Source organism: Bradyrhizobium shewense (assembly GCF_900094605.1).
Classification (GTDB): Bacteria; Pseudomonadota; Alphaproteobacteria; order Rhizobiales; family Xanthobacteraceae; genus Bradyrhizobium; species Bradyrhizobium shewense.
Genome location: NZ_FMAI01000014.1, coordinates 57,672 through 114,025, shown reverse-complemented (window position 1 = coordinate 114,025; position 56,354 = coordinate 57,672). Strand labels below are relative to the sequence as shown.

Here is a 56,354-nt window from a genome sequence, read left to right as displayed (position 1 = left end):
CTTGGCAGGTCGTTCAGTCTGGTGCCACAGGCGCGCAACGTGGTGCAAACGGGTCCGTATCGATGGATCAAGCACCCGCTCTACCTTGCGGAAGAAATCGCCGTGTTGGGTGTGGTGCTGAGAAGCCCGACGCCGCTGACAGCGGCCTTGCTCGTCTTGCATATCGGCGTTCAGGTTTGCCGAATTTATTACGAAGAGGACCTGCTTCGTCGCAACTGCCCGGAATATTCCGATTACGAAGCATCGCGCTGGAGAGTGATCCCTTACGTTTGGTGAGTGCTGTTCCGGTCGACGACCGGAAGAGTGAGTATCGGTCGAGGTCAACTCATGAGCCACAAGAAGTCGTTCATCGTGGATCAACGCGGGGCCGTCGCGTTTGAGACATTGATCGTCTACCCGGTTTTGGTGGCGTTCCTGCTCATGCCGCTCGCCGACCTGGCTGCCGCGGGCTTCCAGTTTATCTCCGCATGGAGCGCATTGCGCTCCTTCGGGCAGTATGTGCAGTACGCTAATCCGCTCGCCCCTGACGGCACGGTGAGCTGGAAGACAGGGCTACAGACGACAGTCGCCGGTCATGCGATCAGCAACCTTCAGGTTTTGTGCGGAGACGCAGGGGCCACCTGTTCGCCAGGCAATCTAGCTTCTCCCAAGTACATTACATTCTCGACAACCATCACTTTGGCTCCAATTGTGTGGAGAGGGGTGCTGTGTCCCACCACTTGTACCTACACGCTGCCTTATTCAGAACGCTTCCAGTAAGGGGGCTTCCATGCGTAGTCTGCTCCGTTCCCAACGAGGCTCTGTCGCATTCGCAACGGTCATCGCTCTGGTGCCGCTCATCGGAGTAGTCGCACTCGGGGCCGAGGCGGGATCGTGGTACGTCACCCGCCAGCACGCGCAGAACGCCGCCGACTCGGCCGCCTATTCGGGCGCCTTGCGGCTCGCATGCGAGATTGCTGGTGCGACCTGCGATACCCAATCAGTGGATTATCGCGGCAAGGAATTCGCGGCACAGAATGGGTTTTGCAACTCGAGTCCCAACGATGCTACCGGCTATCCGGGCAGAAACTGTCCGACAAGCCTACCGACCAGAGTCTCGCGAGCCGTGCAGATCGATATCGGCACCTACAATGCGGGCACGTTCACAACGCCACCTGCGGGCACCGGCAATGCCGTTCGCGCCAGGGTCAGCCAGCAACAACCGGCGTACTTGGCGGCAGTGCTGGGTTTGACCACTGTCAACATCCCCGCCCAAGCCATTGCACTGGTGCAGCTGCCCAGCAAGGTGTGCGCCCTAGCGCTTGGACCTGATCCGAACGGTGGAGGCGCGCTTAAACTCGCTGGTGGTCTCAGCAATAACGGAACGGGTTGCCCACTGATGTCTGACTACAGTGTGCAACTCGGCAGCACTCCAACTTTTAACGGTTCGGGATGGGCCCTGTTCGGTGCAACTGGCTGTAAGCCGGCTGGCACCTGCGCAAGCACCAGCGTAACGCACAACTATTTTATGCCTCCTGCGCTGGATCCACTTCTGGGACTGCAGAGTGCTACGTTCAATACGAGGACTGGCACTACCTCGGCCAACAGTACAAAGGTGACATGCCCGGTCACCAATCCAATCACCGGATTACCATATCCCAATGGCAGCAAGTGTTATAACCTTCCGCCCAACGACAGCAGCGGCGCGTATACCGGGAATTTTAACTGGGGCAACCAAGACTACGTGACGTTTACTGGGTCAGGAACCTATTTTTTTTATAATGCATCCATAAATATGACGGGCGCGACCGTCACGGGAACAGCGGTGAACATTGTGTTGCTCGGAAATTCGAGCCTCACGATCAACGGCGGGACCATCAAACTCTCCGCTCTTGCCAGTAACCCGACATACCCTGCGCTGAGTGGGGTCCTGATTGACGATCAATCGACCGGTAGCGTCAACATCAGCGGCAACGGCGGGATTAAGCTTGCGGGCTCGATGTACTTTCCCAAGGCAGATGTCTCGTTCAGCGGAACGACTCAACCTGAGAATACTACCTGCTCGCAAGTGATCGCCAAGACCTTGAGCATGAGCGGTAGCCCCTACTTGAGCACGGATGGATGTGCTCCAACCACCATTATTTACACCCAAGTTGTCGCTTTGGTGCAATGATGAGAAAGCTCGACAATCGCGGTATGGCGCCGTTTGAATTCATCATGGTGTCCGTGGCGTTTTTCACATTGATGTTCGCCATCTTCGATCTTGGGCGCTATGCCATCACGATGCAATCCTTGCGGACGCTCGCGAGTGCTGGCGCCCGTGCGGTCATGATCAGCTGCTATACGCCTGCCTTGCTTCAAAGCCCGCCGCAGTCGCCGGCCGGCTGCATCGGGGATCCCCTGTCCACCGCTGCCAAGCAGAACGCGGCCCCCTTCCTGTTTTTCGGAGGTCTGACGCCAACGCTGACCGTGGGGGCCAACAGCAACAGCTTGAGCGTTACAGCTTCCCAGGCAAACTTTACGATGCTGATGCCCATATGGGGCGCAGCTCTCAATGCGCCGAGCGCCTCCAACCAGATTCCCTTCTAGCACCGATATGGCAGTACGCCTGACATTTTTCGCTCGACAGTTCGTCGTGGCCGCGACGTGCGGGCCAAACGCGCGGGTGCGGAATTACTCGGCCAGGCGAATCGCCAACCCTGCCACCGACTGTCGTTCGATCTCAAAGCCACGACCGGAGCGCGCGCCAAGAGCGGTTGTGCTGCGGGATAGTTCCCCACAACCAGTGAGAATGATGCGCGCTGGCAACATCGAAGGGTTTTCTTTCTGCTTGCGGCGGTGCGGTAAGTATCTCGTCTTGCAAGCTGCCTGCATGAGGGAGGATGATCTTGGAAACACGAAGTAACGAATTGTAGTGGGACAGATTGTAAGCTCTGCGACGTGGTGCGCAGAGGGGAAATGTTGAGGACGTCGGGCACGTAGATTTGCGGGGATCTCCGTGGATCGCAGTGGGGGAACTCGGATGAGTGGCGATCGCGTTTCGGGTAACAGGGTCGGGAGGCTTCTCGCCTTCGGCGTGATGGGTCTGGGCGCGGCGCTCGCCTCCTCTGGGGTCACCGACCGCGCGGCGGCTGCAGACCGGCGGGGCTCCTCCGGCGGCGTCATCGTCAGCGAGATGAATGACGTCCAGCGGGTCAAGCTCGTCGTCAACAAGTCACGCACCTTCAAGGTCGACACGGCCTTTGCGACGATCGTGGCGGGTTCGTCTGACATCGTCGACGTGAAGTCGCTGAGCGATCATCTCATCTACGTGCAGGGCAAGCAGACCGGCACCACCAACGTCATCCTGTTCGACAGCTCGATGAAGCAGATCGGGATCCTCGACGTCGAGGTCGTGATCGATACCGGCAATCTGCAGCAGAACATCCGGACCAGCACCGGCGGGCAGGGTATCCGCGTATCGGCTTCCGAGGGCCAGGTGGTGCTCAGCGGGGTCGCCGCCGACGCAGTTACGGCCGAGCGTGCCATGGCGATCGCCACCAGCACGGTCGCGAAAGGGGGCGTCGTCGTTAACGCGATGAGCGTCGCGGCGCCGCAACAGGTGATGCTCGAGGTGCGCTTTCTAGAGGTGAGTCGGGAGGCTGGACGCAACTTGGGCGTCAATCTGTATGCGGCGAATGCCAATGGTACCAACGTCGGCAATACCGGTCTTGGTTCAACCACGGCCGTCGGGCGGGCACCTATCGGTGGCATCAATAGTCTCACTAGGGTACCCACCACCGGCGGCACCAGCAACCTTAGTGCCAGCAGCACTCCTGTTGGCGCCAATCCTGCTGGCAGCCTTCCGATACTCGGAACTCTCGGGACTCTCGCCGGTACTGCAGGAGGCATTGCGCCAGCGCCGTTCGGAAGCTTGTTGACCAGCATTATCAGGACCAGCAGCGGGGGCTCGGTGGACCTGTTGATCTCGGCGCTGGAAACCAAAGGATTGGCACGCCGGCTGGCGGAACCAAATCTGACCACGCTGTCCGGCGATGCTGCCCGCTTTCTCGCCGGCGGCGAGTTTCCAGTGCCGATACCGACCCAGACGCAGAACGGCTTTCCCACCATCACAATTGACTACAAGAAGTTCGGTGTTGAACTCGCCTTCGTCCCCACTGTGCTCTCGCGCGGTGTGATCAATCTTCGCGTCGAGCCGTCGGTCAGCGAACTTGATTTCGCCAACGCGGTGACGATCCAGGGGACGACCGTTCCTGCGCTGACCCGCCGCGACGCGCGAACCACGGTTGAGTTGCGCGATGGCCAGAGCTTTGCCATCGCTGGCCTGTTGCAGACCCGCAATCGCCAGGACGTCTCGCAGTTGCCTTGGATCGGCTCGGTGCCGGTGATTGGAAGCCTGTTCAGCAGCAAATCGTATCAGCAGGAAGAAACCGATCTGGTGATCATCGTGACCCCGCGCCTGGTCGCACCGGCGGCACCCGGTCAGCAACTGGCATCGCCACTCGACTCCCGCCTGCCGGCCAACGATGTCGATTTCTTCCTCAATGGTCAGATGGAAGTCCGCAAGCGGTACAATGACTACGTCAATTCCGGAGGCGAGGTGAAGGGACCGTATGGCCACATCATCGCGCCTGAAGTCAGGACCCCCGTCGTCGTCCCGGCCGCGAGTGCCGATCAGACGGTCGTCAAAACTCTAAACTAGAGGACGCGCGAGATGACGATCAGGTATCTGGCCCTGTTTGCGCCCTTCCTCCTCGGGGGATGTTACGGCGTCGCCGGTCATGACGAGGTGGACCGCTACTTTCAGCGTTCCGAAAGCATCACGATGACCGCCGGCGATGCCAAGCAGGTCAACGCCGTGACCCATACAATCCATCCATGGCCGCGATACGTCGGTGATCGCCGGATTGCATACGATGCTCGACGTGTGGGCTCGGCCGTGACGCGTTACGGCAACCAGCAACAGCCGGTGGATCAGCTTCCCGACATGGGCGATCCGACGAAAATCATGGGCCAGCGACCTCCGGTCACGCAGAATGTCAACGTAACTGGATTGGGTGCGGGAGCATCGGCGGGAGTATCGGTGCCGGTCGGCGGGGCAGGGGGCAGGTAGCGGCTTCTGGTAATTGAGTTGAGTGACGGGACATTTGAGTGCGGTGCAGTGCGTCCGCTGGGCCGGGCGGGGGACAAAATTATGCGACGTGCCATTCTACTGCTGACCTGTTGCTGGCTGGCGCCAGGCCTTGCGGCATGTGACTATACCACGAGGGAGGCTGCCATCGTGGCTCCCGTCGAGCCACCGGGTGGGGACCCGGTGCAGGAGCCGACCGACGTCAAGTACTACCCGTCGGACGAGCCTGTGCGGCTGGGCCTGGAGCATTACAATCGCGGCAGTTACGGGATCTCACAGCGCTACTTCAAGGACGCCGTCGAGAAATCACCCAAGGACGTCACGGCCTGGATTGGTCTCGCAGCGAGCTACGACAAGCTGCGTCGTTTCGACCTAGCCGATCAGGCCTATGCCCAAGCGATCCGGCTGGGAGGCGAAACCGTTCAGATCCTGAATGACCAGGGGTATTCGTACATGCTGCGCGGCAATCTGAGTGCGGCGCGACGGAAGTTCGAGAAGGCCTATTCGCTCGATCCGGGTAATCCGGTCATCGCCAATAACCTCGAGCTTCTCAATGGCAGCCGGCGGTTCATTGAAAGACCACCAAACAACCAGCCATAAGCATCGACCGACTACTGCCGTCACGGCCAGTTCTCGTCAATTTGGCCCAATCACAGCATCAGCGTGACGGCTGCCGCTGCGGACGACGACAACAACGCCATTGCGAATGGTAAATCGCGCGCCGAGCAGTTTCCGCACCTTCTCCGTGATCGGAGAAGGAAAGGGAACGGTTTCTCCCGCGACGGGATCGCCGACCTTTATCGTCTCAGTCGCGGGGCCAGCAACTGGTGCAGGCTTGATATAGTCCCGGATAAGCTGAATCTCTTCACGTGACAGGATGAGCGGAGCTTGGTCAGGATGGGTCTCCGACGGCGGCTTGGGTGTTCCACTGCTTGCCTTTTCACGTATCTCATTGGTGCTTGCGATCTGATCGAGCCTGGCTACGCGTAGCTTGAGCGCGATGATGTCTCGTTGCAGTGTTGCGACCTCCAATTTGCGCGCGTTGAGCTGCATGAAGACAATGATCGCGCAAACGCAGCTCACGACGAAGCCGACGCTCAGCAGTGCGATCAACCACCGCTCGAAGTTTCCCATCGACCCTCCGGTCGTCCGGGGGAGTTGATCGCGCTGGAGATGGCGCCGCCAGATGCGACGTCCTCGGTCGATCCAATTGGTAGAGCCCGTTACGCCGGTCGCCGCCTGGCCCGAGCCAAAATGCGCGGGCGACGAGGCGGCTTCCTCGCGGGCCGGATCAACGAACGACGCCGTGTCCACTTGCTCAAGCTCTAGATTCTCGGGGACGCGATCCGCCGTCGTCAGATGAGCGGCAGGGTGGAAGGGATCCATCTGCTTATCGAGCCGGCCCATCTCCGCTCTCCATGCCGCCATCTATCAACTTCAGCAGTTCCGCCGACGCGCTAGAATAGGGTAGCCGAGGATTCGATCAATCGAAACGGAAAAGGCTCTAAGCCGCGGCGTGAGCCGCTCTAAGGGTAGCTTCAAGAGATAGGGGCCAACTAGATGCCAAGGTCAATGGCTTGGCCGGCAGAACCGTGTGAGCCGCGGACTTTTTCAAACGATCCTACTTACGAACAGCACCGCCGAAGCTGTCTAGACTGCATTGCGGTCGGGCGAACTCGGCTGACGGCTTGACTTGAAGGCTGCCTTTGCACGCTCACGCAGGCGCTGGAAAACGACGTAGAGCATCGGCACAATGAAAATTCCGATCGAGCTTGCGGCCAGCATGCCGGCGAAGACGGCCGTGCCGACGGCGCGCCGGCTGAGAGCGGCGGCGCCGGTCGCGATCACGAGCGGCAAGAGGCCCAGGATGAAGGCAGCCGAGGTCATCATGACGGCGCGAAAGCGCATATGTGCGCCTTGGATCGCGGCCTCGTCGAGCGGCACGCCGGCCTCGCGTTGCCCCTTGGCGAACTCGACGATCAGGATGCCGTTCTTGGCGGCAAGCGCGATCAGGACGACGAGGCCGATCTGACCGTAGAGGTCGAGATTGAGGCCAGCGATCTTGATGCCGAGATAGGATCCGAGCACGCCGACGACAACCGAGAGCAGCACGGGGATCGGGATCACGGTGCTTTCATAGAGCGCGACCAGGAACAGATAAGCGAAGAGGACGGCGAGCATAAGCACGATGCCGGTCTGGCCGGCCGCCTGCTGTTCCTGGTAGGCGGTGCCGGTCCACGCGAAACCGTAACCCGACGGCAGAACATCCTCCGAGATCTGCGTCATGGCGGCGATCGCGGCCCCGGAGGAGGTGCCCGATGCCGGGCTGCCGTTGACGGTCACCGAACGATAGTTGTTGTAGCGGGTGATGACCTGCGGACCGGTCACGATCTTGAGGCCGGCGAGGGACCGTAACGGCACCATCTCACCCGAGCTGTTACGCACATGGATGCGCCAGACATCGGACGTATCGGCGCGATCGAATGCTTCACCTTGCAGATTGACCTGCCAGGTGCGACCGAACAGGTTGAAGTTGTTGACGTAGATGCCGCCGAGCGTGGCCTGGAGCGCCGTAAAAATGTCGTTGACGGTGACGCCCAGCGCCTGGGCCTTGCGGCGGTCAATATCGAGATAGAGCGATGGATTGGTCGCCGTGAATGTCGAGAACACACGCGCGAGCCGAGGATCGGAATTGGCCGCGCCGATCAACGCGTTCGTGACGCTGGAGATCGCGGCCGGAGCCTGACCTTCCAGGGCCTGCAATTGGTATTCGAAGCCACCGCCGGTGGAGAGCCCGATGATCGGCGGCAGGTTGAACGGCAGCACGTTGGCTTGCCGGATCTGCGCGCCGGCGGCGAAGGTCTTGGCGATCAGCGCCTGGGCGGAATCCGTCGCCGTCTTGCGGTCCGCGAACGGCTTCAGTCGCACCACCACGAGCGCACTGTTCGGCTCGGAGGCTCCGTCGAGCAGGGAAAAGCCGATCACCGCGAGGACGTGGTCGACGGCCGGCATCTGTTTCAAGATGTCCTCGATCTGCCGGGTGGTCTCGCTGGTCCGCGCTACCGATGCGCCGTCCGGCAGCTGAACCGAGGTGAAGAAGGCGCCCTGATCCTCCTCGGGCAGGAAGCCCGTCGGGGTCACCAGCGACAGGCCGAAGATTCCTGCGGCAAAGGCCGCCACCAGCATGAGCGACAAGGCTGCCATGCGCACCAGCCGGCGGACCGCGCCGCTGTAGCGATCGCGCACCCAATCGATGCCGGTAAGCATGCGGCCGATGATGCCGCTGCGCTGTCCCGTGTGACGCAGCAGCAGCGCGCAGAGGGCCGGCGACAGCGTCAGGGCATTCAATGCCGAGATCATCATGGCGGCGCTGATCGTCACCGCGAATTGGCGGAACAGCGTGCCCGAGATGCCGGGAATGAAAGCGATCGGCACGAACACCGAGAGCAGCACCAGCGTGATCGCGACGATCGGCGCGGTGATCTGGCTCATGGCTTTCTTGCTGGCCTCGGCCGGAGACAGATCAGGCTCCTCCGCCATGACACGCTCGACATTCTCGACCACGACAATGGCGTCGTCGACCACGATGCCGATCGCGAGCACCATTGCGAGCAGGGATACGGTGTTGGCGGAATAGCCGAGCGCGAGCAGAACGGCGAAGGTGCCTATGAGGCTTACCGGGACTGCGACGGCCGGAATCGCGGTGGCCCGCATGTTTCCGAGAAACAGATAGACCACGATCACAACCAGCACGAAGGCCTCGCCCAATGTCCACAGCACCTCCGTGATCGTGTCCCGGACGAAGGTGGTGGAGTCGTACTGCACGAGATAACCGAGCCCTGCCGGAAACCGGCCGGACAGCCGCTGCATCGTGTCAGCGACCGCGCGCGCGGTGGTCACTGCGTTGGCGCCGGGGGCGAGGTAGATCGCAATCGGAACGGCAGCTCGCCCGTCGATCCGGGCTTCGCTGTCGAGATTTTGCGCGCCCAGCTCGACGCGGGCGACGTCCCTGACCAGCAGCGAGGATCCGTCCCGATCGGCGCGCAGCACGATGTTGGCGAATTGATCGACGGTCGCGAGGCGGCCCATCGTCTGCACGTTGAACTGGAACTGCTGATCGTCGCTGATCGGCCGCGCGCCAATGCGGCCGACGGGAGCCTGGACGCTCTGTGCGCGAATGGCGGCAACCACGTCCGAGGGGGTCAGGTTGAGGCTGGTGAGGCGCTGCGTATCGAACCAGATCCGCATCGAATAATTCATCCTGGCGAACAGATTGGCCTGGCCGACGCCCGGCGTGCTCGCAATCGCGTCCAGCACGTTGATGATGGCGTAATTGGTGATGAAGAGCGGGTCCTGCTGACCATCTGCGCTGTAGAGCACCAGGAACTGCAGGATCGAAGAGGATCGTTTCTGGACGGTCACGCCCTGCTGTTGCACTTCCGTGGGCAATTGCGACAATGCGCTCTGAACGCGATTATTGACGTTGACCGTGTTGATGTCGGGATTGGTGCCGAGCGCGAACGAAACCGTCAGCGTGTAGCTGCCGTCGTTGCCGCTGGTCGATTTCATATAGAGCGCGCGGTCGACGCCGACCACCTGCGCCTCCAACGGCTGTGCGACGCTGCTCTCCACGACCTCGGCGGAGGCGCCGGGAAAGTTCGCGGCTACGGTGACCTGCGGCGGCACGATATCGGGAAACTGCGCCACCGGGATCTGCGTGAGCGCCAGTGCGCCGGCGATGGTGATGACAAAGGCGATCACCATCGAAAGACGCGGTCGGTCGACGAAGACGCTCGATATCATTGGCTGCCGCCCTTGGGGGTTCGGGGCAGGGGAGCGCGCCCCCCTTGCGGAGCCGCCTCGCCGGTTGAATCCTTCATGCTCGACAAGATCAGCGGACTTGCCGGCTCTGGAGAGATGGTTTGTCCGGCGCGAACGCGCTGCAAACCTTCCGCGATCACCTTTTCACCGGCCGTCAATCCGCTGATGACGGCAGCGATCGTGGGAGTCGATTGCCCGAGCTGAATGCGCCGCTGCTCCGCCTTGTCGTTCGCGCCGACGACGAGAACGTAGTCGCCGCGCTGGTCGGACAGCACCGCCGAGCGCGGGATCGCCAGCACCTCGATAGGCTGGACTCCTTCGAGGACGACGGTGACGAATTCGCCGTTGGTGAGCTCGTGGACGGTAACGCCTGCCGCCGAGGGAGCGCGCAGGATCGGGTTGGCGATCTCTCCGCGCACCGTGATCGTGTCGGTGTTCTGGGCGATGGTGTTGTCGACGAAATTTAGCTTGCCGGATTGCCCATACATGCGCCCGTCGGGCAGCCGCAACCGGATCGTCACCGCTTCGAGGCCGCCTTGGGGGCCGTAGCGTTCGCGCAGCTCGAGCCCCTGGCGGAGCGGCACCGGGAACGTGACATACATTGGATCCTGGCTGACGATCGTGGTCAGCACGCCTGAACTCGGACCGACGATGTTGCCTTCCGTCACGGCCGTGCGTCCGATCTTGCCGTCGATCGGCGCGCTGATGATGGTGTAGTCGAGGTTGATCTGCGAGGCCTGGACCTGCGCCTGTGCAGCTTTGACTTGCGCCTCGAGGCTGCGCTGGCTCGCGAGCGCGGCATCGTAGGTCGATTGCTGCCCGGCCGGTCCGCCAAGCAGGGTGCGGGCGCGCTCGGCGGTCAATTTGGCATTCTCGAGCGTCGCTTCGAGCTGTGCTACCTGCGCCTGCTTGGCGGCGACATCGGCCTCGAACGGGCCGCGTTCGAGCCGGTAAAGCTGCTCGCCTTTCCTGATTTCCGCGCCCTCGGTGAACAGCCGCTGCTCCAGAAAAGCGGTGAGGCGGGCGGCAATGTTGACCTGGTTGATGGCCTCGATCCGGCCGAGAAACTCACTGCTCTCGGCGATCGGCCGCTGCGCCGCTTCGACGACGCCGACGGCAGGCGCGGGCGGGGCTGGCTGCGGCCGCGCGGGTTCGCCGGCCAACAATGTCACGAGGCTCGCCGCCAGCAGTCCGAGCCGGACGTTAGCAAGGTTCATCGTCCGCTCCTTGTCCAGGCTCGGAACTGCCGGCGTCGGACCTCCGCCGTTCGACGGGCTGTGCTAGTCCCGCGCGGTTCGGTTGCTGCGCGCCGGCTCGTCGTAGCCCTTGCGATGGCTGTAGAACATCAGCGCGATCAGGCCGCAGCCGAGCACCAGAACGAGGATCGCAGCCGCCGCCAGCACGATGTTCCCGTAGGGCGGCATCGAGGGCGTTGCCCTCCAGACTGACAGGCAGAACCAGCTCGCGCCGAGGAAAAGCACTGCCAGCACGGCGATGAGGAGCCATTGGTTCTTGTTGCGTACCATTTCCTCGCCCCCTTCGGACTACCAGCGCCAACCGCAATGACGGCGCCCACGATGCCACCAGCAAACCCAGCGGCGGCGCCGGCGCGGTCGCGGGCCCCAGCCAGGACGAGACGGGCCCCAGCCGGGTCGCGGCGGAGGTCCCCATTGCACCGGGATGGCGCGATCCTCCGGTGCCCGACCGGCCCGAGAGAGATCGGGATCGACCGGCATTGCGTTCGCAACACCGATGAGGTGCGCGCCGGACGCTCCGATCGCGGTGGCGGCAATAGCGTTCATCGCAAGGCTGAGGAAGACGCGGCGACTGGGAGCATCCATGGTTGTTCTCTCCTCTGTTATCCGGTCGTTCGCACCGATTGCAGCGCATAGAGCAGCCATGCCAGGCCATGGGCAATCAGGTCGACGCCCAACAGGAAGCCGAGAGCCCAAGCGCTGATGGTGGGGAAGCCGAACAGGACCAGCACGCCGGCGATCACCGCGAAGACGCCCGAGATCAGCATCATCCATCCGTTCTGCCGCCAATAGGCAAAGCTCAGCACGCATCGAATGACACCCGAAGCGAACAGCACCGCGCCGAGGAAATAGGTCAGGATCAGCGCGCCCGAGACCGGCTGGGTGAGCAGCACGACACCGAAGGCGAGGTAGAGCGCGCCGAGCACGACTTGCCAAAGGAACCCGCCCCATCCCTTGGTCCAGAAGGCGTGGGCAATCTCGAATGCGCCGGCGGCGATCGCGGTGAGCCCGATGAGCTTGACACTGACGACGGTGGCGAAGGCAAGGTCGCCCAGCGCGAAAAGGCCGGCGGCGATCAGGACGACGCCGAGGAGCGCACAAACCCACAGCGGCGGAGCAACCACGGCATCGAGACTCCCGCGACTGTCATACACTGTCATGCGATCCTCCTGGGCGGTTACGGCCCGATCGAGCATGCATCGGATCCTAACTTCGAACACCCGACGCCGACATCGGACGAAACCCTGAGCGGCAGGCCGGGAATGTTCTCATCCTCTCCCTGCGCGGACCGGCATCAAGAGCAGACCGAACCGCGGGAGCAAGACGGCGGGATCAGAGCCCGCCTCGCGGTCCCAATGTCAGATGAGTCACGCCAGCCGCGAGATTGAGCCCGATCGAGCGTTCGACCGAGATCGGCTGCAGCATCACGCTCCTCCGCGAGCCGCCGACCAGGACGTTGGCGCCGAGGCCGGGACCGAATGCAAAATTTCCGCTCGCGCCGACGTAACTGCCGCGCAACGTGCCGGGGCCTATCCGCGAGTTCCTGGCGAAGACGGCCCAGGATAGCGCGCCGGCGCTGGTCACGCCGATATCAACGCCGACGCGCCGTATCCGTCCTTCGTAGACGTACTGCCGGGGCGGGCGCAGCGCGTTGAACACGCAACGCAGCGCCTGCGTCGATCCAAGCACCAGTCCGACGCGTGGCTCCGAGAAGCACAGGAGCCTGCCGACCCTGAATCTCTCGGCTTGCGCGGGCGAGGTGACGGCGCAAAGAACGACGGATGCGCCGATGGCGGCAAGATATCGCAACGCTTGCATTCAATCCTCCCGTTGGCTCGTGATGTCCCTGGCGGCGCTCTGCGCGGGGCTGCCGTCCTGGCGCCACCAGAACGAGATGGCGAGGCCAATCAGCAGCACCGCCCCGAGCAGGAAGAAGAAGATGGATTGCTTCAGCCATGATATCGCCGGAACGGCGGCGCCCATTGCAAGGCCAAGGAAGGCGATCTGCAACGACAGCAGGCTCAAGCCCGCAAGGAACGTGCCGAGCGCGAGCAACGTCAGCAGGACGAGCCCCGTTGCAGGGGTCGGAAGCAACTGCTGCACGCCGGAGACCAGCATGATGTTCATCGTGATCAGGACTGCGATCCAGTGCAGGGCCTGCGTCCAGATCAACCGGATCTGGCCCTCCTTGCCCTCGATCTCCGGCCACTTGGTGACAACGCAGACCACGCCGATGGCGAGCGCCAGAAACTCCCAATAGCCGGTCAACGGCTGGTGCGAGACGTTGGTGTAGGCAACGCCGACGATGGCGAGCAGCAGCGCGACGATGTAGGGGAGTTGCTGCCACAGGAAACGCGCCGTCGTCGAACGCGCCGGGGCATCACTCGGCTGCGCTTCAAACTCGCTCATGGCTGCTCGCTCGCAATTGATGGCGGCTTGGGATCGCCGCCCAAATAGTCCTCGACATAGAACCTGACGATCGCAACCCGACCGATCGCAACCAGCGGCATCGCGACTGCGACGCCCATGACGCCGAACTGAGCGCCGAGAAGGACGATCGCAACCAGTGTCCACGCCGGCGGGGTCTCGACTGCCTGGCGCTGGATCAGTGGGCCGATCACGTAGCCTTCGATCGACTGGATGATAGTGTACACGGCGACCGCCCAGATCAGGAGCGATGCGCCGAGCGGCATCGCGACGAGCGCGATCGGGATCGCGGCAACGATCGGCCCGAGATAGGGAATGAAGTTCGACAGACCTGCCTGAAGTCCAAGCACGAAGGGACCGGGCAGCCCGATGAGATAGAGCGCGAGCCACACGCACAACGTCATCAGCATGATGCGGATCAATTGTCCGACGAACCACAGCCGCATGACGTTGCCCATCTCGTCCATCACGGCGCGCGCACGGGCGCGATGGGAATGCCTGACCAGCGCGATCACGCTTTCGCGGTGGCCGGTGGGATCGAAAGCGAACAGAATGCCGAGGAACAGGATCACCAGCACGGCGGTCAGAAGGCTCGATGCTCCGCCGAGCAGAAACTGAGCGTGGCTGAAGAACCGGCCCTGATCGGCGAACAGCCATTGTGCAAAGTCGCGGCCCCATTCCGGGCCGAGCAGGTCCACGCCATACGACAGCAGGTGCCCCTGGAGCAGATCAACCTGCGCATCCATCACTTTCAGAAGCAGGCGCGTCTGTTCCGGCAGCTTGCGCGCGCCCCAGGCGAGGCCGAAACAAGAGAGCGCGGACAGAAGCAAGACAACGAGCGTCAACCGCCAGGCTCGTTTGAGTGGAAGGACCGGCGCCAAAGCTCGCGCCAATGCGTCCAGAAAGGCGGCGAACAACACCCCGGCAAAGACAATCAGAAGGCTGGAGACCATTTGCCAGATCAGGAATAAAGCGACGCCGGCGGCGAGCAGGGTGAGACCGACGGCCAGCAGACTTGGCCTTCCGGCCTCTCCGGGCTCGTCGACAGCGATCTCGTGCCGAGGGAGCTCTCGGTGCTTTTCGGAGCGCATGCCGGAATCGCCGTCAGGTTGATCCATTGAAGGGGCCCCTACGATGTCTCAGGTGCGGAGGCGGCGGCTGCCATAATGCGGGTGTCTGCCGCCGCGATGACGCCAGTACCGGTGCTTTGTCGGATTGGTGTTGGTGTTCGGCGGCGCCTCCTTTTTGGATGTGGCGGTGCCGGTCTCCTTTGCCATCGCCGCGCTGTCGTCCTTCGATTGCGCGAGCGTGACGGTGGGCGGCGCCGCGACGGCCAGCAACCCGGCAAGGAGCAAGCTGCAACGCGTGATCGTCATGTTCATGTTCGCCTCCCTACAATCAAAGACGCTGGGTCAGATCGAAAGGGCACCGACGGCGAGCCCATAGACTCCGCCGCCCGCCGCGATTGCGACCGCCGCAAACAAGATGGCTTCGGTTCTCGTGAATGTGCTTTCCTTGCGCTCGCGTTTGGCCATCAGGAACAGCAAGGTTCCGGGCGCGTAGAGGATCGAGGACAGCAGGAGAAACTTCGGTCCGCCGGCGTAGATCATCGCGGCGGCGTAGAGCGTCGCAACGGCGGCGCGGATCCAATCGGTCGTGCGAGCGCGCTCGCCGGCGTAATAGGTCTCGCCGGTCGATGCGAGCTTGAGGCCATAGGCCGCGACGAGAACGTAGGGAATCAGCGTCATCGCACTCGTCATCTTCAGTGCGAGCGTGAAGGCATATTCGGCGAACCAGCTGACGAGCAGGAATGCCTGGATCACACAGTTGGTCAGCCAGAGCGCACCGACAGGCACCTTGTTCGCATTCTCGCGCGCGAGAAAGGACGGCATCGTGTGGTGCATCGCCGCCGAATGCAGGATCTCCGCGGCGAGCAGCGACCAGGACAGATAGTTGCCGAGGATCGAGATCAACAGGGCCAGGCTGATGAACACGCTGCCCCAGCGCCCGACCATTGTTTCCATCACGCCAGCCATCGACGGCGTCGAAAGATCCGCCAGCTCGTTCCGCGGCAACACGCCGTAGGACAGCAGTGTCACCAGGACGAGCAGGCAGAGAACGCTCAGAAAGCCCACCACCGTCGCAATGCCGATGTCGGCGCGATTCCTGGCGTAGCGCGAATAGACGCTCGCGCCTTCGACGCCGACGAACACGAATACGGTGAGCAGCATCGTAGAGCGCACCTGGCTCAGCACCTGTCTGATACTCGGCGGCTCTGTTCCCCAGAAATTCTGCACCAACAGCTCGCGATCGAGGACGAACGCCGCCACGACGATGAACAGGAGTATCGGAACGATCTTTGCGAAGGTTGCAATCGTGTTGAGCCTGGCCGCGCCCCTGATGCCCCGCAGCACGACAAAGTGCACACTCCACAAAAGCAGTGTCGCCGATGCAATGGCCGTCGGCGTCGTACCGTCGCCAAAGATCGGAAAGAACTGCCCGAGTGTGGCCTTGATCAGAATGAGGCAGGCGACGTCGGCAAGACAGCAGCCGATCCAGTAGCCGGCCGCGGACGCGAATCCGATGTAGTCGCCGAATCCGGCTTTGGCGTAGGCGTAAATGCCGGCATCCAGCTCCGGTTTGCGCTGCGACAGCGACTGGAAAACGAGCGCCAGCATGAGCATGCCCGTCCCTGCGATGATCCATGCGATGATCGCACCGAAGGCGCCAGTGGCACGTCCGAACGCCGCCGGCAGGGCGAAGATGCCGGATCCCACCATCGATCCGATCACAAGCGCAATCAACGCGTTGCGGGAAAGCTCTTGATTGGCCTCGTTCGACGAAGACGCCATGACGGAGAATGGTCTCCCAATCCGCAGCGCGGTGCTGGTCGCATCTGCCGACCGGCCCCTGCGGACGACCTTAGAAGTGTCTGCCGCATGCGCACATCAGGGATTCTCTGTAGGTGGTGAGGGCAGAAAAATCAGCCGCCGCCCGGGGCTCCGCATGCCGTCTGCGGCGGGCTGGCCACAAGCACGACGCTGCCGCGGCAGAATTCACCGGCCTTGGCGAGCTCAGCGGCGAGGCGTCTGGCGTGCAGGATGGCTGCATCGTGATCTCGGCAGTCCTGTCCGATCCCGTCGGGAAAGAGGCCGTATCTGTCGGCGATGTGAAAGAAGAAGCGCATGGCATTGAGTTAGATCGCGACCCACCCGGCTTCCAAGTGACAAAGCTGTAAGGAGCGTACGCCAAAGGGCTTAGACGTAGTTCCAAGCTCTCGTATCGGTAATGTGCAGCATCCCTGCGATGCCCCCAGTTGCGACAAAGAAGGGTAATTTCCACGGGCGGCATTCGGGTGATTGTCCGATGCTGTTCCGGAAGCCCGAGGATTAATGTCGCCTCCCTCGGCGAAGTTCAGAGGAGGCGGATGTGTCAAATTTCGATCAAAATCTGACTGCGGCGGAGACGGCTGGCGGCGCATTTGCGGTGGACGCTGGCCTGCATCAATACATGCTGCGCATCTACGCTCACATGGCCGCAGGCGTCGGCTTGACCGCCGTCGTGGCCTGGCTGACTTATCAGCTCACAGGCCCGGCGCTGCTGCAGAGCCCATTGATGTGGGTCTTCATTCTGGCGCCGCTGGGGCTGGTTTTCTTCATCGGCTCGCGCATCAATACGCTGTCCGTGTCAACGGCACGGCTGCTGTTCTTCCTCTACGCCGCCTTGGTCGGCGTATCGCTCTCGACGTTATTCCACATCTACACGAACTCGTCGATTGCCCGGGTCTTCTTCATCGCCGCCGCGAGTTTCGGAGCGCTCAGCGCCTTCGGGTATACGACGCGACGCGATCTCTCCGGGCTCGGCACGTTCCTGTTCATGGGGTTGATCGGCGTCATCATCGCAAGCCTGATCAATATCTTTCTGTCCTCGACCGCGCTCGACTGGCTGATCTCGATCGTTGGCGTCGGCGTATTTGCCGGGCTTACGGCCTACGACACGCAGCGGATCAAGGCGATGTACGACAGCGCGGATGACCATACCTCTGCGGGTCGCAAGTCGGTTATCGCGGCGCTGTCGCTCTATCTGAATTTCATCAACCTCTTCATGATGCTGCTGCGGCTTGCGGGCGGCCGGCGCTGAGACAGGCTGAGACAGGAAGGAACGGCGGCTTCAGGCCGCCGGCCGCTCCACGGCACTCGTCAGCGCATCGCGGAGGAGCTTCTCCTTCGTCTCGTCGAGTGACGTCTTGAGCACAACGCCGCCGGCGCTCTTGATCTCATTGATCACCTTGTCCGCCGTCATGTGCTTGATCAGGACGAACAAGGCTGCGTTGCCAGGCTGGAGGCTGGTCGACAGGCTCTTCATGAAGGCGTCGTCGATGCCGAAGTCCGAGAGCGCGCCGCCGAGCGCGCCGGACGCGGCGCCCACCGCGACTCCGAGGATTGGGTTCAGGAACAGGACGCCGATGAGAAGGCCCCAGAAGCTTCCCGTCATTGCGCCCATGGCAGTGGTATTGACGAGTTGATTGAGCTTGATGCCACCCGCGTCCGTCTTCACGGCAATCACGGCGTCGCTGATTGTGATCAGATATTCCTTCTGCAGCTTGAATAGCTGCTGGCGGACTTCTTCTGCCTTTGCTTCCGACGGATACACGATCGCGACAAGATCGGACATTGACACCTCCCGTTGATCCAAATGCGAACCGGAGCAGTCGATGCTACCGTGCAAGGAGACCCGCCGCGATTGGAGGAAACCCCGGGCGTTGGCGGAAGAATGTCCCGATGGGGCAGGCACAGTTGCGGCATTCATGCCGAATCCGGGTGGCGTACGACAACCAACAGCACGTCATTTACGCCGCCCGGCCGATATCGGACTGAGCGCTGCCGTCAGCGGCGGCGATTTTGCACGCAGGTGCCCTGCCGTCCGCTGACCGATGCGCGGCATTGGGAGCGGGTCTCATACATGCAGTTGAGCATTCCCTTGATCTTCGAGCACCATGCCAGATCCTGCGCTTGTACGGGCGTCGTTGAACCCATCGCGCTGAGCGCAATGAAGATGGCCGCGGACAGCAAAGCCAGCTTTCTCATGTCGATCCTCCTATCGTCGTGTGAATCATTCGGAGCCTGAGCGGCCGGTTCCCTTGCCACCTGCTGCTTTGGCGAACGCGCCGCGGCGGGAGCAGGCGCAGCCTTAATGCACCGCTTGCGGCGTCCCCGGTATCGGGTGATTGCCTGACGTTGCCCTGGGAATCTTCTGACTGCTGCTGGAAGGTTCTACGGACCACGATTGCATCGGTGATGGCTCAGTAGATTTACCGATGGAAGGGAGATGATCTATCGCCAAGATCGTCAGTGGAGCAGTTGACCGATGATCATGTCATGCCGATGCGGCCGCTGAATATCGCGCTTGTCGCAGCGGTCGCCACGCTGCTGGTAGCCGCCTGTGAAAGGGACCCGGTGGAGGACACGCCCCCGGCGCCACGTCCGGTTCGCACGACCACGGTCGAGAAGCGCGAGCAGCTGACGCCGTTCACGTTTACCGGGCGTATCGAGGCGGAGGACGAGGTCAGCATTGCATTTCGAATCGGCGGGCGGCTGCTTTCGAACAACACCCGGCTTGGTGATCGCGTCCAGGCCGGCCAGCTTCTGGCGCAACTGGAATCGCAGAACGAAGCGAACGCGCTACGCCAGGCGCAGGCGGCGCTTGCTGCTGCGCAAGGCCAGCTCACTCAGGCCCGCAATCATTTCGAGCGTCAGCAGACGCTGCTAGCGCAGGGCTGGACCACCCGCGCCAACTTCGAAGCCGCGACGCAGGCGCAGCAGACCGCCCAATCGCAGCTCGATATGGCCGAAGCCCAGTTGAACGCCGCCCACGATCAAGTCGGCTTTACCGAGCTGCGCGCCGATGCGCCGGGCAAGGTCACCGAAACCGGCCCCGCCGCCGGCGAGGTTGTCCAGGCCGGACAGACGATCGCGAAGATCGCTCGCCAGGACGGTCGCGATGCGGTCTTCGATGTGCCCGCCCAACTGGTGAGAGCGGCGCCTGCCAATCTGCAGGTAACGGTCGCGCTCACGGACGATCCGGCAGTGACGGCGCAAGGGCGCGTCCGGCAGGTCGCCGCCCAGGCCAACCCGGTCACGCGGACCTTCGAGGTCAAGGTGGGCCTTACCGATCCGCCGGCTGCGATGCGGCTCGGGGCGACCGTGGTCGGGCGCGCCGAGGCGAACTCCGGCCCGATGATCGGCATTCCCGCAACCGCGCTGACCAGGATGAATCAACAGCCGGCCGTCTGGGTCTTTGATCCCTCGGCCAATACGGTCTCAGTGCGGAACGTCGACGTGCTGCGGTTCGACCAGGCGCAGGTGATCGTCGCGCAAGGGCTTGATGCCGGCGAGATCGTCGTCACTGCGGGCGTTCAGGCACTTCATCAAGGCCAGAAGGTGCGCGTGCTCGGATCGGGGCGATGAGCGGATTCAACCTTTCGGAATGGGCACTGGGGCGACGCTCGCTGGTCGTCTACCTCATGCTGATAGCGGTGGCCGCCGGCGTCCTGTCATATTTCCGGCTGGGCCGGAACGAGGATCCGGCTTTCACGATCCGGACCATGGTCGTTCATGCCGTCTGGCCGGGGGCGACGGCCGACGAGACGATGAAGCAGCTGACCGAGCGCCTCGAGCGCCAATTGCAGGAGACCCCGCATCTGGATTTCCTGCGCAGCTTCACCCGGCCAGGCCTCACGACCATCTTCGTGAACCTCAAGGGAAGCGCCAATGCGCGGGATGTCTCCGATACCTGGTACCACGTACGGAAGACGATCGGCGACATTCGCCATACGCTGCCTGCCGGTGTCGTCGGGCCGTTCTTCGACGACGATTTCGGCGACACCTTTGGCATCGTCTACGGCTTTACCAGCGATGGCTTCGCGCAACGCGAGCTGCGTGACCGGGTCGAGGCGATCCGTTCGCAGCTCCTGGCTGTACCGGATGTCGCGAAGATCGAGCTGCTGGGCGCAGGGGAGGAAGTGATCTTCGTCGAGTTCTCCAAGCAGGAGCTTGCAAATCTCGGCGTCGATCGCACGGCTCTGATTGCGGCGTTGCGGGCGCAGAACATCGTGATGCCGGCGGGAACGATTCAGACCGGCACCGAGCGGATATCGCTGCGGGTGTCGGGCAGCTTCCTGTCCGAGCAGGACATCGCCGATATCAACTTCGCCGCAGGCGGTCGCATGCTGCGCCTGAGTGACCTTGCGATGGTGCGGCGGGGCTACGTCGATCCACCCCAGCCGCTGTTCCGAATCAATGGCCGTCCGGCGATCGGGCTTGCCATTGCCATGCGCGACGGCGGCGACATTCTCGCACTCGGCAGGAACGTCAAGGCGGCGATGGCGCGGATCACCGCTGATCTGCCGATCGGGATCGAGCCTAGCCTGGTGGCCGACCAGGCCGTCGTCGTGGGCAAGGCGGTCGGCGAGTTCATGACCTCGTTGTTGCAGGCGATCGCCATCATTCTGGTCGTGAGCTTCAGCAGCCTCGGCGTTCGTCCGGGCCTGATCATCGCGCTGGCGATCCCGCTCACGCTCGCGGTCGTGTTTCCGGTCATGGCGGTCCTTCAGATCGACATGCAGCGCATATCGCTCGGCGCCCTGATCATTGCGCTTGCCCTGCTGGTCGATGATGCCATGACGACGACGGATGCCACGCTCGTTCGCCTGGCGTTGGGGGACAGCAAGGTCGAGGCCGCCAGCTACGCGTTCCGGACCCACGCGCTTGCCATGCTTGCGGGGACGCTCGTGACAATCGCGGGCTTCATTCCGGTCGGTTTTGCTGCCAGCGCCGCGAGCGAATACACGTTCTCGCTGTTCGCTGTGGTCGCGATCGCGCTATTGGCGTCCTGGTTCGTCGCGGTGATCTTCGCGCCACTGCTCGGCGTTGCCGTCCTTGTCCCGCCCAAGCAGAAGGGCGCTGCGGCTCCCGGACGGGTGTTCCGGCTGTATCGACGATTCCTGATATCGGCGATCCGCGCCAAGTGGGTGACCCTCGGTGGGACGGCCGCGCTGTTCGCCGCCTCCGTGCTCGCGCTGCCGCTCATTCCGCAACAATTCTTTCCGTCCTCCGATCGGCCGGAACTGCTGGTCGATCTCAGCCTGCCGCAAAATGCATCGATTTTTGCCAGCGAAACCGCGGCAAAGCGTCTGGACAAGATGCTCACGGGCGATCCCGATGTCGCGCATTGGAGCACCTATGTCGGGCGCGGTGCGATCCGGTTCTATCTGCCGCTCAGCGTCGAATTGCCGAACGACTTCTTTACGCAGGCCGTCGTCGTCGCCAGAGACATTGGGGCGCGTGTGCGGCTGCATGGCAAGCTGGAACGATTCCTCGCCGATGAGTTTCCGAACGCGATCTCGTCGGTGTCTCCACTCGGCCTCGGTCCCCCGGTCGGATGGCCACTGCAGTATCGCGTCAGCGGTCCGGACGTCGAGCGGGTGCGCGACATCGCGCTCGAGGTCGCACGGATCGTCGGGGCCGATCCGGCCGCCAAGAGCGTGAATTTCGACTGGATGGAGCCCGATCGCCAGGTGCGGATTCGCGTCAACCAGGACGAGGCCCGCCTGCTCGGCCTCAGTTCGCAGACGATTTCCACCGTTCTGAACACCGTGATATCCGGCACGCCGGTCACGCAGGTGCGGGACGATATCTACCTGGTCGATGTGGTGGTCCGCGCAACCGATGAACAGCGCGTCTCGCTGGCGAGCTTACGCACGTTGCAGATGCCGATCGCGGGCGGGCGAACCGTTCCATTGAGCCAGTTTGCATCGTTCGAGTATGATCAGGAGTTTCCGCTGATCTGGCGACGAGATCGCGTGCCCACGCTCACGGTTCGGGCCGCCATTGCCGACCGTGTGCTGCCGGAGACGGTCGTCAACAGGCAGGCCGCGGCCATGGCAAAGCTGAAGACGGCGCTGCCGGCTTCAAACCGCGTCGTGGTCGGTGGCACGGTGGAGGAAAGCCGGAATTCGCAGGCGTCGGTCATGGCGGTGGTGCCTGTGATGCTGTTCGTCATGTTCACGGTCCTGATGGCCCAGTTGCAGAGCTTTCCGCGATTGTTGATGGTCGTCAGCGTTGCACCGCTCGGTCTGATCGGCGTCGTCGCAGCGCTGCTGTTGTCGGGCCGGCCGTTGGGCTTCGTCGCCATTCTCGGTGTGCTTGCGCTGCTCGGCATGATCAGCAAGAACGCGGTCATCCTGATCGGCCAGATCGAGGCGGAGCGTTCACTGGGGAAGGCGCCCTGGCAGGCCGCGGTGGATGCCAGCAGTTCCCGCTTTCGTCCAATCATGCTGACGGCCGTCTCCACCGTTCTCGGCATGATCCCGATTGCTCCAACGGTGTTCTGGGGGCCGATGGCCTTTGCGATCATGGGCGGCCTGCTGGTTGCGACCGGTCTGACCCTGGTCTTCCTGCCGACACTGTATGTGGCCTGGTTTGGCGGAAAGGAGCCGGCCGACGCTTCCGGCTCTTCGTTCGCGGCCTGAGAGCGTGTGGGCAGTGAGGGTAATCCCGGACCTCGACTAGGTGATCACCTGATTGGCCATGCGCGCTCCACGGCGCATCGTCCGGGTTCCAACGAGCGTAGCGGCCGCAGCGCCGACCATCACTCGCGGTTCGAGGCCTTCACATGAGCGCGACGCCGTCGATCCAGAAGCTTTCGCTGTTTGCTCTGACGGCCATGGTGGTCGGCTCCATGGTCGGTTCCGGCATCTTCTCACTGCCGCGCACATTCGGCATCGCAACCGGTCCATTCGGCGCCATCTTGGCCTGGTGCATCGCCGGCGGTGGCATGTACACGCTGGCGCGCGTGTTTCAGTCGTTGGCGGAGCGAAAGCCTGAACTCGATGCTGGTGTCTACGCCTACGCGAAAGCAGGTTTCGGCGATTATCCCGGCTTCCTGTCGGCGCTTGGCTATTGGATGGGAAGCTGCATTGGCAACGTGTCGTATTGGGTCCTGATCAAGTCGACCTTGGGCGCGTTCTTTCCTGTGTTTGGTGACGGCAATACCGTCATCGCGATCATCGTTGCCTCGATCGGGATCTGGCTTTTCCACTTCATGATCCTGCGTGGCGTGCAACAGGCCGCCGCGATCAACACCATCGTGACCATCGCCAAGATCGTGCCGATCGTGGTCTTTATCGTCATCCTGATCTTCGCCTTCAAGGCCGACCAGTTTAGCGACAATTTCTGGGGCGGCGAGGGCATGCCGGACAAGGGGCTCTTCGAGCAGATCCGCGCGACCATGCTGGTCACGGTGTTCGTGTTCCTCGGGATCGAGGGCGCCAGCGTTTATTCCCGCTATGCCAAGGAGCGATCCCATGTCGGCGCGGCGACGATCATCGGCTTTGTGATGGTGACCAGCCTGATGGTGCTCGTCACCATGCTGCCCTACGCCGTGCTGCCGCGCGCCGACATCGCCGAGATGCGACAGCCGTCCATGGCGGCGGTGCTGGAGGCCGTCGTGGGGCATTGGGGCGCGGTCTTCGTCAGCATCGGACTTCTAGTTTCGGTGCTCGGGGCTTATCTCGCCTGGAGCTTGATCTGCACGGAAGTTCTTTCGGCCGCGGGCCGCACCAGGGATATGCCGGCCCTGTTCGGCACCGAGAACGAGAACAAGGTCCCGGCGGCGGCGCTGTGGCTGACCAACATCGTCGTCCAGCTCTTCGTCATCAGCACCTACTGGTCGCGGGACGCCTTCTCGCTGATGCTCAATCTGACGAGCGTCATGAATTTGATCCCGTTTTTCCTGGTCGCTGCCTACGGGCTCCTGCTGGTCAAGCGCGGCGAGACCTATGAGAAGCGCCCGGACCAGCGTCGAAGCGGGCTGGTCTTTACCGGAATTGCGCTGATCTACACGCTCTTCCTGATCTATGCGGCCGGAATGAAATATCTGCTGCTGTCGGCCATCCTCTACGCGCCCGGCACGGCACTGTATTTGTGGGCACGCCTCGAGCAAAAGGCGAGAGTCTTCACCTTCGTCGAGTGGATCATCTTCATTGTCGTTGCGATCGGCGCGGTCATCGGCATTCATGGCCTGGCCACCGGCTACATCACGATCTGAGCGGAGCAGTTCCGGAGATAGGCCTCATGACAAAGCAGACATCGGATGCAGGGATTTCCTTCGGTGTTCATTCGGAAGTCGGCCAGCTGCGCAAGGTGCTGGTCTGTTCGCCGGGGCGGGCTCATCAACGTCTGACGCCGACGAACTGCGACACCTTGCTGTTCGACGACGTCCTATGGGTCGACAATGCCAAGCGCGATCATTTCGATTTCGTGCAGAAGATGCGTGACCGCGGTATCGAAGTCGTCGAGATGCACAATCTCCTCGCCGACACGGTCGCCATTCCGGAGGCGAGGACGTGGATTCTCGACAACCAGGTGATCCCCAATCAGGTTGGCCTCGGCCTGATCGACGAGCTGCGCGGCTATCTGGAAAGCCTCAAGCCGCGCGAGCTGGCGGAGACGCTGATCGGCGGATTGTCGACCCAGGACTTTCCAGAAGCCCGCGGCGGCGAGACGCTCAGGCTCATCCGGGAAGCGGCCGGCATGACCGAGTATCTTCTGCCGCCCCTTCCCAACACCCTGTACACGCGCGATACGACCTGCTGGATCTACGGAGGGGTTACGCTGAATTCGCTGTTCTGGCCGGCGCGCCACGAAGAGCCTATCCTCGCCGCCGCCATCTATAAATTCCATCCGGATTTCGCCGGCAAGGTCAACGTCTGGTGGGGCGATCCGACACAGGATCACGGCCTTGCGACGCTTGAGGGCGGCGACGTGATGCCAATCGGAAAGGGTAACGTGCTGATCGGATTGAGCGAGCGCACCTCGCGGCAGGCCATCAGCCAGCTCGCTGCCGCCCTGTTCAAGAAGAAGGCGGCCGAGCGCGTGATCGTGGCTGCCATGCCCAAGCTTCGAGCGGCGATGCATCTGGATACGGTCTTCACATTCGCCGATCGCGATTGCGTGCTGCTTTATCCGGACATCGTCAACAATATCGCGGCATTTTCCTACCGTCCGGCCGACAGCTCCGCAGGCATCGAGCTGCGGAAGGATGAAAAGCCCTTCGTCGAGGTCGTGGCAGAGGCGCTTGGGCTGAAGAAGCTGCGCGTGGTGGAGACGGGCGGAAATGCCTATATGCGCGAGCGCACCCAGTGGGATAGCGGTGCCAATCTCGTCTGCGCATCCCCTGGCGTCGTGTTCGCCTATGACCGCAACACCTACACCAACACGCTGCTGCGCAAGGAAGGCATCGAGGTCATTACCATCGTTGGTGCGGAACTCGGACGTGGTCGCGGCGGCGGTCATTGCATGACCTGTCCGATCATCAGGGACGCGGTCGATTACTAGGCCCGCATCAGCGGCCTCTTACGAAACGATGATCGATTTGATCAACCCGTGATTTAGTCGAAGAACATTAACACGCCACAATCGTGTCACAGCCTGACGCGAATCCCGATGCACGCGACAGCCATCGAGGGACGCCATGCGAAGGTCCAGGAGTCTTCTGCCGATCTTTGGTCTGCTCGGCGCAAGCACGGCAGGCGCAGCCGACCTTGATGTCACCGAGTTCAAGACGATCGCGGCCCCTGTACCTTACACCTCCACACCCACCTGGAGCGTCGTCGGTTCCATCGCGCCCACCTTCACCGACAACGCCCTGTTTAGCCGGGACAACCGCAAGTCGGACGTTTACTACGTGCCCGACGTGAGCGTCCGGCTGGACGGGAACCTCAGCAATGACCTGTCGTACCGCCTCTATGCGCGGGCGCAATATGAAGCGTTTTCGCGGGAGAAGGACGGCAATTTTGCCGTCGCGCGGATGGGCGGGCGCCTGACCCAAAACTGGGACGGCTGGCGTTTCTCCGCCATTTACGAGCATCGCTACGATTTTGACGGTATCTACCGCGACCTGGCCTTCACCTCGGACGATGTCATGGGCTCGGTTGCCCGCGACTTCCGCTTCAACAACGCGACGTTTTCGCCATTGCTGCTCCTGACCTATCGATTTTCCGACCTGGCGGAGGCGCGCCGCTGGCGCTTCGACGCCGTGCTCGGTATCGAGGTCAAGCTCGATTCCAAATGGTCGATTGTCAGCACGCCACTGTTCGAGGCTTACTGGTTCACCGACGGGCTCAATCGCGGACGACACGATCAGCTCTATTCGGCAGACGTCGGTCTGAAGTATAATTTTGCGAGCAATGTGTCGCTCACGACGACCGTGCTGTACGAGGCGCGAACGTCGAACGTGCCGCTGCGGCGATATAGGGACGTTCGCATCGGCCCTCGTCTGGACTTCGCATTCTGAGAGGTATCCGATCGATGCACGCAAGAGGCTTGTCGCTGTTGATCGGCATTGTCGTGGGCATCGCGGCGGCATCCGTTGCCGCCGCCGATCCGCGCGACGCCGTCGATCGAAGCCAGCGGCTTGATACCGATGCGCTTCGGGACGATGCTGCGACAAACCGTCTGACGCCGCCATCGCATCCCCTGCAGATTGCACCGCCTCCGACGACTCCGAAAGCAGGGACGGAACGCAGGAGGAAGTCGGGCGCAAATGGTGGCGGCAGCCGCTAGCGCCTCGCTACGTTGGTAGGCATAGCCGCCTATCGGCGCGGGAGTTCGCTGTCTCGGAACTCCGCCGCTCGGAATCCCGCATTTTTAATCTCTGTTGCGCTAAATTCGAGCGCTTCCGCAGGGCACGAACCGCTTTGTCGCGCAGCGCAGACGCCGCGTCGCGGATTCAAGATTTTAATCCCATGGAAATGCTACCTCTTGTTGTGGGTCAATTCCAGGGTGTATAGTCGGATCGGCTCCAAGGCGCGTCCGCGAGCCGGCGAGGGGAGAAGTCCCCGAACAGGCGAGCGGACACAGGCGATGCTGTTGTCAGCGTCGCGATGTCGCCGGAGAAGAGTGAGTGCGTATCGTGAAGGTACATGTCGCCCCCGCCAGCGAGTCGCATCGAACCGGCCTCGGGAACTGGCTGCGGACAGGTTCGGAACAATCGATCGAAGCGCTCTATTGGACGTTTTCGGCTGATCTCCTATTCGTCGTGCGTCCGTCTCCTGAAGGGCGCTTCGTCTATGAGGCGATCAATCCGGAGTTTGGGTCCCGGCTCGGTCTCTCGCCGGAAGACGTCTACGACATGGATGTGTTCGATTGCATGAACGCAGACGACGCTAGAATCGTCTGCCAGGCGCTGGGGGCGTGCGTTGCGGAAGGAGCGGAGATCAGGATCCGGCAGCGTCTCGCGTTCGGCGGCACGCCCCGGAACGTCGAAACGGTAGTAACTCCGGTCGTTCAATCTTCGTGTGGTGGTGCGGTTCGCTTGATCGGCAGCCACCGCGCCCTGCGCAGCCGCGCGTTCGAGAGCGGTGTCGGACAGGGCAACGGGCTCGACGTGAATCTCGGCCTGGTATCGATCCAGGAAGGCATCCAGCAGCGGATAGCGTCCGATCTCCACGATTCGACCTGCCAGCACCTGATTGCCGCGAGTCTCGGTCTCATGCGGATCCGAAGCAGCATCGGCGAACCGGACTTGGCCGAGCGGCTCTGCGACGAAATCGATGCATCGATCGATGAAGCCCTCCGGGAAATCCGCGCCTTTGCCTATCTGCTGCATCCCCGGAACCTCGCCGGTGAGGGCCTGAAGGCTGCGATCGAGCGGTACGCTGAGGGATTTGCGGCGCGCACGTCGTTGCGCGCGAGTGTCAACATCGTGCCGGATGTGGATCGGTTGCCTTACGAGACGAAACGAACGTTGCTGCGGGTCGTCCAGGAAGCGCTGACGAACGTCTTCCGTCATGCGAACGCGACCGAGGTGGCCATCGTCATCGACACCGCGGACGGCCGGTTTCACCTGACGCTCAGCGACAATGGACGTGGGCTCCCGCCGGGTTTCGGCAGGAGCGCGGTCTCTGTTGGTGTCGGAATTCCGGCGATGCAAGCGCGGCTGCACGAGATCGGAGGTACGCTCGACATCCAATCCAGTCGCGCGCCCCGGCATGCCGGCACGGTGCTGTGTGCAGTATTTCCCTATGCTCCCCCGGCGAACAGGGCCAATCGCCGCGGGGCCACGACAAATGCAAGGGTCCGCGCAGGCGCACAATCAGCGAAAAAACACTAACCGCGGGGCGGCGGGCCGGGGTCACGGCCCATCGCCGATGCGGATTCGGAGTGCTCTGCCATGAAGCGAATTCTCATCGCGGACGATCATGAGGCGGTACGGTCGGGCTTGCGGGCGGTGCTCGAGCAACGGGTGGATTGGGAGGTGGTCGCCGAGGTGAATGACGGCGGCATGGCGGTAGCAGCCGCGATCGAAAGCCGGCCCCATGTCGCCATCGTCGACTTCTCGATGCCCCGCATGACCGGCGTCGAGGTGGCGCGGCGGATCAGAGAGTATCCGCTGCAGACTGAGGTGCTGATTTTCACGGTGCACAATTCGGGCTTGCTTGCCCAGCAAGCATTCGAGGCGGGGGCGCGTGCATTCCTGGTGAAGTCCGACGCCAACAAGCTGCTTGTCGCAGCTGTCGAAGCCTTGTTGCTGCACCGGCCATTCTGGCCCCGGAAGACCGAACTCGACCATGCGCCGCGGACCAACGGCGAGCGGCATCACGAACTCACGGCCCGCGAGCAACTGGTCGTCAAGCTGGTCGCGGAAGGATACAGCAACAAGGGCATCAGTGCGATCCTCGACCTCAGCGTCAAGACCACCGAGGCCCATCGGGCAGCAGCGATGCGCAAGCTGGAGGTGAACTCGACGGCGGGGCTGGTCCGGTACGCCGTTCGGACCGGGCTGGTCGAGGCTTGAAACGGCGATATTCGCGAGCAATACGGGCGTCGGTACCTTCGCCGGGAGATATCAGGGTTTTGTGGGATAACGATTCCAGCCACGCTCCCTATGATCGTTCGACTGTGCTGCCGGTTTGCTGCCGGTATCGGCCCGGAAGCGCAAGGGTCGGCCAACGGGAACGACGCGGTGAAACGCATCTTGATTGCGGATGATCATGAAGTTGTGCGTTCCGGGCTGCGTGCAATCATCGAAGCGCATTCCAGCTGGATCGTGAGCGGCGTGGCGACCGATGGCGAGCAGGCGGTCGCGCTGGCGCTCGAGACCAGGCCGGACATCGTGATCGTCGACTACTCCATGCCGGTCATGAACGGGTTGGAGGTCAGTCGCCGCCTCAAGGCGCTCCACCTTGGCGCGCAGGTCCTGATCCTGACGATGCACGAGAGCGAAGAGCTTCTGACCGAAGCCATTCTGGCCGGGGTGCGCGGCTTTCTGTTCAAGTCAGACGCACGCAAGCACCTCATTTCCGCCATCGAGGCCCTGCTCGACGGCAGGCCCTACTTCACCAGCATCCTGCTGGAGAGGCTGCTGCACGACTACCAGGGCAACAAGGAGAATCGGGCCGACATGCTGCTGACGTCACGCGAGCAGAGCGTGGTCCAGCTGATCGCGGAGGGGCATACCAACAGGTCGATCAGCTCCATCCTGAAACTGAGTGTGAAGACCGTCGAGACCCATCGCGCCTCGGCCATGCGCAAGCTCCGGATGTCGTCCACCGCTGAGCTCGTCCGCTATGCGATCCGCAAGAAGTTGGTCTTGCCCTGAACAGATGCTGATGTCGGCAGTCGCGAAAGGCGCCGGAGTTTGCGCCTCGACAAAGTGGTGGTGACTGCAACCGCTTACCTTTTCGGGTGCTGACACGGGGTTTCGTGTTGCGCGCGATGGGAAGCAAGCCGTGATTGGAACCAGCCTCTGTAAATGGGTCATCAGCTACTTCGCGGTCGCTATCGTATGGCTGCTGCTCGCGGAAGTGCTTGTTGTCGCCGGGTTCGGCTTTCCGAACCACGACATTGGCGGCCCGGACACGCTCGTCATCGTGCACATGGTTAGCATCGGCTGGTTGAGCACGGTCCTGTGTGGCGCGCTGTTCCAGTTCGTGCCGGTGCTGGTCGCAAGGCCGCTCTATGCTGAGCGCTGGACGCTGCCGGCTCTGGCGCTGCTGACGTTTGGGCTGACCATCCTGCTCGCGGGCTTCCTGACGCTTGGCGGGCACTTCGACGGGCCGCCCCGGCTGCTTCCGGTCGGCGCGAGCCTGCTGATTGCCGGTTTCGCGTTGGTCGTTGCCAATCTCGGCATGACACTCTGGTCGGCCCGCCCGCTGCCGAGGCCTGCGCGGTTCGTCGCAGCCGGGCTTGCCTGCATCTGTGTCACGGCGGCATTCGGCGGCATGTTCTCTCTGGTGCTGTCCGGAGCCGCTATCGGCGCGCAATGGCCGGACCTGCTGGTGTCGGGCGTTCCGATCCACGCGATTGCCGGGCTTGGCGGATGGCTGACCTTCACGGCCATGGGCGTCAGCTATCGCCTGCTGGCGATGTTCATGCTCGCGCCCGACGGCGATGCGCGGCTGGGCCGGCTGGCCTGGCTTGCCGGCGTTGCCGCGCTGGCCGTCGGAGCTGTCGGCGGCGTGCTCGCACTCTGGCGCGCGACCGGCGTGAATTTGGCGCTTCTGCTGGCAGGAGCCGCGGCGCTGCTGTCGCTAATCGCCTACGGCCGCGACGTGCTCGGCCTCTACAGAGCCCGCAAGCGTCGCGCGCTCGAGCTCAATACGCGCATGAGCCTCGTTGCGCTGGCAAGCCTGGTTGCGGTCGCAATCCTCAGCGCCGCGTTTGTTGCGACCGGTTCTCTCCCGTCGCATGTCGGAGCGCTCGCCTTTCTCGTCGCATTCGGCTGGCTCACTGGCCTGGTGCTCGCCAATCTCTACAAGATCGTCCCGTTCCTGACCTGGCTCGAGACCTACGGTCCGGTGATGGGCAGAGTGCCGACGCCCCGCGTGCAGGATCTCGTTGACGAGCGCCGCACGTTGAAATGGTTCGTGCTGTTCTTTGCCGGAAGCTGGGCGGCAACCTTGATGCTCCTGGTCGACGCGGCGCTCGGTTTCCGCGTCGCCGTCGCGGTCGTGACGCTTGCGACGCTCGGCCTGGGCGAGGAGCTCATCAGGGCAAGACGGCTTGCGGACGTGGCGGAGCCGCTGCGCCTGCCGACGGGAGCAGTCGTGCCCCATCTGTTGGTCTTGCGAAACTGAAAGGAGACTGCAATGACCCAATTCATCGACGTCGATGTCCGGCCGATCCTGCGTGCAGGCGGCGAGCCGTTCTCGATCATCATGGCCGCACTCGAGCGGCTCGAGCCCGGGGAGGGGCTGCGGCTCTATGCCCCCTTCAAACCGGTGCCCCTGTTCGACGTCATGGCGAGCAAGGGCTTTGCGCATCGGGAGGCCGAACTCGAAGGCGGCGAATGGGAGATCCGATTCATGCCGGACGACGGCTCGTTCGGAGCGGCTGAACCGGCGCCCGCGGCGTTGAGCGGTGGCGATTGGCCGGAGCCCGTGGTTCATCTCGACAACCGCGACCTCGATCCGCCGGAGCCGATGGTGCGGATTCTGGCTGCAATGGAGCGGCTCGCCCCCGGACAGACGCTGTGCGCCTTGCTCAGTCGTGAACCGGTGTTCCTGTTTCGGGAGCTGACTAAGCGCGGCCATCAGTGGCGCGGCGGCTTCACGCCGCAGAAGGACACATATCAACTGACAGTGAGGGTTTGCGCATGACGATCAACGACGACGATCTCGTGGCTCAGATAAGGCAGGCGCTGAAGGTCGTGATCGATCCGGAGCTCGGGCACAACATCGTCGATCTCGGCTTCGTCTATGATGTGTCGATCGACGACGGCGCGGCGCACATCACCATGACGGCGACGACACCAGGTTGTCCCGCCGCGTCCTTTCTCAAGGAGGGCGTCGCCAACAGCGCGTGCCTGGTCCCTGGCGTGGAATCGGTCGACGTCACCATGACGTTCGAGCCGCCCTGGCAGCCCTGGATGATCTCGCCGGGCGTCAAGGCGTCGCTCGGTTTTGCCGAGGTGAACTGATCCGGCGCGGCGGCTTTGCCCGGAGCCGTCCGCTGTCTACACGCCGTCGGCGCCCGGGCCGGACCAGATCCTTGCCGGTATTCGAAGCTTTGCAAGGTCGAGCAGGTTGATCGCCCGGGCGGCGATCTGGTCGATCACCTCATCCAGCGACTGTGGTTTCAGATAGAAGGCCGGCATCGGCGGCGCGATGATCGCGCCGATCTCGGTCGCCTGCAGCATCGCGCGCAAATGGCCGAGATGCAGCGGGCTCTCGCGGACCAGCAACACCAGCCGGCGCCGTTCCTTGAGCTGCACGTCGGCCGCACGCGTCAGAAGGTTGTCGAGCTGCCCCCAGGCGATGGCCGAGAGCGTGCGGATCGAGCACGGCGCCACAATCATGCCCGCGATCGGATACGAGCCGCTGGCGATCGCGGCGCCGATGTTGGAATGAAGATGGTGGCGGAAGGCGAGGGCGCGCAGCCGCGCCAGCGCATCGCGCCCCACTTCTTCGTTCAGCGTATGCTCTGCCGCGGGCGAGACCACGAGGTGCACCGCGTAGTGTGGATCATCGGCCAGCAGCTCGACGATGCGCATGCCGATCGCGGCGCCTGAGGCGCCGCTGATGCCGACGATAATGCCTTGCCGCCCGCTCATGTGAGGACCGGAGCACGTGCGGGCGCGCCGGACAGGTCGAGGTTCGCCCACATCGCATCGACACGCGTGACCACGGCGGGATCCATGGCCAGCGGAACGCCCCAGTCCCGATCCGTCTCGGGGGGAATCTTGGTGGTGGCGTCGATGCCGAGCTTGCCGCCGAGCCCGGATTTCGGCGAGGCGAAGTCGAGATAGTCGATCGGCGTGTCGGTGAGCGTTACGAGATCGCGCGAGGAATCGCTGCGCGTCGAGACCGCCCACATCACGGCGCGCCAGTCGCGGATGTCGATGTCGTCGTCGACCACGATCAGGAGCTTCGTGTAGCTGAACTGCGGCAGCATCGACCACAGGCCCAGCATCAGCCGCCGTGCCTGGCCGGGATAGCGTTTCTTGATCGCCGCAATCGCGATGCGGTAGGAGCAGGCCTCCGGCGGCAGCCAGCAGTCGGTCACCTCGGGGAATTGCTGACGGATCAGCGGCACGAACAGCTGGTTGAGCGCCTCGCCGATCCGCGACGGCTCGTCCGGCGGCCGGCCCGTGAAGGTCGAGAGGTAGACGGGCTGACGTCGGCTGGTGATCGCCGTCACGCGCATCACGGGGAACTGTTCGACGGAATTATAGTACCCGGTGTGATCGCCATAGGGCCCCTCCGGCGCGGTTTCGGTCGCGGAAACAAAACCCTCGATGACGATTTCGGCCTCGGCTGGGATCGCGAGCGGGACCGTGAGGCATGGCGCGAGGTCGGGCCGTTCGCCGCGCAGGATGCCGGAGAAGCGCAGCTCGGACAGCGTCTCGGGCAGCGGCAGCACTGCGGCAAGGATCGTGGCGGGATCGGCGCCGATGACGATCGCGACCGGCATGTCGCGCCCGATCGCCTTCCATTGCTGGTGATGCCGGGCGCCGCCGCGATGCGCGAGCCAGCGGATGATGGCGCGGTCGCGGCCGAGCACCTGCATGCGGTAGACGCCGACATTCTCCTCCTGGTCGGCCGTCGCGGATTCCGTCGGCACGGTGATCACGAGTGGCCAGGTGATCAGCGGCGCCGGCTCGCCGGGCCAGCAGATCTGGACCGGCAATCTTGCAAGATCGACGTCGGGTCCCATCGCGACGCAGTCCTGCACCGGGGCCGCCGCGCGCGTGCGCGGGCGCGTCGACAGCGCGGCGCGCGCGAGCGGGATCTTGTCGAGGGCATCCCTGATGCCGTGCGGCGGTCGCGGTGCGCGAAGCTCGGCCATCAGCTCGCCGAGCTCTCCGAGACGGTCGGGCGTGATGCCCATTCCCCACGCGATCCGCTCGACCGTTCCAAGCAAATTGGTGAGGAGCGGCATCTCCGACGGGCTGCCGTCGGCCTTGACGGGCTGCTCGAACAATAATGCCGGTCCATGCGCGCCGAGCACACGCCGATGGATCTCGGTGATCTCATGGACGACGGAGACCTTCTCGCGAATGCGTCGCAACTGTCCCCGGCCTTCGATGAAGCGCAGGAAGTCGGACAAGTCGCGAAAGCGCGGCACATCACGTTGCAACTGGACAAGCTCCCAAAAAATGAGAGCTAGCCGGGTTGTTTTCGGTCTTCATTGTTCCGGGTCAAATACAGCGGCGTGCAATCCGTCCAGATGTGTGGCCATGAATGATCCGTCCGCCGCATCGCCCGGCCCGTTGCCGACGATTCCGCCGCTTGTCGCATTGGCCATGCGTCCCCTGCCTCTGCTGCCGCTGCAGCTCGTTCTCGCCGGCGTCCTGCGGCGGATCCATCGGCGCAATCCTGCAATATTCGACCGGCTCGGTGATCACGCGCGCGCGCGGTTCGGTATCAAGCCGATCGATCTGCCGTTCGCCTTCGTGGTCGAAGCCAGGCCGCCGCGCCTGTCCGTCGTGCGTGACTTGCCGCGCGGCCTGGATGCGCGGATATCGGCTTCGCTCGCCAATCTGCTGGCGCTGCTCGAAGGCAGGGTCGATGGCGATGCCCTGATGTTCTCGCGTGAGCTCGTGGTCGAGGGCGATGTCGAGGCGGTGCTGGCACTGCGCAATGCGATCGACGACGCCCAGCTCGATCTCGCCGCCGAGGCGTCCTCTCTGTTTGGCCCACTGGGCGCGCCGGCGAGGCGCGCCTTCGAGGCCGCCCGTGGCCGCGTGATCGGTTCCTCGGGCCAAGGCGGGCAATCGAGATGATGGAGCTGATCTGTCCTGCCGGTACGCCGGCAGCGCTGAAGAGCGCGATCGATGCCGGCGCCGATGCAATCTATTGCGGCTTCAACGACGAGACCAATGCGCGCAATTTTCCGGGGCTGAATTTCAGTCGCGACGAAATGCGCAAGAGCATCGCACTGGCGCATGGCCGCGGCGCAAGGGTCCTGGTGGCCATCAACACCTTCCCGCGTGCCTCTGCCGTCGATATCTGGCATCGCGCGGTAGACGATGCGGCGAGCGCGGGGGCCGATGCGCTGATCCTCGCCGATATCGGATTGATGGATTACACGGCGAGGCGCCATCCGAACCAGCGCTTGCACGTCTCGGTGCAGGCCGCGGCCGCCAATCCCGATGCCATCGCCTTTTACGCTGAGAATTTCGGAGCGCGCCGCGTCGTGCTGCCGCGCGTCCTGAGTGTGCCTGAAATCGCCGAGATCACCCGGGAGTCGACCTGCGAGACCGAGGTCTTCGTGTTCGGCGGCCTCTGCGTCATGGCCGAAGGGCGCTGCTCGCTGTCGTCCTATGCGACCGGCAAGTCGCCGAACATGCAGGGCGTCTGCTCGCCGCCGAGCCATGTGACTTACGAACAGACTATGGATGGGACGAAGTCCAGTCTCGGCGGCTTCACCATCAACCGGTTCGCCGTGAGCGAGCCCGCCGGCTATCCGACGCTGTGCAAAGGGCGCTTCTCGACCTCCCAGGGCGCCGGCTATATTTTCGAGGACCCGGTCAGCCTGGACGCCACGGCGCTGCTTAAAGGCATGCGCGATGCCGGCGTGACCGCGCTCAAGATCGAGGGCCGCCAGCGCGGCCGTGCCTATGTCGAGAGCGTGGTGCGCCATTTTCGCCATGCGCTCGCCGCGCTCGAGAGCGGCAGTGAGGCGGACATCGCAAGCCTGAAGCCGTTCACCGAAGGGCAGGCCTCCACGCTCGGCGCCTATCGCAAGACCTGGCGCTAATCTTGTTGACTATGTGAGGTCCGGAAGATGCAACTCAGCCTCGGTCCAGTTCTGTACAATTGGGCGCCGGAACGCTGGCGCGACTTCTATTTCCGGATCGCCGACGAAGCACCGGTTGACGTCGTGTCCGTCGGCGAGATCGTCTGCTCGAAGCGCTCGCCGTTTTTGGCAGACCACATCCCGGCCGTGGTCGAGCGGCTGCAGAACGCAGGCAAGCAGGTGCTGCTGGGCTCGCTGATCCTGGTCTCGCTGCGGCGCGAGCGCCGTCAGACCGACGAGCTCGCGGCGGCAGAAGGCGTGCTGGTCGAGGTCAATGACCTGACCTGTCTCAGGGCGCTCGCAGGCCGGCCGCACGCCATCGGTCCCTTCGTCAACATCTACAACGAAGCGAGCGCGGCCTTTCACGCCGCGCGCGGGGCGAGGCGCATCTGCCTGCCGCCGGAATTGCCGCTGGCCTCGGTGGCGACGATCGCGAAGGCTGTTCCCGACATTACGACCGAGGTGTTTGCGTTCGGCAGGGTGCCGCTGGCCATCTCCGCGCGTTGCTATCATGCGCGCCTTCACAAGCTCGCCAAGGACAATTGCCGCTTCGTCTGTGAAAAGGACCCGGATGGACTCCTCTTGAACACGCTGGAGCAGCAGGACTTCCTGACCATCAACGGCGTGCAGACGCTGTCGCACACCTGCGCCAATCTGCTGGGCGAGGCCGGCTTACTGCACGAGAGCAACGTCGGATCACTGCGCCTGTCGCCGCAGGATTGCGACATGGTCGTCGTCGCCAAGGCCTTTCGCGACGTGCTGGACGGTCGTGACGATGCCGATGGCGGCAACCGCCGGCTTGCTGCGGCCTATCCTGGTGTGCCCTTCTCGAATGGCTTCCTGTGGGCGGAGCCCGGGCACGTCTATCGTCAGGCGCGGTCAGGGGATGCGCAAGGCTCAGCGCAAATCGGGACTCTCTAGCGAGTCCGGCGTCGCGGGTGCTCAGAAATTCGCGGCCATTGCGGCCAGACGTCGATGCGCCCTATCCCGCGCAGCGTCGATCGGCTGCCGCGGCCCAGTGGTTGGCCCGATCGGCACGAAACGGACATTGTCGATACCGATGAAGCGCAGGATGTCGCGCAGGTAGGGCGTTGCCATGTCGATGCGGCCGCGGTTCATGCCGGTGGCAAAGTCGCTGCCGCTGGCGAGAATCACCAGCGTCGGCCGATCCTTGAGCAGCGGGAGATAACCCTGTGACGGGTCGAACCGGAACGTCAGTCCGGGCTGCACGATGACGTCGAGCCACTGCTTGAGCTTGTAGGGAATGCTGAAGTTCCACATCGGCGTCGAGATCAGCACGCGATCGGCCAACGAAAACCGCAGCGCCATGCGTTCGGCCTCGGCAAAGCTGTCGCGTTGCGTGTCGTTGAAGGCTTGCCCGTTCATCCGTGCATATTTGGCCTCGGCGATGGGTCCTGAGAATTCCGGCATCCGCTCCCGCCAGAGGTCCACGACATCGAGGTCCCAGTCCGGCCGGACCTGACGAAAGCTGTCAAGAAAGACGCGCGCGCCGGCACTCGACTCGGAGTCAGGGCGCGGCGAGCAGGAGAGGTGCAAAATCTTTGCCACCGCTCATCCCAGCGCTTTGATAACGGCATCTGCCCTCGTGACGATCGCGACGTTCTGCATGGCGAAATTGATCGACGCATTGTGCCAGTCGGCATTCATGGTCGAGCAGCAATCTTCGGGGACGATCATGAAGTAGCCCTTGTCTGCCCCGGTGCGGGCGGTGTGCTCGACCGACATGTTGGTCCAGGCGCCGGTGTTGATGATCATGTCGCGCCCGGTCGCCTTGAGGATTGTCTCCAGCCGCGTGCCCTCCCACGCGCTCATCCGCATCTTCTCGACGACGAAATCGCCGGGCCGGGGCTTGAGGCCGGAGACAGGTGCCGCTCCCCAGCTTCCGCGCACCATCGCCTTGCTGTCGACGAGACCTTCGAACAGCGGTGCGTTCAGCGTAACACCGGGTGCGCCCGGCTCGACGACGAACCAGACGTGGATGATGGCGACGCCGCGGGCCCGCGCGGTCTCCGCGAGGCGGCGGACATTCTCGACGACATGCTGCTGCTTCGCATGCCCGGGAGCGCCTGACTCGGCGAAAGCGCCGCCGTCCATGATGACGTCGTTCTGGAGGTCCTGGATGATCATGGCACAACGCTGCGGATCAAGTCGCATGTCGCCGTCAGCGAGGATAGGCGCCGCCGGCGAGGCGGTTGCCGTCTGGCCGCCGCCGCTTCGCCGGCCGCTCATGTAAGGCTCATGCCGCGGGCCGACCTTGGTCGGAATAGCGTAGACCGAATGCGTCGAGGTCAGATACAGCGTGCGGAAATCCGGCCCGCCCCAGGCGAGGTTGGCGACCATCTCGGGCACGCGGACCTTGCCGAGCAACTCGCCGCGCGGCGAATAGACCCAGACGCCGCCGGGCGCGGTGACCCAGACATTGCCGTGCTGATCGCACTTCATGCCGTCGGGCAGGCCGGCTTCGAGCTCGGAGCGGATGCCGCTTGCGAACACCCGCGCATTCGACAGCGAGCCGTCGGCGTTGACGTCGAAGACGCGGATCAGCGCCTGCACGGTGTCGTTGACATAGAGCAGCTTCTCGTCCGGCGAGAAGCACAGGCCGTTCGGCTGGTCGAACAGATTGCGCTCGACCACGAGCTTCGGCTCACCGCCGGGCACGAGGCGATAGACGCCCTGGAAGCCGAGCTGGCGCGGGCGCTCCACGCCATAGACCGGCATGCGGCCGTACCAGGGGTCGGAGAAATAGATCGCGCCGGAGGAGTGCACGCAGACGTCGTTCGGGCTGTTCAGCTCCTGGCCCTGGAAGTGCGAAGCCAGCACCTCGCGCCGCCCGTCCGGCCGTTCGCGGATCAGCGACGAGGTCGCGTGCTCGCAGACGATCAGATTGAGCTCGGCATCATAGGTCATGCCGTTGCACTTGTTGGAGGGACGCTTGACCTCGGCCACGCCGCGCCGCGCATCCCAGCGCCGGCGCACGTCACCCGGCATGTCCGAGAACAGCAGATAGTGATCGACCGGATGCCAGATCGGCCCCTCCGTGAAGTCAAAGCCGGTGCCGACCTGCGCGACCGGCGCATAGGGGTCGATCAAAGTTTCGAATTCGCTTCGCAAGGTGACGTGCGTCATCGGTCGATCCCCAAGATCATCTCAAGCCGGGAACCAGTTGCGTGCGGGCAAGGACTGCACGATCGGGCCGGGGACCTGATCGTGCAGTCGCCCGACGACGTTGCCGCCTTCGATCTTGGCGGGGCGGTCGTGCACCGGCAGCAAATAGCGCGAATTGCTCAGGAGCTTCTTGATCGAGGCCTTCTCGGCGCGCTTGCTGGTGCCGTGGTTGCCCGTCGTGCGCGGCTCCCAATCGTGGATCTCGTTGAAGGGCGTCACGATCTGGTCGTTGAAATCGTAGATCACGTCGCCGCAGATGGTTGCAATTCCGTCGGCCGTCTCAACGATGACGTTCATCGAGCCCTCCGTATGCGCATTGGCGGCGTCGCAATAGACGCCGGGCATCAGCTCGATCGGGCCGGTAATCTCGAGGTCGAGGAAGCGCAGCGCGCTCTTGGTGTGCAGCCGGTCGATCAGGTGCTTGATGTCGGGCGCCGGATATTGCGGATGCATCAGTCCGGAGACGGAATATTCGAGCTCCTTGCGGTTGAGCACGACGGTCGTGTTCATCGGGAACAGATCGTCCTTGCCGGCATGGTCGATGTGCAGATGGGTGTGGCAGACGAAGCGGACGTCGCCCATGCGCACGCCGTGGCGCGCGAGCTGGTTCTCGATCATGTTCTCGTGGTACTGCAGCCCGCGCATGCCCAGCGTCTCCATGATCTGGTTGGAGCGGTAGCCGGTGTCGACCACGACCGGATATTTCCCCCCGAGAATCAGGAAACCGAGGGTGAGGACGCGGCGGGTGCGGCCGCAGTCGCGGCCGAGAACCAGAAAGCTCGATTCCAGTTCGATATCGCCATAGTCCAGGATCTTGATCTCCAGCGCCATTCGTTGCCCTCCCTCATTGTTTCTTGTCTGTCAAAGCCGGTAGACGCGCGTCGCCGTCGTCTTGAAGATAGCGTCCTGCTGCTCCGCGCTGAACGGCGCGGCGGCGGTGCGAAAGGCGCCGACGAGCTCGCGATAGCTGGTCCACAATTTCTCGATGGGGAAATTGGAGCCGAACAGGCAGCGCTCGGCGCCGAAGATCGCGACGGTGTCGGTGAGCACGGCGGCGATGTGCGCGGGATCGTTGCGATGGATGAAGGTGCCAAGCCCGGAGAGCTTTGAGACCACGTTCGGACAGGCCGCGAGCCGGGCCATGCCGCCGCGCCAGGCGGCGCGGCCGGCGGGCGAGAGATCCTCCAGCATGCCGGCATGCTGGAGGATGAAGGTCACGTCGGGGCAGGCTTCGGCCAGCGCTGCGGCGTTCGGCATCTGCGGGGTGAACACCTGCAGGTCGAAGCTCCAGCCATAGTCGGCGAGGCGCGCGACGTTGCGGCTGATTATCGGATCGGCGCAGAGATCCGGGCGGGCGGCAAAGCGATAGAGCGGGTTCTCGTGCCAGTGCAGCTGCATGCGCACGCCGCGCACCAGCTTGTAGCGCTTCAGGCGGTCGAACTGCGGGCGGACGTCGTCGACGGCAAAATTGGCATAGGGGACGATCGCGTGCGGCCAGCCGTGTTCGTCCGCAGTCTGCTGCACCCACGCGGCCTCGTCCTCGAAGCGGTCGTTGGCCCAGTTGGTTTGCACATAGACCGAACGCGTGACGCCGGTACCCTTGAGGTCGTCGAGATATTCCTGGATCGGGTAGTCGCGCCGGATCGGCTCGTAAGGTCCGAAGATGCGCGACTGCATGGGGCCGATCAGCCAGGGCAGGTCGGCTTGCCGCCAGATGTGATGATGGCCGTCGACAATATCGCTCACGCCGCTCTCCTTCGTCCCAACGCCAGAATATGCGCGACGATCGACGCGCTCGAACCGCCATCCACGAGGTCGTCGACGAAGCGCTCGATGGCGACGAGCGCCTCGGTCTGCGGGCGGAAGCCGGGGCTTGTCGCCAGCGGCGTCAGCCAGCTCAAGCGCCAGGCTCGCCGCGACAATTTCGCGACGGCGTCGCGAAGTGCGTCGGTCTCGCCGCGCTCGAGTCCGTCGGAGACGATCACCACCGCGGCGCCGCGGGCATAGCCGCCGAACCGGGGCACCGCGAGAAAGGCCTGGAGCGCGTCGCCGATGCGGGTGCCGCCGTCCCAGTCGCCGACCAGGTGCGCGGCGGCGTTCATGGCCTGCTCGCGTCGCTTCAGCCGCAACGGGCGGGTGACGCGGGTCAGCCGTGTGCCGAAGGTGAAGACCTCGACGCCGGGCGCGGCCTGCACCAACGCATGCGCGAGCTTCATGTTCTCCTCGGTGCGGTTCTTCATCGAGCCGGAGACGTCGATCAGAAGTAGCATCTTGCGCGGACGCTGGCGCCGCTTCATGTGACCGAGCCGCAGGATCTCGCCGTCGCTGCGGACGCTGTCGCGCAAGGTGCGGCGGAGATCGGCAAACGGCCCGCGGCGGGCGCGCATGCGGCGATGGCCGCGTCGTCGCGGCAGGCGCCGCGGTGCCTCCCGCGTCAGGCGGCGCAATGCGTCCGTGCTCGAGGTCGCCCCAAAGCGGCGCTCGACCAGGGCCTCGCTTCGGGTCGCGGTGAGGCCGGACTCGTTGGCTTCGTCGGAGAGCAGGGGAGCCTCGTCGCTGCGGCCCTCCTCCTGGAGGCGAACCGTCTCGTCGTCCTCGCCTTCGTCGTCCCGTGCGATGGCTTCGCTGCCGCGGAAGTGGAGATCGAACAGCCGGTCGAAGGTCGCGCGCCGTTCGGGCGGCGGAGCCAGCGTCGCGAGGGCGGCTTGCCTGACATGCTCGATGTCGCGCGGGCCGAGCAGCTCGATCGCGGCGAGGAACGTGGTGGTTTGCTCGGGCGCCACGGCAAAGCCGTTCGCGCGCAGCAGCGGGACGAAGGCGACGAAGATGCGCGCGGCGCGCGGGAGCTGCGGTTCGGCGCTCATGCGGTCGCCTCCGCGAGCATGGCGTCGAGCCGCGGCGAGATGAAATGCAGGTCCTCTTCGTCCTTCAGCGCCACGCCGATCGAGCGCTTGAATGCATCCGGCCAGCGGGCCCCGCCCTTGTGCAGCAGGGTCGCGGCCTCGGCCCAGTCGACGGCCTCGGCAATGCCGGGCGCCTTGCTGAGAGGTTCGCGCCGCAATTTCTCCACGGCTGCGACGACCGCGCGGGCGGTGGCCTCGGCGACGCTGGAGGCGCGCATCATGATGATCCGCGCCTCGCGCTCAGCGGTCGGATAGTCGATCCAGTGATAGACGCAGCGGCGGCGCAAGGCTTCGTGCAAATCGCGCGTCCGGTTCGACGTCAGCACGACCACGGGGCGCTCCGCCGCGCGAACCGTGCCGCGCTCGGGAATCGAGATCTGGAAGTCGGAGAGGAATTCGAGCAGGAACGCCTCGAACTCCTGGTCGGCGCGGTCGATTTCGTCGATCAGGAGCACGGTGGAATCGGGCGCGCGGAGCGCGGCGAGCATCGGCCGCTCGATCAGGAAGGTCTCGCCATAGATGTCGATGCTCTCGTCGCCGGCCTGGCGGATCGCCAGCATCTGGCGCGGGTAGTTCCACTCATAGAGCGCGGCAGAAGCGTCGATGCCCTCGTAGCATTGCAGGCGGATCAGGCGCCGGCCGAGCACGGCGGCGATCGCCTTGGCGGCTTCCGTCTTGCCGACGCCGGGCGCGCCTTCCAGCAGCAGCGGCTTGCCGAGCGCGAGGCCGAGATAGGCCGCGGTCGCAAGGCCTTCGTCGGCGAGGTAATAGGCTGCCCGAAGCGCTCTCTCCAGCGCCTCGGGGCTGTCGATGCCGACGATGTTGCTGCGAACCGTCACGACCGATCCTCTAGCGCCGCGCCTGCGGCCGCGCGCCGCCCTGGGCCTTGATCGCGCGCAGCACCTTTTCGGGCGTGATCGGCAGGTCGTCGATGCGCACGCCGACGGCGTTGAAGATCGCATTCGCAACGGCCGGCAGCACCGGATTGGCGCACATCTCGCCGGGGCCCTTGGCCCCGAACGGACCATCGGGAGCGGGGCGTTCCAGCACGGCGATATCGTGGGGGCAGATGTCGCCGGGGCCGGGCATCAGATATTCGACGAAGTCGCGCGGGCCGTGAACGGGATCGGGATAATAGGGCTCCGGGGTCTCGTAGAGTGCGTGGCTGACGCCCATCCAGGCGCCGCCGACCAGTTGCTGCTCGACCAGACGCGGGTTCAGCGCGCGGCCGAGCTCATAGGCGGAATCCATCCGGACCATCGCGACATCGCCGGTCTCGTCGTCGACCTCGACCTCGGCGACGAGGCAGGCATGGGCGTAACAGGTTGCCGGCGACATCTCGCCGGTTTCAGGGTCGACGTTCGACAGCGGCACCAGAAAGATGCCGCGGCCCGAAATGGTCTTGCCCTGCTTGAACTGCGCGGCAATCGCGACATCCTTGGTCGAGATCGACCGATGCGGCGCGCCCTTGACGTGGATATTGCCGCGGCCGTCGGTTTCGAGATCGGCGGCATTGACCTCGAGCTCCTCGGCCGCCGCCTCCATCATCACCCCGCGCGCTTCGCGAGCGGCAGCCATCACGGCGTTGCCAACCCGGTGGGTGCCGCGCGAGGCGAACGAGCCCATGCAGTGCGGGCCGGTGTCGGAATCGGCGGTGTCGACATAGACGTCCTCGACCGGCACGCCCAGCGTCTCGGCGCAGATCTGCCGCGTCACCGACTTCATGCCCTGGCCGAGGTCGATCGACGACAGCGCCACCGTGAACTTGCCGCTGGGATTGGAGTGAACCAGGGCCTGGCTCGGGTCGCCGCCAAGGTTCATGCCGATGGGATAGTTGATCGACGCCATGCCGCGTCCGCGATGCCTGGTCATGTCAGCGTCTCCTGGTGCCAAACACGGACGAGAACCGGGTCGCGCCGTGGGATGGTGCGGACGGGCGCGGCGGGGGAGGCGGCGGCGTCGTTGGCGGCGGAGGCGGCTCGCGCGGCGGTTCCCGCGTCGCGGTCACCGGCGCACGGTCATAGCTCGTGCGCTGCTGTGCAGGCGCAGCCGGACGCGCGCGCGACTCCGTTGGCGTCGGCGGGATCGCGGCGCGGCTGCCGCCGCCGTCCTTGCGCGAGGAGGCGCGCCTGAACTCGTCGCGGATCGGCCATTTGGCCTTTTCAGCCGCGACCTGCACGCATTCGATCAGCGCGGTGTTCTTGGCCTCGCGCCGGTGCGCCTTCATGTCGCCGTCGCGATAGGCGTTGAGGATGCGGAACTCCATCGGATCCATGCCGACGAGGTTTGCGAGCTTGTCCATCTGGCATTCGATTGCAAAGTCCATCGCGGTGACGCCGAAGCCGCGCATGGCGGTCGCAGGCGTGCGATTGGTGAAGACGCAGTAGACGTCGCCATAGACGTTCGGGATGGTGTAGGGCCCCGGCAGATGGGCGGCGCATTTCACGGCGGCATAGCTCGACAGCCGCGTATAGGCGCCGCTGTCGAAATAGGCGCGGATCTTGCGCGCGACGATGCGGCCGTCGCGCATCACGCCGTCCTTGATGTAGATGCGCTCGGCGCCGCGCGGCGGGCCGTACTGCATCTCCTCCTCGCGCCCGAACACGTAGCGGACGGGCCGCCCTGTCAGCATGGCGCCGAGGATGGCGAGCGGCTCGGTCAGGGTGTCCACCTTGCCGCCGAAGCCGCCACCAACGGTGCCGCCGATGAAGTGGAACGTGTTGGAGGGCACGTCCAGAATCTTGGCGCAGGTGTCCACCGAGAAGAACAGCGCCTGGGTCGAGGTGTAGACGACGTAGCGGCCATTGGTGTCGGGCGCCGCAATCGCGCCGTTGGTCTCAGTCGGGGCGTGCTCGATCGGCGACATCTGGTAGCGCTGCTCCAGCACGTGGTCGGCGCTCGCGAGCGCGGCGTCGGCATCGCCGAAGCGTAGGCGCTGGTGATCGTAGACGTCGTGATAGATGAAGGCGTTCTTCGGATAGGTCTCATTGACCACGGGCGCGCCGGGCTTCAGCGCATCCTCGACGTCGAACACAGCCGGGAGTGGCTCATAGTCGACCTTGACCTTCGCGATGGCCTCGAACGCCTCACGCTCGCTGTCGGCGACAATGGCGAGGATCGGCTCACCCTTGTAGCGGACCTTGTCGACCGCCAGCGACGGCTCGTCATCCTTGCCGAAGTTGATCAGGCTGAGAAGCGTGTTGAGATTGACCGGCACATCGGTGCCGCGGATGATGCGGCGAACGCCGGCCGAACGTTCGGCCTCGGTGGTATCGATGCGACGGATCCTTGCATGGGCCTGTGTCGAGCGTACGACCTTCAGGTGCAGCATGCCTTGCAGCTTGTGATCGTTGAAGTAGTTCGACGTGCCCGTGACATGGCCGAGCATGTCCTGACGCTGGGTGCCCTTGCCGATTTCCTTGAGGTTATCGTCGCGCTCGTCGGCGAAGATGTCCTTGCGCAGTTCCAGCATGATCTACCTCAGGCGCTGACACGGCCGCTCGCGGCGGCAAGGATGGCATTGATGATCGGCTCATAGCCGGTGCAGCGGCAGATGTTGCCCGAGATGGCCTCAATGACCTCGTCGCGGCTCGGCGAGGGATTGCGGTCGAGTAGCGCCTTGGCGGCCATCAGCATACCCGGCGTGCAATAGCCGCACTGGGCCGCGAAATGGTCGGCGAAGGCGCGCTGCAGCGGGTGCAGGTTCGGGCCCTGCTTCATGCCGTCGAGCGTCTCGATCGAACGGCCGGCCACCGTCTCCGCCAGCGTCAGGCAGGAGAGATGAAGCTCGCCATCGATGAGCACGCTGCAGGTGCCGCAGCCGCCCTGGCCGCAGCCGAATTTCGGCGTCATGTCGCCGATCAGCTCGCGCAGCGCGACCAGAAGATTGGTGCCGCCGTCGACGAAGATCGCGACGTCGCGACCGTTGTGACGAAATTGCAGGGGTATCTTGGACATGGGCTCTAATCCTGGCCTGACAGCAGGCGGCGCAGATGGACGCCGACGATCTCACGGCGATACCAGGCGCTGCCGAGCGCGTTGTCGGATGGCGATGTCCCCTCAGTCGCCGCGGATGCGGCGGCCGCGATGGTCGCGGCATCCAGCGATCGGCCCTCCAGCGCGCGCTCGGCGGCGCGGGCGCGGATCTGGGTCGGCGCCATCGATCCCAGCGCGATCCGGGCGCCCGCAATCCGTCCGCCGCTGACCGGCAGATGCGCCGCAAGCGTGATGACCGAGCCGCCCTTCGGCTTGATGCGTGCGATCTTGCGATAGCGGAACGCTTCGCTGCTCGCCGGCCGTGTGCAGGAGACCGACAGCACCAGGGTTCCGGCCTGCCGTTCGCGCGCCTGCAAGAACTCTTCGATTGGGGTGTCGCGTGAACCAAAACCGCCGGCGACGGCGACGGTAGCATCGAGCGCCAGTAGCGCGACGGTGAAATCGCCATAGGGACTGGGCGCGAAGAGATTACCGCCGACCGTGCCCATGTTGCGCACGGCGGGACCGCCGATCGAACGGGCGGGCGCGTGCAGGAAGGCGAGGTCCCGCTCCGCAAGGATGCGCGCGAAGGTGACGCCGGCGCCGAGCGTGATGCGCGGCCCCGAGGCGTCGATCCGGGTCAGCGCCTGGTCCTGGGCGCGGACCACCGTCGAGATCGCGACATCGCCCTCGTTCAATGCCCGCATCACCAGCGTGCCGCCGCCGAGATAGCGCGCGGTGCGGTCCGAGGACAATGCCCCCGCCGCCTCGCTGGCGCTTGCAAACGTCTTCACTGTCACGGCCATGACTATGCGGCCTCCCTCAGATGCCGGCGGATTGCGTCGAACCCGGCCTGGTAAATGTCTTCTGCGACCATGTGGGTGATGCGGTCGCGATCCTCCGGCTTCGTGGTGAAGCGGGATTCCCAGTGCCAAAAGGTGCGGTCGCCGTCGGTGACCGGCAGCAGCCGGACATGGGCGACGTAGTTGAACATCGGCACCGGCGTATCGAGCAGGCAATAGCTGAAGGACTGTTCCAGGTCCGACAGCGCCAGCAATTGCTCGCGCAGCTCGGAGCCGTCGTTGAGCTTGAACCGCCTGATGCAGCCGATCTTGTCGGAGGACTGCGCGCGCTCGATCGAGGAGGTCGCAACAACCGGATGCCAACGATCGTGCCCGTTGAAATCGCGCAGCACGGTCCACACCGCATCGGTCGGTGCGTCCAGGATCGTGCTCTTGACGATATGCGGCACGGTCAGCCTCCGAACACGCGCTTGAGCGCATCGAACCCGCCCTGGAACACGCCGCCGCCGATATTGTTCACGAGCTCGGCCTCACGCTCCGGCGCGCAGTCGAATTCGGCGGTCCATTCCATGAAGGTCTGGTCGCCGTCGGTGACGGGGGTCAGCCGCAGGGTCGCGACGTAGTTCTCGACACCCATCGGAGATTCCAGGATCGAATAGGTGCAGAACATGTCGTAGTCGGAGAGGCCGAGCAGCTTCTCGCGGATGCGGTCGCCGTTGCGCAGTCGAAAATCCCGCACACAACCGATCTTGTCCGAGGGCTCGCCGCCCTCGATACGGCTTTCGGCGATGGCCGGATGCCAGTTCGGCAAGCCGTTGAAATCGCGCACCCGCGCCCAGACGCGGTCGTTGCGGGCATTGACGACGGTAGAGACGTAGACGCGAGCCATGGTGCGACCTCAGCTCTTCTTCCTTGGCCCGCGCTCGGCCGGCGGCTCGCCACCTTCGGCCGAGGGGGCCGGCGACGCCGCCGGCTTGTCGCCGCCACCTCCGCCTCCGCCGCTCTTGCGCGCTGACTCCTTGATCCCCTGCATGTCACGGGCTTCGCGGATCAGGCCCGGCATTTTGGAGAGACTGCCGCCTTCGACGCCGATGTCCGACAGGATCGAGTCGATCAGCGGCGCCTGGACGCGATAGCGCAGGGCGGAGTCGATGACTTCGTCGGTGGCGCTGCGGCCGCCATTGCCGCCGTGGCCGTTGCCGTTGAGGCCATCGACCTGGAGAATGCGGATGCCCTCGATCTTCTCCATCGGCTTGACACTCTCGCGGACGATGCCCTCGATTCGGTCGAGCAGCTTGCGGCGGAACAGCGAGTAGCGCGCCTGATCGGTCAGCACGTTCTCGGCCTCGTTCAGCATCCGCTGCGCTTCCGCCTCGACGGCGGCGCGCACGCGCTCGGCTTCCGCGGCGATCCGGGTCTCCTCGGCCTGTTTCTCGGCGATCAGCACCTCGACCGTCTTGCGCCGCTTGGCGATCTCGCTCTCGCGCGCGGTGATGACGCGCTCGGTGGCTTCGGTCGCGCGCATCCGCGCTTCCTCGGCCGACGCCTTGGCGGCGGACTCCTCCAGAGATTTCAGATGGATGGCGATGGCCTTCTCCATCAGGACGGTCTCGACCTCCTTCTCGCGGTTGACCTCGAGCTTGCGCAGCTCGCGCTCGCGGCCGACGCGGGCTTCGTCGAGGCCGCGGTCGGATGCGATGCGCGCGCGCTCGACCTCCTCGCGAGAGGCGATCTCGGCCTCCTGTAGCGACTGGACGCGGGCGACCTCGAGCTGCTCGATCGAGCGGCGGCGCTCGATGCGGGCGGCTTCCAGCGCCTGCTCGCGCGAGACGTCGGTGGTCTCGACCTCCTTGCGCGCGACGATCTCGGCCTGCCGGACCTGGCGGTCGGCATCGATCCGCTCGGACTTCTTGGTCGACAGCGCGATGACGCGGTCCTCGTCGGCGATCTCGATCGCCTTCTTCTGCTCGATGTTGAGCACCTCGCGCTTCTTGGAGGAATTGATGCGCTCGGCCTCGAGCGCCAAATCGACCGTGATGCGCTGGCGCTCGATGGCGTCGCGCCGCTTCAGCTCGGCCGCTTCCAGCACGCCGGTGCGCTCGATTTCGAGCGAACGGGTGTCGCGCTCGGCCTGGATGCGCTCGGCCGCGACCGCCTTCTCCTGGGCTATGCGGGCCGCCTCGATCGCCTCGCGCGAGGCGATGTCGGCCTCCTCGACGGCGCGGTTGCGGGCGATCTCCAGCGAGCGCACGCGCTCCTCCTGAGCGATCCGGCTGGCCTCCGTGGTCTCGCGCGCGGCGATGCCGGCGACGTCCAGCGCCTGGTTGCGCTCGATCTCCAGCTGCCGCGTGTTCTGCTCGGCGGCGATCCGTTCGGCGGCGAGCGTTCGCTCGCGGGCGATGCGGGCGGCCTCGACCGCGCGCTGCGCCTCAATCTCGGCCTCCTGGATGGTGCGCACCTGCTGGATCTCCAGCGCGCGGGTGCGTTCATCTGAGGAGATGCGCTCGACATTGACGATCAGCGTCTGGGCAATGCGGGCCTTTTCGGTCGCCTCGCGCGCGGCGATCTCGGCCTCGTCGACGGCGCGCGTGCGCTCGATCTCGCGGCGGCGCGTTTCCTCCTCGTTGGCGATGCGGGCGTCGGTGACGACGCGGTCCTGCTGGATCCGCGCCTTCTCGATCGCTTCGCGCGCCGCGATCTCGGCTTCCTCGACGGTCCGCATCCGCTCGATCTCGCGCTGGCGCACGTCGCGTTCGGATGCGATCCGCGTGGTGTCGATCGAGCGCTGGTTGGCGATCCTCGTCTTCTCGATCTCCTCGCGCGCCAGCAGCTCCTTTTCCTCAATGGTGCGGGTCCGTTCGATCTCCTTCTGGCGGGTCTCGCGCTCGGAGGCGATGCGGGCCTCCGCGATCGCTTGGTCGTTGGCGATGCGGGCGCGCTCGATGGCTTCGCGCGCGGAGATCTGCGCCTGCTCGGCCTCGGTCTCGCGCAGCGCCCGTTCGCGGGCGACTTCCGTGCGCTGAAGCGCACGGCGCATCTCGATGTCGCGTTCCTGTTCCAGCCGCGCGGTCTCGCTCTCGCGCTCGATCTCCAGCGCCTGCCGCTCGGCCTCCAGATTGCGAGCACGGATCTTGATCATCGAGTCCTGCTCGATGTCATTGCGCAGCTTCCGCTTGGCCTCGATGTCCTGCATCAGCTGGGTCAGGCCTTCGGCGTCGAACCGGTTCGAGGGGTTGAAGAATTCGAGATCGGTCTGGTCGAGATCGGTGATGGCGACCGATTCAAGCTCGAGGCCGTTCTGGGCAAGGGCTTCCGCCGCATTGGTCTTGACCCGCACAACATAGTCACCGCGCCGCTCGTGCATCTCCTCCATGGTCATCTCGGAGGCGACCGAACGGATCGCGGAGATGAACTTGCCGGCGAGCAGCGCATGCAGCTGCCCCGGCTCCATGGTGCGGCGCCCGAGCGTCGCCGCCGCGATCGAGACGGCTTCGCGGGTCGGCTGCACCCGGACATAGAAATCGGCCTCGATGTCGACGCGCATGCGGTCGCGGGTGATCACGGCATCCTGCCTGGAGCGGACGATGCCCATCGGCAGCACGTTCATGTTGACGGGCGTGTAATCGTGGATGAACGGCAGCACGAAGGCGCCGCCATTGATCACCACGCGTTCGCCGAGAAAACCGGTCCGGACGAACGAGGTCTCCTTGGAGGAGCGATGGTAGAGCCAGTTCACGATATAGACGCCGACCACGATCACGACGATCGCGACGATCAGCCAGAGGATCAATTCACCGACCAACATCCCCGACATCTTTTCCTCCCTCGAACCTTCGGGCGTTAACGCGCGCCGATCGCCTTGAATTGACGTACCTGCTCCGTCAGCGCCCGCTCCACGGGCAGCCGCTCCATCGAGGAGGCTCCGTAGAAGCCATGGCAGTGGCGGGTGTTCTTCATGATGAAATCGGCATCGGCGGGATCCGCGATCGGGCCGCCATGCGCCAGCACCAGGATATCAGGATTGACGCTGAGCGCGGCGGAGGCCCAGGTGTCGATCTGCGCCGGACAGTCCTTCAGCTTCAATGCGGTCTGCGCGCCGATCGACCCGCCGGTCGTCAGCCCCATGTGGCAGACGACGATGTCGGCGCCGGCGATCGCCATCGCGGCGGCCTCTTTCTCGCTGAACACGTAGGGCGTCGTCAGCATGTCCTTGTCGTGCGCCTTGGCGATCATGTCGATCTCGAGCGCGTAGGACATCCCGGTCTCTTCGAGATTGGCGCGGAAGGTGCCGTCGATCAGGCCGACGGTCGGAAAGTTCTGCACGCCTGCGAAGCCAAGCGCCTTCAGCTGGTCGAGAAACGCGTCCATGTCGCGGAACGGATCGGTGCCGTTGACGCCCGCGAGCACCGGCGTCCTCGTGACCACGGGCAGCACTTCGCCGGCCATCTCCAGCACGATGGCGTTGGCATCGCCGTAAGCCATCAGGCCCGCGAGCGAACCGCGTCCAGCCATGCGGTAGCGTCCGGAATTGTAGATCACGATGAGATCGACGCCGCCGGCCTCCTCGCATTTGGCTGACAGGCCGGTGCCGGCGCCGCCGCCGACGATCGGCTCGCCGCGCTTCGCCATCTCGCGGAACCGCCTCAGAAGTGCTGCGCGTTCAAACCTTGGCATCGCTCACCTCGCTAGTCTCCGCCGCGTGCCGGTGCGGCCGAACAGGGTTCGGAACGCACCGACGATGGCGGCGGCGAAGTCGGGATCGTTGATGTTCTTGGGCGTGCGGATGAGCTGGCGATTGCCGGTCTGCCGCACGGTGCGCTCCAGCGTGCGGAACAGCGCGGCGTCCGTGTCCGGATCCCAGAACGGCTGGCCCCGCGCATCGAGTGCGGAGACGCCGCCCTCGGGCAGGAAGAAGCGCACCGGGCCGTCCATCTGATTGAGGCGCTCGCCGATCCAGTGGCCGATGCGCTCGTTCTCTTCCACGCTCGTCCGCATCAACGTCACTTGCGGATTGTGGACGTGGAATTTGCGGCCGCGGTAGCGCTCGGGAATCGTGTCGGGTGCGCCGAAATTGACCATGTCGAGTGCGCCGACCGAGCCGACATAGGGGATACGCGTGCGGATGATCGCACCGAAGCGGTCCTCGGTTGCGGGAAACACGCCGCCCATCAGGAGATCGCAGACCTCCGTCGTGGTGAGGTCGATGACGCCGGCGAGCTGGCCGGACTCGACGAGTTTCTCCATGGAACGGCCGCCGACGCCGGTGGCATGGAAGACCAGGCACTCAAAATCGTCGCGCAGCTCGGCAGCGATCTTCTGCACCGCCGGCGTCGTCACGCCGAACATGGTGATGCCGACCGACGGCAGGCCGCCGGCCTCCCGCGCCGTCGCGGCGCGCGCGTCCAGCCGCGCCTTGACCATGCCGGCGAGCGCATGGGCGCCGTTGGCCAGCACCGCGCGCGAGATCGAGTTCAGCCCCTGCACGTCGGTGACCGAGTGCATCATGGTGATGTCGGCCGGGCCAACATAGGGCCCGACATCGCCGGAGGCGACGGAGGAGATGATCAGCTTCGGCACCCCGACCGGGAGCGCGCGCATGCCGGGGGCAACCAGCGACGCCGCGCCCGAGCCGCCGGCCGAGATCACGCCGGCGACATTGCCCTGGCGCCGCAGCCAACTGGCGAACGCGTCGGCCATCGCGGTCACGGCCGCGCCGCGGTCGGGGCCGAATACCGCGGCACCGCCGCGGCCGTGGTTGAGGGCGATCTCCTGCGCGGAGACGTCGCAGCTGGAATGCTTGCCACTGGTCGAGACGTCGACCAGCCGCGTGCGCAGGCCGGCTTCGGCGATGATGTCGCGGATGAAGCGCAGCTCGAGGCCCTTGGTGTCGAGCGTGCCGACGACCAGCACGACGGGCGGGCCGGCGGTCTGCGCCGCCATCGGCTCGCGCTTGCGCCGCGCCGTCTCGTCGAGCCGCGCGACTTGCGTCGAGAGCGTGCGGGCTGCGGCCTCGATGCGGGCGATCGGCACCGGCTGCGACCATCGCGTCGGCAGCGTTGGGTTGGAGACGTAGATGCGGATCGGCCCGTCGCGGCGCGGCGCCGGCACCGGTTTTGTGTCCGGGCCGGATGCGGGGATCTCGAGATCCGGCTCGAGCTCAGCGTGAAGCCCGACGCCGAGCAGGCGTTGCTGGAGCTCGCGGTCGGCGGCGAGCCGCGCGGAATCGATGATGCGATTGATGCGGCCATTGACCATGATCGCGACGTTGCGCGAGACCGCGGTGGCGACGCCGATATTCTGCTCGATCACGAGCACGGACATGTCGCCGTCCTCACCGAGCCGCAGCAGCATCTCTTCGACCTGCGCCACGATGACGGGCGCGAGTCCCTCGGTCGGCTCGTCCATGATCAACAGATGCGGATTGGTGAGCAGCGCGCGCGAGATCGCCAGCATCTGCTGCTCGCCGCCCGAGAGCTGGCCGCCGCCGTGATCTTTGCGCTCGGCGAGGCGCGGGAAGGTGTCGTAGATGCGCTCGACCGTCCAGGCGCCGGAGCGCAGGCCGCCGGCCAGCCGCAAATGCTCGTCGACGCTGAGCGAGCGCCACAGACGGCGGCCCTGCGGCACGTAGCCGACGCCGAGCCGGGCGATCTGGGCGGAGGGCCGCCGCGTGATGTCCTCGCCGCTGACACGGATCGACCCGCCGCTGACGCCGACCAGCCCCATGATCGCCTTGCACAGCGTGGTCTTGCCCATGCCGTTGCGGCCGACGACGGAGAACACGCCGCTCTCCAGCGTGAGGTCGACGCCTTGCAGGGCGTGCGAGTGCCCGTAATAGACGTCGAGCCCGCGGACCTCGAGCGCGGCGGCAGGGCGGCGGGCCTCATTCATGGCCGCCTCCGAGATAAAGCTCCTGCACCTCGGGGTCGGACTGGATCTCTTCCGGCAGGCCCTCCTTGAAGATGCGGCCGTTGTGCATCATCGTGACGCTCTCGACGACGCGCAAGGCAACGTCCATGTCGTGCTCGATGATGATGTAGCCGATATGCGCCGGCAGCGAGGTCAGGATCTCGATCAGCTCGGCCCGTTCGGTCGGGGAAAGGCCCGCGGCCGGCTCGTCGAACAGGACGAAGCGCGGGGCGCCGGCGAGCGCAAGCGCGATCTCGAGCTGGCGCTGCTGGCCGTGCGCGAGCTCCGCCACGCGCTGGTCCTTCACGACGGCCAGATGCACGGCCTGGACGAGATTGTCGGCCGCGTGCATCAGGGCATCGTTCTGTCCCGGCCGCAGCAACGAGAACCGCCCGCGCGAGACGCCGCGGCAGGCGAGATAGACATTGTCCTGCACGGTGAGGCCGGGAAACAGCGCCGAGATCTGGTAGGTCCGGCGCAGCCCGCGGCGGATGCGTTCATAGGGCGGGAAATGCGTGACGTCCTCGCCGAAGAAGCGGATGGTGCCGGAGGAGGGCGCGAAGTCGCCGGTGATGCAGTTGAACAACGTGGTCTTGCCGGCGCCGTTGGAGCCGAGCACGGCGCGGCGTTCGCCGGGGCGTACGGTGATGGTGACGTCGGTCAGCGCCGCGAGCGCACCGAACAACCGCGTCACGCCGCGCAGCTCCAGTGCGGCGCCGGCGCCGACGGCCGAGAGGCGTTGGGCGACGCTATCCATGGCCGCGTCCTCCGCCCGGTCGATTTGCAGCCGGTCGCCGGCTCTGGCGCCAGCGCTGCCACAGGCCGATGACGCCGTCCGAGGACCAGAACACGATGGCGAGGAATCCGAGCCCGATCAGCAGCCGGAAGCGGTTGCCGTCGAGGCCGAGCCTGACCAGGAAGTCGAGCGCGAAGGTGCGCAGCAGCACGAAGATCAACGCGCCGATGAAGGGACCGATCGGACGCGTGATGCCGCCGACGACGGCGATGATCAGCACGTCGATGCAGGCGCCGACGCTGACCGAGCCCGGCGAGATCTGGCGGTAGTTCCAGACCTGGAGCACGCCGGCGAGGGCGGCCACGAAGGAGGCGAAGGCATAGGCGGCGACGCGGTGCGCATTGACGTTGAAGCCGAGCGCCGCCATGCGCCTGGGATTGTCGCGGACGCCCTGAAGGGCGAGGCCGAACGGGGCGCGCGAGAGATATTCGACGGCGAAATAGCAGAGCGCGGCGACCGCGAGCACGACGTAATAGAAGGGAATGTCGGCGCGCCAGTTCACGCCCCAGAAGTGCGGCGTCGCCACGGTGTTGATGCCGGTATGGCCGTTGAAGATCGCCCAGTTCTGATTGGTGAAATAATAGAAGGCAGCGCCAATCGCGAGCGTGATCATGATGGTGTAGATGCCTTCGGTGCGCACCGCGAGCGCGCCGCCGAGCGTGCCGAAGGCGGTCGCCAGCGCCAGCGCCATGGGGACCGCGAGCCACCACGGCCAGCCCAGGCTGATATTGGCGTTGCCGCTGACGCCGAACACGGCGACCATGTAGGCCGAGAAGCCCGCGATGGTGAGCTGCATCAGGCTGACCATGCCGCCATAGCCCGCGAGGAACATCAGGCTGAGCGCCATGATGCCGAGGATCAGCGTGGTCGCGAAGATCTCGATCAAGAAGAAGCCGCTCGCGATCAGCGGCATGATCAGGAGAATGACTGCGACGATCCAGGCGGCGGGATTGTTGATCTCCGGCCATGTCCGCGCCGGGCGCTGCGCAACATCGGCGGGACGAACGGCAACGCGGGCATCGTGGGCGAGCGACATGTCAGCGCCTCGCCAACAGGCCTTGCGGCCGGATCGCCAGCACCAGCACCATGATCAGGAAGGTCACGACGATGGCATAGGTCGGGATGTAAACAGAGCCGAGCTGCTCGGCGAGGCCGATGATCAGCGCGCCGAGCGCCGCGCCGGGGATCGAGCCCATGCCGCCCACGATCACGACGACGAGGGAGGCGAGCAGGAAGCGGATGTCCTCGCCCGGGGAAAGTGACTGGAAGGTGCCGCCGACAACGCCGGCGATGCCCGCAAGGCCTGCGCCCAATGCGAACACCGCCACGAAGACGAGCTGGATGCGCACCCCGGTCGCGGCGAGGATATCGC

56 protein-coding genes (2 of these 56 cut by a window edge) are annotated in these 56,354 nt (G+C 64.5%); 24 read left to right on the top strand and 32 right to left on the bottom strand.

All coding sequences use genetic code 11. The features are described 5' to 3' along the window. The 7 genes from GA0061098_RS25325 to GA0061098_RS25295 form a co-directional block, all read left to right on the top strand. On the top strand, positions 1-276 hold the 3' portion of the coding sequence (locus tag GA0061098_RS25325) for a methyltransferase family protein (RefSeq protein ID WP_091962862.1). 372 nt of this gene lie to the left of the window's left edge; 276 of the gene's 648 nt are visible here — the last part of the coding sequence; the start codon falls outside the window, past its left edge; it ends in the stop codon at positions 274-276. Positions 277-327: 51 nt separating this feature from the next. Beyond that, entirely contained in the window at positions 328-759 is a 432-nt protein-coding gene (locus GA0061098_RS25320) for a hypothetical protein (RefSeq protein WP_091963171.1), read from the top strand. Positions 760-769: 10 nt separating this feature from the next. After that, entirely contained in the window at positions 770-2,152 is a 1,383-nt protein-coding gene (locus GA0061098_RS25315) for a pilus assembly protein TadG-related protein (RefSeq protein WP_091962858.1), read from the top strand. After that, positions 2,149-2,568, top strand: a complete 420-nt coding sequence (locus GA0061098_RS25310) for a TadE family protein (protein ID WP_091962853.1) — start codon at positions 2,149-2,151, stop codon at positions 2,566-2,568. The genes GA0061098_RS25315 and GA0061098_RS25310 overlap by 4 nt, the downstream gene beginning before the upstream one ends. A gap of 433 nt (positions 2,569-3,001) precedes the next feature. Then, positions 3,002-4,681, top strand: coding sequence for a type II and III secretion system protein family protein (locus GA0061098_RS25305; protein ID WP_091962848.1), 1,680 nt, complete (start codon positions 3,002-3,004; stop codon positions 4,679-4,681). A 12-nt stretch (positions 4,682-4,693) separates the two neighbouring features. After that, positions 4,694-5,092 carry a hypothetical protein gene (locus GA0061098_RS25300; RefSeq protein WP_091962844.1) on the top strand — a complete coding sequence of 133 codons (399 nt, stop codon included), beginning with the start codon at positions 4,694-4,696 and terminating at the stop codon, positions 5,090-5,092. Between the two features lie 168 nt (positions 5,093-5,260). After that, complete coding sequence (locus GA0061098_RS25295) at positions 5,261-5,710, top strand: tetratricopeptide repeat protein (RefSeq protein WP_245323545.1); 450 nt, start codon at positions 5,261-5,263, stop codon at positions 5,708-5,710. A 36-nt stretch (positions 5,711-5,746) separates the two neighbouring features. Here GA0061098_RS25295 and GA0061098_RS25290 read toward each other — a convergent pair whose 3' ends face one another. The 10 genes from GA0061098_RS25290 to GA0061098_RS25245 form a co-directional block, all read right to left on the bottom strand. Further along, positions 5,747-6,517 (bottom strand): hypothetical protein, encoded by a 771-nt coding sequence (locus tag GA0061098_RS25290; RefSeq protein ID WP_165637589.1) that lies wholly within the window; start codon positions 6,515-6,517, stop codon positions 5,747-5,749. 243 nt (positions 6,518-6,760) lie between these two features. Continuing rightward, on the bottom strand, positions 6,761-9,913 hold the full coding sequence (locus GA0061098_RS25285) for an efflux RND transporter permease subunit (protein WP_091962838.1): 3,153 nt from the start codon (positions 9,911-9,913) through the stop codon (positions 6,761-6,763). Next, positions 9,910-11,148, bottom strand: coding sequence for an efflux RND transporter periplasmic adaptor subunit (locus GA0061098_RS25280; RefSeq protein ID WP_091962835.1), 1,239 nt, complete (start codon positions 11,146-11,148; stop codon positions 9,910-9,912). The genes GA0061098_RS25285 and GA0061098_RS25280 overlap by 4 nt, the downstream gene beginning before the upstream one ends. A 63-nt stretch (positions 11,149-11,211) precedes the next feature. Further along, positions 11,212-11,457, bottom strand: coding sequence for a hypothetical protein (locus GA0061098_RS25275; RefSeq protein WP_091962830.1), 246 nt, complete (start codon positions 11,455-11,457; stop codon positions 11,212-11,214). A gap of 332 nt (positions 11,458-11,789) precedes the next feature. Further along, positions 11,790-12,347, bottom strand: a complete 558-nt coding sequence (locus GA0061098_RS25270; RefSeq protein ID WP_018318104.1) for an HdeD family acid-resistance protein — start codon at positions 12,345-12,347, stop codon at positions 11,790-11,792. A gap of 172 nt (positions 12,348-12,519) precedes the next feature. Beyond that, positions 12,520-13,005, bottom strand: coding sequence for a DUF992 domain-containing protein (locus GA0061098_RS25265; RefSeq protein WP_091962823.1), 486 nt, complete (start codon positions 13,003-13,005; stop codon positions 12,520-12,522). Next, complete coding sequence (locus tag GA0061098_RS25260) at positions 13,006-13,596, bottom strand: hypothetical protein (protein WP_091962821.1); 591 nt, start codon at positions 13,594-13,596, stop codon at positions 13,006-13,008. Next, entirely contained in the window at positions 13,593-14,705 is a 1,113-nt protein-coding gene (locus tag GA0061098_RS25255; RefSeq protein ID WP_091963165.1) for an AI-2E family transporter, read from the bottom strand. The genes GA0061098_RS25260 and GA0061098_RS25255 overlap by 4 nt, the downstream gene beginning before the upstream one ends. Positions 14,706-14,753: 48 nt before the next feature. Further along, entirely contained in the window at positions 14,754-14,996 is a 243-nt protein-coding gene (locus GA0061098_RS25250) for a hypothetical protein (protein ID WP_091962818.1), read from the bottom strand. A 30-nt stretch (positions 14,997-15,026) separates the two neighbouring features. Next, positions 15,027-16,466 carry a basic amino acid/polyamine antiporter gene (locus GA0061098_RS25245; protein WP_091962815.1) on the bottom strand — a complete coding sequence of 480 codons (1,440 nt, stop codon included), beginning with the start codon at positions 16,464-16,466 and terminating at the stop codon, positions 15,027-15,029. Positions 16,467-16,579: 113 nt separating this feature from the next. Between GA0061098_RS25245 and GA0061098_RS45155 the strand changes: the two genes are divergently transcribed. Both GA0061098_RS45155 and GA0061098_RS25235 read left to right on the top strand, forming a co-directional pair. After that, positions 16,580-16,852 (top strand): hypothetical protein, encoded by a 273-nt coding sequence (locus tag GA0061098_RS45155; protein WP_165637588.1) that lies wholly within the window; start codon positions 16,580-16,582, stop codon positions 16,850-16,852. 191 nt (positions 16,853-17,043) lie between these two features. Next, complete coding sequence (locus tag GA0061098_RS25235; RefSeq protein ID WP_091962808.1) at positions 17,044-17,754, top strand: Bax inhibitor-1/YccA family protein; 711 nt, start codon at positions 17,044-17,046, stop codon at positions 17,752-17,754. A gap of 30 nt (positions 17,755-17,784) precedes the next feature. On the opposite strand, the gene GA0061098_RS25230 is transcribed toward GA0061098_RS25235, so the two are convergent. Further along, positions 17,785-18,288, bottom strand: coding sequence for a DUF1269 domain-containing protein (locus GA0061098_RS25230; protein WP_028143792.1), 504 nt, complete (start codon positions 18,286-18,288; stop codon positions 17,785-17,787). A 212-nt stretch (positions 18,289-18,500) separates the two neighbouring features. After that, positions 18,501-18,701 carry a DUF3551 domain-containing protein gene (locus GA0061098_RS25225; RefSeq protein WP_018318095.1) on the bottom strand — a complete coding sequence of 67 codons (201 nt, stop codon included), beginning with the start codon at positions 18,699-18,701 and terminating at the stop codon, positions 18,501-18,503. 273 nt (positions 18,702-18,974) lie between these two features. Between GA0061098_RS25225 and GA0061098_RS25220 the strand changes: the two genes are divergently transcribed. The 12 genes from GA0061098_RS25220 to GA0061098_RS25165 all read left to right on the top strand — a co-directional run bounded on the left by GA0061098_RS25220 (position 18,975) and on the right by GA0061098_RS25165 (position 32,592). Further along, positions 18,975-20,081: an efflux RND transporter periplasmic adaptor subunit gene (locus GA0061098_RS25220; protein WP_091963162.1), complete on the top strand. Its 1,107-nt coding sequence runs from the start codon at positions 18,975-18,977 to the stop codon at positions 20,079-20,081. After that, the gene (locus GA0061098_RS25215; RefSeq protein WP_091962805.1) at positions 20,078-23,143 is read left to right on the top strand and encodes an efflux RND transporter permease subunit; all 3,066 of its coding nucleotides are present in this window, start codon (positions 20,078-20,080) and stop codon (positions 23,141-23,143) included. The genes GA0061098_RS25220 and GA0061098_RS25215 overlap by 4 nt, the downstream gene beginning before the upstream one ends. A gap of 143 nt (positions 23,144-23,286) precedes the next feature. Beyond that, positions 23,287-24,720, top strand: coding sequence for a basic amino acid/polyamine antiporter (locus GA0061098_RS25210; protein WP_091962801.1), 1,434 nt, complete (start codon positions 23,287-23,289; stop codon positions 24,718-24,720). A 26-nt stretch (positions 24,721-24,746) separates the two neighbouring features. Then, positions 24,747-26,009: an arginine deiminase gene (arcA, locus tag GA0061098_RS25205; protein ID WP_091962798.1), complete on the top strand. Its 1,263-nt coding sequence runs from the start codon at positions 24,747-24,749 to the stop codon at positions 26,007-26,009. Between the two features lie 136 nt (positions 26,010-26,145). Next, positions 26,146-26,967 carry an outer membrane beta-barrel protein gene (locus GA0061098_RS25200; RefSeq protein WP_091962795.1) on the top strand — a complete coding sequence of 274 codons (822 nt, stop codon included), beginning with the start codon at positions 26,146-26,148 and terminating at the stop codon, positions 26,965-26,967. Positions 26,968-26,996: 29 nt separating this feature from the next. Further along, complete coding sequence (locus GA0061098_RS25195; RefSeq protein ID WP_091962791.1) at positions 26,997-27,236, top strand: hypothetical protein; 240 nt, start codon at positions 26,997-26,999, stop codon at positions 27,234-27,236. A gap of 340 nt (positions 27,237-27,576) precedes the next feature. Next, positions 27,577-28,785, top strand: coding sequence for a sensor histidine kinase (locus GA0061098_RS25190; RefSeq protein WP_091962787.1), 1,209 nt, complete (start codon positions 27,577-27,579; stop codon positions 28,783-28,785). A 60-nt stretch (positions 28,786-28,845) separates the two neighbouring features. Further along, positions 28,846-29,469, top strand: coding sequence for a response regulator (locus GA0061098_RS25185; protein ID WP_018318087.1), 624 nt, complete (start codon positions 28,846-28,848; stop codon positions 29,467-29,469). A 168-nt stretch (positions 29,470-29,637) separates the two neighbouring features. Next, complete coding sequence (locus GA0061098_RS25180) at positions 29,638-30,273, top strand: response regulator (protein WP_028143785.1); 636 nt, start codon at positions 29,638-29,640, stop codon at positions 30,271-30,273. Positions 30,274-30,403: 130 nt separating this feature from the next. Then, entirely contained in the window at positions 30,404-31,750 is a 1,347-nt protein-coding gene (locus GA0061098_RS25175) for a hypothetical protein (RefSeq protein ID WP_165637587.1), read from the top strand. A gap of 12 nt (positions 31,751-31,762) precedes the next feature. Beyond that, positions 31,763-32,272 (top strand): DUF2249 domain-containing protein, encoded by a 510-nt coding sequence (locus tag GA0061098_RS25170; RefSeq protein ID WP_091962782.1) that lies wholly within the window; start codon positions 31,763-31,765, stop codon positions 32,270-32,272. Then, a complete protein-coding gene (locus tag GA0061098_RS25165; RefSeq protein ID WP_038949673.1) occupies positions 32,269-32,592 on the top strand; it encodes a metal-sulfur cluster assembly factor in 324 nt (107 codons plus the stop codon). The genes GA0061098_RS25170 and GA0061098_RS25165 overlap by 4 nt, the downstream gene beginning before the upstream one ends. Before the next feature lie 36 nt (positions 32,593-32,628). On the opposite strand, the gene GA0061098_RS25160 is transcribed toward GA0061098_RS25165, so the two are convergent. Both GA0061098_RS25160 and GA0061098_RS25155 read right to left on the bottom strand, forming a co-directional pair. Further along, positions 32,629-33,225, bottom strand: a complete 597-nt coding sequence (locus GA0061098_RS25160; protein ID WP_091962779.1) for a UbiX family flavin prenyltransferase — start codon at positions 33,223-33,225, stop codon at positions 32,629-32,631. After that, a complete protein-coding gene (locus GA0061098_RS25155; protein ID WP_165637586.1) occupies positions 33,222-34,751 on the bottom strand; it encodes a UbiD family decarboxylase in 1,530 nt (509 codons plus the stop codon). The genes GA0061098_RS25160 and GA0061098_RS25155 overlap by 4 nt, the downstream gene beginning before the upstream one ends. A 100-nt stretch (positions 34,752-34,851) precedes the next feature. Here GA0061098_RS25155 and ubiT point away from each other — a divergent pair, with 100 nt between their 5' ends. Genes ubiT through ubiV form a run of 3 tightly spaced genes read left to right on the top strand, consistent with a single transcriptional unit; the run spans position 34,852 to position 37,334 of the window. Beyond that, complete coding sequence (ubiT, locus tag GA0061098_RS25150) at positions 34,852-35,397, top strand: ubiquinone anaerobic biosynthesis accessory factor UbiT (RefSeq protein ID WP_091962773.1); 546 nt, start codon at positions 34,852-34,854, stop codon at positions 35,395-35,397. Then, positions 35,397-36,374 carry a ubiquinone anaerobic biosynthesis protein UbiU gene (gene ubiU, locus GA0061098_RS25145; protein ID WP_165637599.1) on the top strand — a complete coding sequence of 326 codons (978 nt, stop codon included), beginning with the start codon at positions 35,397-35,399 and terminating at the stop codon, positions 36,372-36,374. The genes ubiT and ubiU overlap by 1 nt, the downstream gene beginning before the upstream one ends. Before the next feature lie 27 nt (positions 36,375-36,401). Beyond that, a complete protein-coding gene (ubiV, locus tag GA0061098_RS25140) occupies positions 36,402-37,334 on the top strand; it encodes a ubiquinone anaerobic biosynthesis protein UbiV (protein WP_091962769.1) in 933 nt (310 codons plus the stop codon). A gap of 21 nt (positions 37,335-37,355) precedes the next feature. Here the strand turns inward: ubiV and GA0061098_RS25135 are convergent, their stop codons facing one another. The 18 genes in view from GA0061098_RS25135 to GA0061098_RS25050 are tightly spaced (at most 30 nt apart) and all read right to left on the bottom strand, a layout consistent with a single transcriptional unit that may run on beyond the window. Beyond that, positions 37,356-37,982, bottom strand: coding sequence for an FMN-dependent NADH-azoreductase (locus GA0061098_RS25135; protein ID WP_091962767.1), 627 nt, complete (start codon positions 37,980-37,982; stop codon positions 37,356-37,358). 3 nt (positions 37,983-37,985) lie between these two features. Then, the gene (locus GA0061098_RS25130; RefSeq protein WP_091962764.1) at positions 37,986-39,560 is read right to left on the bottom strand and encodes an isochorismatase family protein; all 1,575 of its coding nucleotides are present in this window, start codon (positions 39,558-39,560) and stop codon (positions 37,986-37,988) included. A gap of 21 nt (positions 39,561-39,581) precedes the next feature. Continuing rightward, positions 39,582-40,430, bottom strand: a complete 849-nt coding sequence (locus GA0061098_RS25125) for an N-acyl homoserine lactonase family protein (protein WP_018318076.1) — start codon at positions 40,428-40,430, stop codon at positions 39,582-39,584. A 30-nt stretch (positions 40,431-40,460) separates the two neighbouring features. Beyond that, positions 40,461-41,345: an amidohydrolase family protein gene (locus GA0061098_RS25120; protein WP_091962761.1), complete on the bottom strand. Its 885-nt coding sequence runs from the start codon at positions 41,343-41,345 to the stop codon at positions 40,461-40,463. Next, positions 41,342-42,463 carry a vWA domain-containing protein gene (locus GA0061098_RS25115; protein WP_091962756.1) on the bottom strand — a complete coding sequence of 374 codons (1,122 nt, stop codon included), beginning with the start codon at positions 42,461-42,463 and terminating at the stop codon, positions 41,342-41,344. The genes GA0061098_RS25120 and GA0061098_RS25115 overlap by 4 nt, the downstream gene beginning before the upstream one ends. Continuing rightward, the gene (locus GA0061098_RS25110) at positions 42,460-43,341 is read right to left on the bottom strand and encodes an AAA family ATPase (protein WP_091962752.1); all 882 of its coding nucleotides are present in this window, start codon (positions 43,339-43,341) and stop codon (positions 42,460-42,462) included. The genes GA0061098_RS25115 and GA0061098_RS25110 overlap by 4 nt, the downstream gene beginning before the upstream one ends. 10 nt (positions 43,342-43,351) lie before the next feature. Next, a complete protein-coding gene (locus GA0061098_RS25105; protein ID WP_018318072.1) occupies positions 43,352-44,374 on the bottom strand; it encodes a xanthine dehydrogenase family protein molybdopterin-binding subunit in 1,023 nt (340 codons plus the stop codon). Position 44,375: 1 nt separating this feature from the next. Continuing rightward, positions 44,376-45,974, bottom strand: a complete 1,599-nt coding sequence (locus tag GA0061098_RS25100; RefSeq protein ID WP_091962749.1) for a xanthine dehydrogenase family protein molybdopterin-binding subunit — start codon at positions 45,972-45,974, stop codon at positions 44,376-44,378. 8 nt (positions 45,975-45,982) lie between these two features. After that, complete coding sequence (locus GA0061098_RS25095; protein ID WP_028143768.1) at positions 45,983-46,459, bottom strand: (2Fe-2S)-binding protein; 477 nt, start codon at positions 46,457-46,459, stop codon at positions 45,983-45,985. A 5-nt stretch (positions 46,460-46,464) separates the two neighbouring features. Beyond that, positions 46,465-47,283 carry an FAD binding domain-containing protein gene (locus GA0061098_RS25090; RefSeq protein WP_091962746.1) on the bottom strand — a complete coding sequence of 273 codons (819 nt, stop codon included), beginning with the start codon at positions 47,281-47,283 and terminating at the stop codon, positions 46,465-46,467. Between the two features lie 2 nt (positions 47,284-47,285). Next, positions 47,286-47,729: an SRPBCC family protein gene (locus tag GA0061098_RS25085; protein WP_091962742.1), complete on the bottom strand. Its 444-nt coding sequence runs from the start codon at positions 47,727-47,729 to the stop codon at positions 47,286-47,288. 2 nt (positions 47,730-47,731) lie between these two features. Then, a complete protein-coding gene (locus GA0061098_RS25080) occupies positions 47,732-48,169 on the bottom strand; it encodes an SRPBCC family protein (protein ID WP_060735681.1) in 438 nt (145 codons plus the stop codon). 9 nt (positions 48,170-48,178) lie between these two features. Beyond that, positions 48,179-51,094, bottom strand: coding sequence for a flotillin family protein (locus GA0061098_RS25075; RefSeq protein ID WP_091962739.1), 2,916 nt, complete (start codon positions 51,092-51,094; stop codon positions 48,179-48,181). Positions 51,095-51,120: 26 nt separating this feature from the next. Beyond that, positions 51,121-51,954, bottom strand: coding sequence for a phosphoenolpyruvate hydrolase family protein (locus GA0061098_RS25070; RefSeq protein ID WP_028143764.1), 834 nt, complete (start codon positions 51,952-51,954; stop codon positions 51,121-51,123). Positions 51,955-51,957: 3 nt separating this feature from the next. Then, positions 51,958-54,168, bottom strand: coding sequence for an ABC transporter permease (locus tag GA0061098_RS25065; protein ID WP_091962735.1), 2,211 nt, complete (start codon positions 54,166-54,168; stop codon positions 51,958-51,960). Then, on the bottom strand, positions 54,161-54,943 hold the full coding sequence (locus GA0061098_RS25060; RefSeq protein ID WP_091962731.1) for an ABC transporter ATP-binding protein: 783 nt from the start codon (positions 54,941-54,943) through the stop codon (positions 54,161-54,163). The genes GA0061098_RS25065 and GA0061098_RS25060 overlap by 8 nt, the downstream gene beginning before the upstream one ends. Next, positions 54,936-56,018 carry a branched-chain amino acid ABC transporter permease gene (locus GA0061098_RS25055; protein ID WP_091962728.1) on the bottom strand — a complete coding sequence of 361 codons (1,083 nt, stop codon included), beginning with the start codon at positions 56,016-56,018 and terminating at the stop codon, positions 54,936-54,938. The genes GA0061098_RS25060 and GA0061098_RS25055 overlap by 8 nt, the downstream gene beginning before the upstream one ends. A gap of 1 nt (position 56,019) precedes the next feature. Continuing rightward, a protein-coding gene (locus tag GA0061098_RS25050) for a branched-chain amino acid ABC transporter permease (RefSeq protein WP_091962724.1) crosses the window boundary here: on the bottom strand, positions 56,020-56,354 show its final stretch. It continues 676 nt past the right edge of the window; 335 of the gene's 1,011 nt are visible here — the last part of the coding sequence; the start codon falls outside the window, past its right edge — the gene reads right to left on this strand; the stop codon is at positions 56,020-56,022.

What these genes read in the sequence shown, in the direction of transcription:
- GA0061098_RS25270 (WP_018318104.1), bottom strand. Translation starts at nt 12,347, where the DNA reads ATGACAGTGTATGACAGTCGCGGGAGTCTCGATGCCGTGGTTGCTCCG.
- GA0061098_RS25160 (WP_091962779.1), bottom strand. Translation starts at nt 33,225, where the DNA reads ATGAGCGGGCGGCAAGGCATTATCGTCGGCATCAGCGGCGCCTCAGGC.
- ubiV (WP_091962769.1), top strand. Translation starts at nt 36,402, where the DNA reads ATGCAACTCAGCCTCGGTCCAGTTCTGTACAATTGGGCGCCGGAACGC.
- GA0061098_RS25245 (WP_091962815.1), bottom strand. Translation starts at nt 16,466, where the DNA reads ATGGCGTCTTCGTCGAACGAGGCCAATCAAGAGCTTTCCCGCAACGCG.
- GA0061098_RS25055 (WP_091962728.1), bottom strand. Translation starts at nt 56,018, where the DNA reads ATGTCGCTCGCCCACGATGCCCGCGTTGCCGTTCGTCCCGCCGATGTT.
- GA0061098_RS25300 (WP_091962844.1), top strand. Translation starts at nt 4,694, where the DNA reads ATGACGATCAGGTATCTGGCCCTGTTTGCGCCCTTCCTCCTCGGGGGA.
- GA0061098_RS25305 (WP_091962848.1), top strand. Translation starts at nt 3,002, where the DNA reads ATGAGTGGCGATCGCGTTTCGGGTAACAGGGTCGGGAGGCTTCTCGCC.
- GA0061098_RS25170 (WP_091962782.1), top strand. Translation starts at nt 31,763, where the DNA reads ATGACCCAATTCATCGACGTCGATGTCCGGCCGATCCTGCGTGCAGGC.
- GA0061098_RS25210 (WP_091962801.1), top strand. Translation starts at nt 23,287, where the DNA reads ATGAGCGCGACGCCGTCGATCCAGAAGCTTTCGCTGTTTGCTCTGACG.
- GA0061098_RS25315 (WP_091962858.1), top strand. Translation starts at nt 770, where the DNA reads ATGCGTAGTCTGCTCCGTTCCCAACGAGGCTCTGTCGCATTCGCAACG.
- GA0061098_RS25225 (WP_018318095.1), bottom strand. Translation starts at nt 18,701, where the DNA reads ATGAGAAAGCTGGCTTTGCTGTCCGCGGCCATCTTCATTGCGCTCAGC.
- GA0061098_RS25165 (WP_038949673.1), top strand. Translation starts at nt 32,269, where the DNA reads ATGACGATCAACGACGACGATCTCGTGGCTCAGATAAGGCAGGCGCTG.
- GA0061098_RS25080 (WP_060735681.1), bottom strand. Translation starts at nt 48,169, where the DNA reads ATGGCTCGCGTCTACGTCTCTACCGTCGTCAATGCCCGCAACGACCGC.
- GA0061098_RS25320 (WP_091963171.1), top strand. Translation starts at nt 328, where the DNA reads ATGAGCCACAAGAAGTCGTTCATCGTGGATCAACGCGGGGCCGTCGCG.
- GA0061098_RS25250 (WP_091962818.1), bottom strand. Translation starts at nt 14,996, where the DNA reads ATGAACATGACGATCACGCGTTGCAGCTTGCTCCTTGCCGGGTTGCTG.
- GA0061098_RS25275 (WP_091962830.1), bottom strand. Translation starts at nt 11,457, where the DNA reads ATGGTACGCAACAAGAACCAATGGCTCCTCATCGCCGTGCTGGCAGTG.
- GA0061098_RS25125 (WP_018318076.1), bottom strand. Translation starts at nt 40,430, where the DNA reads ATGGCGCTGGAGATCAAGATCCTGGACTATGGCGATATCGAACTGGAA.
- GA0061098_RS25090 (WP_091962746.1), bottom strand. Translation starts at nt 47,283, where the DNA reads ATGGCCGTGACAGTGAAGACGTTTGCAAGCGCCAGCGAGGCGGCGGGG.
- GA0061098_RS25200 (WP_091962795.1), top strand. Translation starts at nt 26,146, where the DNA reads ATGCGAAGGTCCAGGAGTCTTCTGCCGATCTTTGGTCTGCTCGGCGCA.
- GA0061098_RS25310 (WP_091962853.1), top strand. Translation starts at nt 2,149, where the DNA reads ATGATGAGAAAGCTCGACAATCGCGGTATGGCGCCGTTTGAATTCATC.
- GA0061098_RS25115 (WP_091962756.1), bottom strand. Translation starts at nt 42,463, where the DNA reads ATGAGCGCCGAACCGCAGCTCCCGCGCGCCGCGCGCATCTTCGTCGCC.
- arcA (WP_091962798.1), top strand. Translation starts at nt 24,747, where the DNA reads ATGACAAAGCAGACATCGGATGCAGGGATTTCCTTCGGTGTTCATTCG.
- GA0061098_RS25100 (WP_091962749.1), bottom strand. Translation starts at nt 45,974, where the DNA reads ATGCTGGAACTGCGCAAGGACATCTTCGCCGACGAGCGCGACGATAAC.
- GA0061098_RS25265 (WP_091962823.1), bottom strand. Translation starts at nt 13,005, where the DNA reads ATGCAAGCGTTGCGATATCTTGCCGCCATCGGCGCATCCGTCGTTCTT.
- GA0061098_RS25065 (WP_091962735.1), bottom strand. Translation starts at nt 54,168, where the DNA reads ATGAATGAGGCCCGCCGCCCTGCCGCCGCGCTCGAGGTCCGCGGGCTC.
- GA0061098_RS25255 (WP_091963165.1), bottom strand. Translation starts at nt 14,705, where the DNA reads ATGCGCTCCGAAAAGCACCGAGAGCTCCCTCGGCACGAGATCGCTGTC.
- ubiT (WP_091962773.1), top strand. Translation starts at nt 34,852, where the DNA reads ATGAATGATCCGTCCGCCGCATCGCCCGGCCCGTTGCCGACGATTCCG.
- GA0061098_RS25105 (WP_018318072.1), bottom strand. Translation starts at nt 44,374, where the DNA reads ATGACCAGGCATCGCGGACGCGGCATGGCGTCGATCAACTATCCCATC.
- GA0061098_RS25130 (WP_091962764.1), bottom strand. Translation starts at nt 39,560, where the DNA reads ATGACGCACGTCACCTTGCGAAGCGAATTCGAAACTTTGATCGACCCC.
- GA0061098_RS25075 (WP_091962739.1), bottom strand. Translation starts at nt 51,094, where the DNA reads ATGTCGGGGATGTTGGTCGGTGAATTGATCCTCTGGCTGATCGTCGCG.
- GA0061098_RS25060 (WP_091962731.1), bottom strand. Translation starts at nt 54,943, where the DNA reads ATGGATAGCGTCGCCCAACGCCTCTCGGCCGTCGGCGCCGGCGCCGCA.
- GA0061098_RS25095 (WP_028143768.1), bottom strand. Translation starts at nt 46,459, where the DNA reads ATGTCCAAGATACCCCTGCAATTTCGTCACAACGGTCGCGACGTCGCG.
- GA0061098_RS25260 (WP_091962821.1), bottom strand. Translation starts at nt 13,596, where the DNA reads ATGAGCGAGTTTGAAGCGCAGCCGAGTGATGCCCCGGCGCGTTCGACG.
- GA0061098_RS25185 (WP_018318087.1), top strand. Translation starts at nt 28,846, where the DNA reads ATGAAGCGAATTCTCATCGCGGACGATCATGAGGCGGTACGGTCGGGC.
- GA0061098_RS25285 (WP_091962838.1), bottom strand. Translation starts at nt 9,913, where the DNA reads ATGATATCGAGCGTCTTCGTCGACCGACCGCGTCTTTCGATGGTGATC.
- ubiU (WP_165637599.1), top strand. Translation starts at nt 35,397, where the DNA reads ATGGAGCTGATCTGTCCTGCCGGTACGCCGGCAGCGCTGAAGAGCGCG.
- GA0061098_RS25215 (WP_091962805.1), top strand. Translation starts at nt 20,078, where the DNA reads ATGAGCGGATTCAACCTTTCGGAATGGGCACTGGGGCGACGCTCGCTG.
- GA0061098_RS25070 (WP_028143764.1), bottom strand. Translation starts at nt 51,954, where the DNA reads ATGCCAAGGTTTGAACGCGCAGCACTTCTGAGGCGGTTCCGCGAGATG.
- GA0061098_RS25230 (WP_028143792.1), bottom strand. Translation starts at nt 18,288, where the DNA reads ATGTCCGATCTTGTCGCGATCGTGTATCCGTCGGAAGCAAAGGCAGAA.
- GA0061098_RS25290 (WP_165637589.1), bottom strand. Translation starts at nt 6,517, where the DNA reads ATGGGCCGGCTCGATAAGCAGATGGATCCCTTCCACCCTGCCGCTCAT.
- GA0061098_RS25280 (WP_091962835.1), bottom strand. Translation starts at nt 11,148, where the DNA reads ATGAACCTTGCTAACGTCCGGCTCGGACTGCTGGCGGCGAGCCTCGTG.